The organism is Candidatus Binataceae bacterium (assembly GCA_035500095.1).
In the GTDB taxonomy this organism is placed as follows: domain Bacteria; phylum Desulfobacterota; class Binatia; order Binatales; family Binataceae; genus JAKAVN01.
On the sequence record DATJXN010000010.1, the window covers coordinates 1 to 55,334 of the forward strand.

Annotated in this window: 59 protein-coding genes; 17 read left to right on the plus strand and 42 right to left on the minus strand. The window is 65.4% G+C overall.

Features of this window, described 5'->3' with window-relative positions; translation table 11 throughout:
• The 3 genes from VMI09_01135 to VMI09_01145 form a co-directional block, all read right to left on the minus strand.
• Window positions 1–488, minus strand: a 488-nt coding sequence (locus VMI09_01135) for a hypothetical protein (protein HTQ23266.1), incomplete at its 3' end; no start/stop codon positions are given.
• 67 nt (window positions 489–555) lie between these two features.
• Window positions 556–894 (minus strand): P-II family nitrogen regulator, encoded by a 339-nt coding sequence (locus VMI09_01140; protein ID HTQ23267.1) that lies wholly within the window; start codon window positions 892–894, stop codon window positions 556–558.
• Window positions 895–1,180: 286 nt separating this feature from the next.
• Window positions 1,181–2,740: a SagB/ThcOx family dehydrogenase gene (locus tag VMI09_01145; protein ID HTQ23268.1), complete on the minus strand. Its 1,560-nt coding sequence runs from the start codon at window positions 2,738–2,740 to the stop codon at window positions 1,181–1,183.
• Between the two features lie 146 nt (window positions 2,741–2,886).
• On the opposite strand from VMI09_01145, the gene VMI09_01150 reads away from it, so the two are divergent.
• Window positions 2,887–3,810 (plus strand): cyclase family protein, encoded by a 924-nt coding sequence (locus VMI09_01150; protein ID HTQ23269.1) that lies wholly within the window; start codon window positions 2,887–2,889, stop codon window positions 3,808–3,810.
• A gap of 18 nt (window positions 3,811–3,828) precedes the next feature.
• On the plus strand, window positions 3,829–5,028 hold the full coding sequence (locus VMI09_01155) for an amidohydrolase family protein (protein ID HTQ23270.1): 1,200 nt from the start codon (window positions 3,829–3,831) through the stop codon (window positions 5,026–5,028).
• Window positions 5,029–5,050: 22 nt separating this feature from the next.
• Here the strand turns inward: VMI09_01155 and VMI09_01160 are convergent, their stop codons facing one another.
• The 7 genes from VMI09_01160 to VMI09_01190 all read right to left on the minus strand — a co-directional run bounded on the left by VMI09_01160 (window position 5,051) and on the right by VMI09_01190 (window position 9,357).
• Window positions 5,051–5,344: a hypothetical protein gene (locus tag VMI09_01160; protein HTQ23271.1), complete on the minus strand. Its 294-nt coding sequence runs from the start codon at window positions 5,342–5,344 to the stop codon at window positions 5,051–5,053.
• A gap of 3 nt (window positions 5,345–5,347) precedes the next feature.
• Window positions 5,348–6,463, minus strand: a complete 1,116-nt coding sequence (locus VMI09_01165; GenBank protein HTQ23272.1) for a hypothetical protein — start codon at window positions 6,461–6,463, stop codon at window positions 5,348–5,350.
• 55 nt (window positions 6,464–6,518) lie between these two features.
• Window positions 6,519–6,818, minus strand: coding sequence for a hypothetical protein (locus tag VMI09_01170; protein ID HTQ23273.1), 300 nt, complete (start codon window positions 6,816–6,818; stop codon window positions 6,519–6,521).
• A 17-nt stretch (window positions 6,819–6,835) separates the two neighbouring features.
• Window positions 6,836–7,741 (minus strand): transglutaminase domain-containing protein, encoded by a 906-nt coding sequence (locus VMI09_01175; protein ID HTQ23274.1) that lies wholly within the window; start codon window positions 7,739–7,741, stop codon window positions 6,836–6,838.
• A 41-nt stretch (window positions 7,742–7,782) separates the two neighbouring features.
• The gene (locus VMI09_01180; GenBank protein ID HTQ23275.1) at window positions 7,783–8,259 is read right to left on the minus strand and encodes an SRPBCC domain-containing protein; all 477 of its coding nucleotides are present in this window, start codon (window positions 8,257–8,259) and stop codon (window positions 7,783–7,785) included.
• Window positions 8,243–8,596: a metalloregulator ArsR/SmtB family transcription factor gene (locus VMI09_01185; protein ID HTQ23276.1), complete on the minus strand. Its 354-nt coding sequence runs from the start codon at window positions 8,594–8,596 to the stop codon at window positions 8,243–8,245. Before VMI09_01185 ends, VMI09_01180 begins: the two co-directional genes overlap by 17 nt.
• 308 nt (window positions 8,597–8,904) lie before the next feature.
• Complete coding sequence (locus VMI09_01190) at window positions 8,905–9,357, minus strand: response regulator (protein HTQ23277.1); 453 nt, start codon at window positions 9,355–9,357, stop codon at window positions 8,905–8,907.
• 442 nt (window positions 9,358–9,799) lie between these two features.
• Here VMI09_01190 and VMI09_01195 point away from each other — a divergent pair, with 442 nt between their 5' ends.
• The gene (locus VMI09_01195; GenBank protein HTQ23278.1) at window positions 9,800–11,596 is read left to right on the plus strand and encodes a chloride channel protein; all 1,797 of its coding nucleotides are present in this window, start codon (window positions 9,800–9,802) and stop codon (window positions 11,594–11,596) included.
• 147 nt (window positions 11,597–11,743) lie between these two features.
• On the opposite strand, the gene VMI09_01200 is transcribed toward VMI09_01195, so the two are convergent.
• Genes VMI09_01200 through VMI09_01215 form a run of 4 tightly spaced genes read right to left on the minus strand, consistent with a single transcriptional unit; the run spans window position 11,744 to window position 15,974 of the window.
• Complete coding sequence (locus VMI09_01200; GenBank protein ID HTQ23279.1) at window positions 11,744–12,520, minus strand: acetoacetate decarboxylase family protein; 777 nt, start codon at window positions 12,518–12,520, stop codon at window positions 11,744–11,746.
• Window positions 12,521–12,544: 24 nt separating this feature from the next.
• Window positions 12,545–13,585: an LLM class flavin-dependent oxidoreductase gene (locus VMI09_01205; GenBank protein HTQ23280.1), complete on the minus strand. Its 1,041-nt coding sequence runs from the start codon at window positions 13,583–13,585 to the stop codon at window positions 12,545–12,547.
• 18 nt (window positions 13,586–13,603) lie between these two features.
• Window positions 13,604–14,734: an acyl-CoA dehydrogenase family protein gene (locus VMI09_01210; protein ID HTQ23281.1), complete on the minus strand. Its 1,131-nt coding sequence runs from the start codon at window positions 14,732–14,734 to the stop codon at window positions 13,604–13,606.
• A gap of 49 nt (window positions 14,735–14,783) precedes the next feature.
• Window positions 14,784–15,974, minus strand: coding sequence for an acyl-CoA dehydrogenase family protein (locus tag VMI09_01215; protein ID HTQ23282.1), 1,191 nt, complete (start codon window positions 15,972–15,974; stop codon window positions 14,784–14,786).
• A 162-nt stretch (window positions 15,975–16,136) separates the two neighbouring features.
• On the opposite strand from VMI09_01215, the gene VMI09_01220 reads away from it, so the two are divergent.
• A complete protein-coding gene (locus VMI09_01220; protein ID HTQ23283.1) occupies window positions 16,137–16,772 on the plus strand; it encodes a hypothetical protein in 636 nt (211 codons plus the stop codon).
• A 91-nt stretch (window positions 16,773–16,863) separates the two neighbouring features.
• Here the strand turns inward: VMI09_01220 and VMI09_01225 are convergent, their stop codons facing one another.
• Both VMI09_01225 and VMI09_01230 read right to left on the minus strand, forming a co-directional pair.
• Entirely contained in the window at window positions 16,864–17,886 is a 1,023-nt protein-coding gene (locus VMI09_01225; GenBank protein HTQ23284.1) for an AAA family ATPase, read from the minus strand.
• Between the two features lie 152 nt (window positions 17,887–18,038).
• On the minus strand, window positions 18,039–19,163 hold the full coding sequence (locus VMI09_01230) for an LLM class flavin-dependent oxidoreductase (protein ID HTQ23285.1): 1,125 nt from the start codon (window positions 19,161–19,163) through the stop codon (window positions 18,039–18,041).
• A gap of 116 nt (window positions 19,164–19,279) precedes the next feature.
• On the opposite strand from VMI09_01230, the gene VMI09_01235 reads away from it, so the two are divergent.
• Both VMI09_01235 and VMI09_01240 read left to right on the plus strand, forming a co-directional pair.
• Window positions 19,280–19,822: an ureidoglycolate lyase gene (locus VMI09_01235; protein HTQ23286.1), complete on the plus strand. Its 543-nt coding sequence runs from the start codon at window positions 19,280–19,282 to the stop codon at window positions 19,820–19,822.
• Window positions 19,823–19,921: 99 nt separating this feature from the next.
• The gene (locus VMI09_01240) at window positions 19,922–21,040 is read left to right on the plus strand and encodes an amidohydrolase family protein (GenBank protein HTQ23287.1); all 1,119 of its coding nucleotides are present in this window, start codon (window positions 19,922–19,924) and stop codon (window positions 21,038–21,040) included.
• Window positions 21,041–21,055: 15 nt separating this feature from the next.
• On the opposite strand, the gene VMI09_01245 is transcribed toward VMI09_01240, so the two are convergent.
• Both VMI09_01245 and VMI09_01250 read right to left on the minus strand, forming a co-directional pair.
• Window positions 21,056–21,808 carry an SDR family oxidoreductase gene (locus VMI09_01245; protein HTQ23288.1) on the minus strand — a complete coding sequence of 251 codons (753 nt, stop codon included), beginning with the start codon at window positions 21,806–21,808 and terminating at the stop codon, window positions 21,056–21,058.
• A 33-nt stretch (window positions 21,809–21,841) separates the two neighbouring features.
• Complete coding sequence (locus VMI09_01250) at window positions 21,842–22,651, minus strand: amidohydrolase family protein (GenBank protein HTQ23289.1); 810 nt, start codon at window positions 22,649–22,651, stop codon at window positions 21,842–21,844.
• A 71-nt stretch (window positions 22,652–22,722) separates the two neighbouring features.
• On the opposite strand from VMI09_01250, the gene VMI09_01255 reads away from it, so the two are divergent.
• Window positions 22,723–22,923 (plus strand): hypothetical protein, encoded by a 201-nt coding sequence (locus tag VMI09_01255; GenBank protein HTQ23290.1) that lies wholly within the window; start codon window positions 22,723–22,725, stop codon window positions 22,921–22,923.
• Here VMI09_01255 and VMI09_01260 read toward each other — a convergent pair.
• The 3 genes from VMI09_01260 to VMI09_01270 all read right to left on the minus strand — a co-directional run bounded on the left by VMI09_01260 (window position 22,899) and on the right by VMI09_01270 (window position 24,601).
• Window positions 22,899–23,039 carry a hypothetical protein gene (locus tag VMI09_01260; protein HTQ23291.1) on the minus strand — a complete coding sequence of 47 codons (141 nt, stop codon included), beginning with the start codon at window positions 23,037–23,039 and terminating at the stop codon, window positions 22,899–22,901. The two genes, VMI09_01255 and VMI09_01260, sit on opposite strands and share 25 nt — an antisense overlap.
• Before the next feature lie 86 nt (window positions 23,040–23,125).
• Window positions 23,126–23,887 carry an SDR family oxidoreductase gene (locus tag VMI09_01265; protein HTQ23292.1) on the minus strand — a complete coding sequence of 254 codons (762 nt, stop codon included), beginning with the start codon at window positions 23,885–23,887 and terminating at the stop codon, window positions 23,126–23,128.
• A gap of 42 nt (window positions 23,888–23,929) precedes the next feature.
• Complete coding sequence (locus VMI09_01270; protein HTQ23293.1) at window positions 23,930–24,601, minus strand: EthD family reductase; 672 nt, start codon at window positions 24,599–24,601, stop codon at window positions 23,930–23,932.
• 72 nt (window positions 24,602–24,673) lie between these two features.
• Here VMI09_01270 and VMI09_01275 point away from each other — a divergent pair, with 72 nt between their 5' ends.
• A complete protein-coding gene (locus tag VMI09_01275; GenBank protein ID HTQ23294.1) occupies window positions 24,674–25,723 on the plus strand; it encodes a cobalamin-binding protein in 1,050 nt (349 codons plus the stop codon).
• An 8-nt stretch (window positions 25,724–25,731) separates the two neighbouring features.
• Here the strand turns inward: VMI09_01275 and VMI09_01280 are convergent, their stop codons facing one another.
• From VMI09_01280 to VMI09_01295, 4 genes are all read right to left on the minus strand, one after another.
• A complete protein-coding gene (locus VMI09_01280; GenBank protein HTQ23295.1) occupies window positions 25,732–26,643 on the minus strand; it encodes an NAD(P)H-binding protein in 912 nt (303 codons plus the stop codon).
• A gap of 101 nt (window positions 26,644–26,744) precedes the next feature.
• Window positions 26,745–27,758, minus strand: coding sequence for a metallophosphoesterase (locus VMI09_01285; protein ID HTQ23296.1), 1,014 nt, complete (start codon window positions 27,756–27,758; stop codon window positions 26,745–26,747).
• 13 nt (window positions 27,759–27,771) lie between these two features.
• Window positions 27,772–28,563: an HAD family hydrolase gene (locus VMI09_01290; protein HTQ23297.1), complete on the minus strand. Its 792-nt coding sequence runs from the start codon at window positions 28,561–28,563 to the stop codon at window positions 27,772–27,774.
• A gap of 18 nt (window positions 28,564–28,581) precedes the next feature.
• Entirely contained in the window at window positions 28,582–29,745 is a 1,164-nt protein-coding gene (locus tag VMI09_01295) for an epoxide hydrolase (protein HTQ23298.1), read from the minus strand.
• Window positions 29,746–29,926: 181 nt separating this feature from the next.
• Here VMI09_01295 and VMI09_01300 point away from each other — a divergent pair, with 181 nt between their 5' ends.
• On the plus strand, window positions 29,927–31,063 hold the full coding sequence (locus VMI09_01300) for a MaoC family dehydratase N-terminal domain-containing protein (GenBank protein HTQ23299.1): 1,137 nt from the start codon (window positions 29,927–29,929) through the stop codon (window positions 31,061–31,063).
• Between the two features lie 47 nt (window positions 31,064–31,110).
• On the opposite strand, the gene VMI09_01305 is transcribed toward VMI09_01300, so the two are convergent.
• From VMI09_01305 to VMI09_01320, 4 genes are read right to left on the minus strand one after another with little or no spacing between them, the layout of a single operon-like run.
• Window positions 31,111–31,413 (minus strand): hypothetical protein, encoded by a 303-nt coding sequence (locus tag VMI09_01305; protein ID HTQ23300.1) that lies wholly within the window; start codon window positions 31,411–31,413, stop codon window positions 31,111–31,113.
• A 4-nt stretch (window positions 31,414–31,417) separates the two neighbouring features.
• The gene (locus VMI09_01310; GenBank protein ID HTQ23301.1) at window positions 31,418–32,266 is read right to left on the minus strand and encodes a heme ABC transporter ATP-binding protein; all 849 of its coding nucleotides are present in this window, start codon (window positions 32,264–32,266) and stop codon (window positions 31,418–31,420) included.
• A 45-nt stretch (window positions 32,267–32,311) separates the two neighbouring features.
• A complete protein-coding gene (locus VMI09_01315) occupies window positions 32,312–33,412 on the minus strand; it encodes an iron ABC transporter permease (GenBank protein ID HTQ23302.1) in 1,101 nt (366 codons plus the stop codon).
• Window positions 33,409–34,323: an ABC transporter substrate-binding protein gene (locus tag VMI09_01320; GenBank protein HTQ23303.1), complete on the minus strand. Its 915-nt coding sequence runs from the start codon at window positions 34,321–34,323 to the stop codon at window positions 33,409–33,411. Before VMI09_01320 ends, VMI09_01315 begins: the two co-directional genes overlap by 4 nt.
• Before the next feature lie 154 nt (window positions 34,324–34,477).
• On the opposite strand from VMI09_01320, the gene VMI09_01325 reads away from it, so the two are divergent.
• From VMI09_01325 to VMI09_01335, 3 genes are all read left to right on the plus strand, one after another.
• Complete coding sequence (locus tag VMI09_01325) at window positions 34,478–36,304, plus strand: FAD-binding protein (GenBank protein ID HTQ23304.1); 1,827 nt, start codon at window positions 34,478–34,480, stop codon at window positions 36,302–36,304.
• 210 nt (window positions 36,305–36,514) lie between these two features.
• A complete protein-coding gene (locus VMI09_01330) occupies window positions 36,515–37,117 on the plus strand; it encodes a glycosyltransferase family 4 protein (GenBank protein HTQ23305.1) in 603 nt (200 codons plus the stop codon).
• A 51-nt stretch (window positions 37,118–37,168) separates the two neighbouring features.
• The gene (locus VMI09_01335) at window positions 37,169–37,666 is read left to right on the plus strand and encodes a hypothetical protein (GenBank protein HTQ23306.1); all 498 of its coding nucleotides are present in this window, start codon (window positions 37,169–37,171) and stop codon (window positions 37,664–37,666) included.
• Here the strand turns inward: VMI09_01335 and VMI09_01340 are convergent.
• Window positions 37,656–38,414, minus strand: coding sequence for a YkgJ family cysteine cluster protein (locus tag VMI09_01340; protein HTQ23307.1), 759 nt, complete (start codon window positions 38,412–38,414; stop codon window positions 37,656–37,658). The genes VMI09_01335 and VMI09_01340 overlap by 11 nt on opposite strands.
• A 142-nt stretch (window positions 38,415–38,556) precedes the next feature.
• Here VMI09_01340 and VMI09_01345 point away from each other — a divergent pair, with 142 nt between their 5' ends.
• Together VMI09_01345 and VMI09_01350 are read left to right on the plus strand one after the other, a co-directional pair.
• Window positions 38,557–39,741, plus strand: a complete 1,185-nt coding sequence (locus VMI09_01345; GenBank protein HTQ23308.1) for an acyl-CoA dehydrogenase family protein — start codon at window positions 38,557–38,559, stop codon at window positions 39,739–39,741.
• Window positions 39,742–39,909: 168 nt separating this feature from the next.
• The gene (locus VMI09_01350) at window positions 39,910–41,232 is read left to right on the plus strand and encodes an ammonium transporter (protein ID HTQ23309.1); all 1,323 of its coding nucleotides are present in this window, start codon (window positions 39,910–39,912) and stop codon (window positions 41,230–41,232) included.
• A gap of 201 nt (window positions 41,233–41,433) precedes the next feature.
• Here VMI09_01350 and VMI09_01355 read toward each other — a convergent pair whose 3' ends face one another.
• The 7 genes from VMI09_01355 to VMI09_01385 all read right to left on the minus strand — a co-directional run bounded on the left by VMI09_01355 (window position 41,434) and on the right by VMI09_01385 (window position 48,152).
• Window positions 41,434–41,700, minus strand: coding sequence for a hypothetical protein (locus VMI09_01355; protein ID HTQ23310.1), 267 nt, complete (start codon window positions 41,698–41,700; stop codon window positions 41,434–41,436).
• A gap of 133 nt (window positions 41,701–41,833) precedes the next feature.
• Window positions 41,834–42,472, minus strand: a complete 639-nt coding sequence (locus VMI09_01360) for an isochorismatase family cysteine hydrolase (GenBank protein HTQ23311.1) — start codon at window positions 42,470–42,472, stop codon at window positions 41,834–41,836.
• A gap of 135 nt (window positions 42,473–42,607) precedes the next feature.
• Window positions 42,608–43,711: a rod shape-determining protein RodA gene (gene rodA / locus VMI09_01365; GenBank protein HTQ23312.1), complete on the minus strand. Its 1,104-nt coding sequence runs from the start codon at window positions 43,709–43,711 to the stop codon at window positions 42,608–42,610.
• A gap of 11 nt (window positions 43,712–43,722) precedes the next feature.
• Complete coding sequence (gene mrdA, locus VMI09_01370; protein ID HTQ23313.1) at window positions 43,723–45,663, minus strand: penicillin-binding protein 2; 1,941 nt, start codon at window positions 45,661–45,663, stop codon at window positions 43,723–43,725.
• Window positions 45,664–45,665: 2 nt separating this feature from the next.
• Window positions 45,666–46,190, minus strand: a complete 525-nt coding sequence (gene mreD, locus VMI09_01375) for a rod shape-determining protein MreD (protein ID HTQ23314.1) — start codon at window positions 46,188–46,190, stop codon at window positions 45,666–45,668.
• A 12-nt stretch (window positions 46,191–46,202) separates the two neighbouring features.
• Window positions 46,203–47,054: a rod shape-determining protein MreC gene (mreC, locus tag VMI09_01380; GenBank protein ID HTQ23315.1), complete on the minus strand. Its 852-nt coding sequence runs from the start codon at window positions 47,052–47,054 to the stop codon at window positions 46,203–46,205.
• A gap of 63 nt (window positions 47,055–47,117) precedes the next feature.
• Window positions 47,118–48,152, minus strand: a complete 1,035-nt coding sequence (locus VMI09_01385) for a rod shape-determining protein (GenBank protein HTQ23316.1) — start codon at window positions 48,150–48,152, stop codon at window positions 47,118–47,120.
• A 210-nt stretch (window positions 48,153–48,362) separates the two neighbouring features.
• On the opposite strand from VMI09_01385, the gene VMI09_01390 reads away from it, so the two are divergent.
• The gene (locus tag VMI09_01390) at window positions 48,363–50,273 is read left to right on the plus strand and encodes a SurA N-terminal domain-containing protein (GenBank protein HTQ23317.1); all 1,911 of its coding nucleotides are present in this window, start codon (window positions 48,363–48,365) and stop codon (window positions 50,271–50,273) included.
• A gap of 84 nt (window positions 50,274–50,357) precedes the next feature.
• Window positions 50,358–51,185, plus strand: a complete 828-nt coding sequence (locus tag VMI09_01395; protein ID HTQ23318.1) for an alpha/beta fold hydrolase — start codon at window positions 50,358–50,360, stop codon at window positions 51,183–51,185.
• A gap of 31 nt (window positions 51,186–51,216) precedes the next feature.
• Here the strand turns inward: VMI09_01395 and VMI09_01400 are convergent, their stop codons facing one another.
• From VMI09_01400 to glgP, 4 genes are read right to left on the minus strand one after another with little or no spacing between them, the layout of a single operon-like run.
• The gene (locus VMI09_01400; GenBank protein HTQ23319.1) at window positions 51,217–51,960 is read right to left on the minus strand and encodes an NAD(P)-dependent oxidoreductase; all 744 of its coding nucleotides are present in this window, start codon (window positions 51,958–51,960) and stop codon (window positions 51,217–51,219) included.
• Between the two features lie 31 nt (window positions 51,961–51,991).
• The gene (locus VMI09_01405) at window positions 51,992–52,309 is read right to left on the minus strand and encodes a hypothetical protein (protein ID HTQ23320.1); all 318 of its coding nucleotides are present in this window, start codon (window positions 52,307–52,309) and stop codon (window positions 51,992–51,994) included.
• 40 nt (window positions 52,310–52,349) lie between these two features.
• Complete coding sequence (locus VMI09_01410; GenBank protein ID HTQ23321.1) at window positions 52,350–52,883, minus strand: hypothetical protein; 534 nt, start codon at window positions 52,881–52,883, stop codon at window positions 52,350–52,352.
• A complete protein-coding gene (glgP, locus tag VMI09_01415) occupies window positions 52,871–53,743 on the minus strand; it encodes an alpha-glucan family phosphorylase (GenBank protein HTQ23322.1) in 873 nt (290 codons plus the stop codon). The genes VMI09_01410 and glgP overlap by 13 nt, the downstream gene beginning before the upstream one ends.
• A 41-nt stretch (window positions 53,744–53,784) precedes the next feature.
• Here glgP and VMI09_01420 point away from each other — a divergent pair, with 41 nt between their 5' ends.
• On the plus strand, window positions 53,785–54,219 hold the full coding sequence (locus VMI09_01420) for a hypothetical protein (protein HTQ23323.1): 435 nt from the start codon (window positions 53,785–53,787) through the stop codon (window positions 54,217–54,219).
• Window positions 54,220–54,581: 362 nt separating this feature from the next.
• Here VMI09_01420 and VMI09_01425 read toward each other — a convergent pair whose 3' ends face one another.
• Window positions 54,582–54,926: a DUF3417 domain-containing protein gene (locus tag VMI09_01425; GenBank protein HTQ23324.1), complete on the minus strand. Its 345-nt coding sequence runs from the start codon at window positions 54,924–54,926 to the stop codon at window positions 54,582–54,584.
• Window positions 54,927–55,334 lie beyond the last annotated feature (408 nt).

Below are 55,334 nucleotides of genomic sequence, written 5' to 3' on the forward strand. Positions count from 1 at the left end.
AATCCGCAGACGTAGTAGGCGAGGAAGGCGAACACGTACGCCGCGAAGTTGAGCATCATCAGATGCCCGGCGTTCTTCTTGCGCACCAGTCCGCACGTGAGCAGCGCGAACCCGGCTTGCATGAAGAGAACCAGGTATCCGGTCAGCAGCGTCCACGAGAAGTTGACCGAGATTCTAAGGTGACCGACGTTGTCGGCAAGCTTCATGGCCAGCGGCTCCTTGGCAGCCTGGGCTGTAAAGTCGTCGAACGCCTTCTTGTTCTTGGCGTAGTCGGGTGCGCTTTTGTCGGTCGGCTCGGTCAGAATGAACGAATTTCCGCCCGCGTCGGACGTCGATGACTTGTCGCCGGTTGCGATTCCGGCGGGGTCGGGTTGCGGCTCGTCGGCGAGCGCGACCAGCATCGGCCCACACAGCCATTGCGCGAACAGGATCGCGAGGACTGCCTTGAGCAGCCACAGCTTCGGGCGCGTTATAGAAACGTTTGGCATCTTGGAATTCCCCTTCCTCATAAGATTGGCAGCGGCGGCTCTGCGCCGCGGATGATGAACGATCGATTCAGATCGCGCTCGGGCCTCGCTCTCCGGTCCGAATCCGCATGATCTCGTCGAGCGAGCTCACAAAAATTTTCCCGTCCCCGATTTTCCCCGTCCTGGCGGTCTCGGCGATCGCCTTGGCCACCGGCTCTACCAGGTCCTCGGCAACGACGATCGTGACGAGAATCTTCGGCAGAAAATCCACCGTGTACTCGGTCCCACGGTACATCTCCGTATGGCCCTTCTGGCGGCCGAACCCCTTGACCTCGGATACCGTGAGCCCGGTGATTCCGAGGGTCATGAGCCGCTCTTTCACTTCGTCGAGCTTAGACGGCCTAATTATCGCCTCAATTCGCTTCATTCGTCAGTCATCTCCTTGTTCGCGGAAAGCCCTTGTCAAAAGCACTTCGTGACTCGTCCCGGCCCCCGACCGAGGGAGTCGGGGCTTCGCGCAGAACTATGCATCTAGTCCGCGTGCACCTGTCCGCAAGAAAAGTGCCATGCAAAATGCAACTATGGTGCTATATAAAATTAGGACTTTTCGGTTAGATGCTTTCGCCATGATGCCCGCGAAACGGGCATCGGCTTAACGACTGAGCAGACGGGGCAGAAGAGACTTGCAGATCGAAATGCCGCCGGAGCGCGGGTCAGCTGTCGTCGCTCGACGACCGTGGCACGCCGACCGCGACGACTAGCAGCGGACTCTTGCCCGCGGCATGCGGCGCGAAGAACGCGGTGGTGTCGTCATCGTAGAAGGTCAAGCCTGTCGCGCCGCGGCCGAGCGTGTAAGCCGCGAGATAGACCTGTCCGCCATGCAGTCCGGCTTCCAGGTGAGCGTCGCGATAGGCCCGATTGCCGAGCGCGCCGAGCGCGCGCTCGAGATCGGCCATATAAACGATCAGCGCGGAGCAATCGGCGCCGAGCATCTGCTCGAGGCACAGGTAGCCGGCCTCGCGGCGAAAGCTGCCGGCCCTTAGCAATTCGAATTCGCCGCCTTGGCGATGGTAGTAGTACGTCCCGGATTCCATTCCTTCGACTGCGTTGACGATCAGATATGTATCGCTTAGCGGCGGGAAGTCGGCGGACGGATGGCGGCTCGAGACGACCAATATCGTGGCCAGTTCTTCGGCTGTTATCGGCCGCTCTGCGAAGGCTCGCGTCGATCCGCGTCTTAGAATCGTCTCGCCCAGGCTCATACCAGCGTCGGAGTCGAGAGTCTCGGGCTTCGCCTTGGTCGCCGCGGCCGATGGCGGAATCAAATCGATCTGTGCGCCAGCGACGGCAGCAACCTCGTCAGGTGTGAGCAGGCGGGACGCCTGATGCATCCGCACGAGGTCAGGGTAGCTTACCTCCTCGCGCGAGAGTTCGATCGTCTCGAGGACGAGCGGCTTCATCACCGGCTCCGCACCCGGCGCAGCCGTGCCGCCGCCGAGCGCGACGAGGCATAGCGCCGCTTCGCGCGCGCCGTCGATTCCGAGCAGCGCTTCGATCTCGGGGTCGGCAAAGGCGGTCACCAGGTCGGCGGAAATCCCCTCGGCCGACGCGGCGGCGAACAGATTGGCGAGTATCGTACCCGCATCCCAGAAGCAGTAGCGGTAGGCGCGCGCGCGATACTTCCACGCGCTGCGCCAGAAAATCGCGCTCAGCACGAGTACCGCGCGCGCCTGCAATAGCGAGGGACGTCCCGCCGCCGTGCGCGCAAGGAGTCCGCGCCAGTCCCCCCGGCGAAGCCCACGCAAGCGCAAATCGGCGGGCGAAAAATGATAGAGCCCCTGCTCGAGTTCGTCCGTCTCGGCCACGGCCGTATAGATCTCGATCGGATAGAGCGCCCCCGCCGACGGCGCCGCGCGAAAATGATAGTCCTGACCGCCGACCCGGACGCGCCGCGTGAGCCCGTTGGCGCAGAAGAGGATCCGCGTGAGCGCGTCTAATGTGAGCTCGCCGCCCTCACGGGAAAGTTCGCCGCCCTCGTGCGTACTGGCGTTCCGATCACCCCCCGCGCCGCCAGCGGCTATCGCGCCGAGCGCGGGAACGCGCGCGAGGCTTAGGTCGCGCGGCAGCGCGAGCCCGGAGACCTCGGGGTAGAGCTTGTATGGCAGCGGGCGATTGTCCCAATCCAGGTAATGCCCGCCGCTGCGCACGCTGGTGTACGAATGCTTGGTTGCCGCGTGATAGGTCCGCGCCGCTTCGATGTCGCGATTGCTCAATGTCCTCAGGCCCCCGCGCCGCCCGGGTCCGCGGCTCGCTTCGGAGCCTTCACCATACCATCTTGCCTGCGGAGCGGCTTGCGCCCGCTGGTCGGTATCGGCGGGCGCGTGCTATTGGCTAATCAGATCGATTCGGGGAGAGGCCGATGGGCGAGACCACACCCAGACTCAGTGCCGCCGAAGTGAAGGGCCTGTTCGAGAAGTTCAGCAACTGGGGCCGCTGGGGCAAAGATGACGAGCGCGGCGCGCTCAACTTCATCACAGCGCACAAACGCGCCGCCGCCGCACGCCTGGTGCAAAACGGCGAGATGGTCTCGATCGCGCTGCCGCTCTCGACCGCCTCCGGCCCCGACAATCCCACGCCGGTCACGCATCTGATGCTCCATTCGGGGACCGGTCATGCGGTTGCGCTCGACTATTTCGGAATGGCACCGCACGGGATGGCGTTTACCCATCTCGACGCGCTCTGCCATGTGTTCTGGGAGCGCAAGATGTACAACGGCTTCAGTTCGAGCGAGGTCGGACGGTGGGGAGCGCGCAAGTGCGGAATCGACGCCGCGCGCGAGGGCGTCGTGAGCCGCGGCGTGCTGCTCGATATCGCGCGGCTCAAGGGCGCCGAATGGATAGAGCCGGGCGAGCGCATCTTCCCCGAAGATCTCGACGCCGCCGAACGCGCGCATCGCGTGCGCGTCGAGGAGGGCGACGTGCTGCTCGTCCGGACGGGGCGGATGGCGCGGCAGAGAAAACTCGGTCCGTGGGACAGCCGCAGCGAGGGGATGGCGGGGCTCGATCCGAGTTGTCTGCCGTGGCTCCACGAACGGCGGATCGCGGTGCTCGGATGCGACGGCGTGAGCGACGCGCTCCCGACCGGCTACGGCAGCGAGCTGATTTTTCCGATTCACGTCGGGACCCTGGTCGCGATGGGCGTGCACCTGATCGACAACGCCGACCTCGAAGCGCTGGGCGCGGCCTGCGTCCGCCTTGAGCGCCACGAATTCATGTTCGCGATGCTGCCGCTCATCCTCGAGCGCGCGACGGCGTCGCCGGTGAATCCGGTGGCGGTCTTCTGACGCGACAAGGAGCAAACCATGCCTTCCGAAGCGATGGTAATCGACGCCGACGGTCACATTCTCGAACGGCCCGATCTGTGGGAGCGCTACCTCGAACCGCGGTATCGCGAACGCGCGATCCGGATCGTGACGGGGCAGGACGGCTACGAGTATCTCGATATCGACCGCAAGGTTTCGCGGCTCTGCCGCCGCGGCCAGCTTGCGACGCTGGGCGGGATGGGCAAAAAGGTGGCGGATGCGGCGCGGATGCGCGAGCGCGCGATGCGCGGCGAGCTGAGCCCCGAAGAGCTGCGCTACCAGATGCCCGGTCCGGGCGACACTTACATGGCCGGGGCGGCCTTCGGCACGATGGACATGAAAGAGCGGCTTGCGCTGCTCGATCGCGAAGGGATGGCCAAAGCGGTCCTCTATCCGACGCTCGGCCTGATGTGGGAGGCCGAGTGTTTCGACGCGGAAGTCGCCGGCGCCTACTGCCGCGCCTACAACCGGTGGATCGCGGAGTTCTGCCGCGATTCGGGCGGCCGCCTGGTCCCGATCGCGCACCTGTCGCTCGGCGATCCCGCGGGCGCCGCCGCCGAACTCGAGCGTGCGGTGAAGGACGGATGCAAGGGAGCATTCGTCGCGCCGTTCACGATCACCAAAGTCGCGCATGGCGACAAGGCGCACGACCGCGTGTTCGCAGCGGCGCAGGACCTCGACGTTCCGTTCGCGATCCATCCGACGTTCGAGCCGCTCGACTTGGGGGTACATCATCGCTTCGACAACTTCCGCTGGGCGGTCTGGTACTACGACCTGTTCGCAGGGCAGGGCGTCCAGCACGCGTTCGCGACCTTCTTCCAGTGCGGCACGTTCGATCGCTTTCCGGGCCTGCGCGTCGTGGTGCTGGAGTCGGGCGCCGGATGGATCGGCTATTTCCTCGACCGCGCCGACGCGATCTACGGCGGAACGCCCCTAGGCGGCACTGTGCGCCTCAAGGAAAAGCCCTCGCACTATTTCCGCGAGCGATGCTTCATCTCGGCCGATCCCGACGAACGCACGATCGCTGGGATGATGCGCCACGTGGGCGAAGACAAATTTTTCTGGGCCAGCGACTATCCGCATCCCGACCATCCCGGCAACTACCTCGAGGAGTTGCGCGGGATGGTCGCGCCGATGACCGAGGGCGGCCGGCGCGGGATTTTGGGCGAGAACGTCGCCCGCGCGTACAAGCTGATGTGACGCGCGCGGGCGCGCGGATTCCTCAACTGCGCGCGCCGCCGGACAGCGCCGGATGAATCCACATCTCGGAGTCCGCGCCGGCTTCGGCTTTGAGCCCGCCCATAAAGCGCGCGTTGTTGCCGTCGATAAAGATGTTCACGTGGCGACGAAGCTCCCCCTGTTCGTCGAGCACGCGGTCGCGGATGCCCGGATAGTCGCGCACCAGGGCTTCGATAGCTTCCCCTGCGGTTGTCCGCGCGCCGGTCGCCAGCGGCACTTCGATCACGTCCCGTCCGCCGGTCCATCGGCGGAGCGCCGAAGGAATATGCACGCGCATGGCCTAATGCACGACCGCCGTCTTGACGCACAAGACCGGGGGCAGAAATTCCGTGATCGCACGCCAGCTCTCGCCCTCGTCGTTCGATCCGTAAAGCTGTCCCCCGCGGGTGCCGAAATAGAGCCCGGCGGGGTCGAGCGCGTCGGCGGAGAACGCGTCGCGGAGCACGGTGAAAAATCCGTCGCGGTCGGGCAGGCCCTTGCCCAGCGGTTCCCACGACCCCCCCGCGTCACGCGAGCGCCACACGCGCGGGGCGCCGTCGCGCGGCACCCGGAACTCGTCCGAGGTCAGCGGAAAGGTGTAGATGGTCCCGCCGTGCCGCGGATGCGTCACCATCGGAAAGCCGAAATCCGACGGCAGGCCGTTTTCGATCGTTACCCACGAACGCGCCTCGTTGTCGGTGCGGTAGACGCCCGGATGGCTCTGCAGGTACATCCGTGAGGGATTTTCCCCATCGAACCGGATCTTATGCGGACAGAGCGTCGCGCCGGGAACGTCGGGATGGACCCTGAGGCCGTTGACGCAGGCGTTCCACGACTCGCCGCCGTCGTCGCTGCGATAGATGCCGCCCGAAGAGATCGCGGCGTACATGCGCCCGGGCTCGCACGGATGAACCAGGATCGAATGCAGGCAGAGTCCGCCGAAGCCGGGATTCCATTTCGGGCGGTCGGGATGCTTGAACAGCCCCTCATTCAGGCGAAAGTTCTCGCCGCGATCGTCGGAGCGAAACATCGCCGCGGGATCGACTCCGGCAAGCACCACGTCGGGCCCCAGCGGCGTCTCGGCCTCGAGCGCCCAGATCGCGCTGAGCGACTCGCCGCTGCCCTTGGGAAACTTGACGTTGCCCTCCGTCGGTTCGTTCCAGGTGGCGCCGAAGTCGTCCGACCAGCTGACCATCGCGCCCCAGTGGTTGCTCTTGTTGCCGACCACGATTCGCGGCGCACCCTTGCCGATGAAAGCCGCCGACCATACCGATTGTCCCGGGAAGTGCGGCCCGGACATTTTGAAATCGCCGCGCTTGCCGTCGCAGAGAAAAATGAAAGCGCCCTTGACCGTCCCGACCATCAGCATCAGATCGCCCGCTGCGGGCGAGAGGGTTTTCGCATGTGTCGTCGCCATAGTCACCTCCGAGGTTCCTGACTTTGTCGTTCGCCGCCGCCGCTCGAAACCCGCGCTAACGGCATATGCAAAGGCATTCGGCCATGCGATCGAGCCGCGCGTTCGAGAATTCCTGATTGGCCGTGTGCGCGAAGGATGAATAGCAAGGCGCCGCCGCCGAGCGCATCGACCCCGCCGCCGTGCCGTCGCGCGCCGAAATCTCCTCAATCGCCGCGCACGCCTCGCGTACCGCATCCGCCTCGCTCGCGGCCGCGCCGGCGCGATGCAAAGGCGGATCGACCAGCCGCCGGAACCACGTCCAGCGGTCCGTTCGCACCTCGAACCGCGTGCCCAGATGATCTCTGCGAAGGTCCATATTCAATCTCCGCCCGGTTACGACAAAACCTGCGGCGCGATCGCTTCGGGCGCCTGGCGGAGCGCGTTGAAGACCATCGCCGGCACCCGCAAACGATCGTCCTCGTAAACCTCGCGGATTTCCGTGAGCGCGCTGTCGCCGGCGAGCGTCGCCGCCGCCGCCGCCCGATCGAGCAGCGCGCTCTTCCCGCCGTCGAGCAGACCGTCATCGCCCATCGGCATCACGCCCCAGACGTCCCACGGCAGCATCTCCATCCCATTGAGCGCCGCGAGATCGCGCACCACGTTGCCGGCGATAAACCACGCTCCGCGAAGCCCGGGCACGAAGGAGAGACCGAAGCGCCCGGCCTCGGCGCGCCCGGTCCGGCACATCTGCCAAGCTTCGCCGGCGACGATGAAGCGGTCGCGCGGAACGTCGAGCGGATCGAAATCGACGGGCAGGATTTCCCGCTGTACCGCGTCGAGCTGCGCGTCAACCAGGATCCAGCGCGCCTTATCCGCGTTCCAGTACTCGCACACCCAATGGTCTTCGAACCTGCCGGGCGTGAAGTACGCGCCAAAGCCGCATCGCGCGCGCGCCGCAACGCCTTGTCGGCGAAGGATCGCGCAGAGCATCAGCGAAAAATGACGGCACACCGCGGCCATCCGATCGCCCGGCGCGCGCGCAACGGTCAGAGGGCGGCCGTCAAGCGCGCGAATCCGCGCGAGGATCTCCCCAATCGGCCGCAGGTGTGCATCATTGATGCGCTCTTCGGAGAGCGTCACGCCGTAGGCGAACGACGCCATGTCGCGATGGATCAGCAGACCGTGTACCAGTTCGCAGAGCGCCGCGATGCCGCGGGGGAAGGCGCCCGGCTCCGCCGCGCGCGTGTCGATCGCCGTCATCGCTCCGCATTGCCGATAGTATTCCTGCGGATTTTCCATGATGTTGCGCCCTCGACTCCAGCGTCGCTCCGATGACGAGGTCAGGCGGCCGCCGCCAGGAAGTTGGCGAGGCGCTCCATGCTGTCGGTCCAGCCTCCTCGGTGCGAGTCACGCGCGGTCACCGACTCGAAGACTGCCTGATGCAGCTTGAGCCTGGTCTTCGCGCCGTGCTCCGCGAGCGTCACCGTCAAGACCGTTTCCGGGCGCGTGGCGTTGCCGTCCGCATCCGTCCACACGAAGGTCGAAACCAGCCGCTCGGGCTCCACGATCTCGCGATAGACGCCCTTCAAAAAATGTTCGGTGCCCTGGGGCGAGCGCATGTGCAGGCGATACCCGCCGCCAACGCGGAAGTCATGACTGATCACCGTGTTGGTGAAGCCGTGAGGGCCGAACCAGCGGGCCATCCGCTCGGCCTCGGTCCAGGCTTTGAACACGAGAGGGCGCGGCGCGTCGAAGGTCCGTTCGATCACGAGCACGCGGTCTTCGGGCATGGCAGCGGTGCTACTTTGTGCGTCCATTTTTCGTCTTCTCCATGGTTTTTGCTTCGGTTTCCTTGAGTTCGCGCAAATAGTCGTCGAGCCGATCGAAGCTCTCCTCCCAGAAGCGCCGGTAGCGCTCGAGGAAGTCGGAGGCGTCCTTGAGCGGACCCGCCGCGAGCCGGCACGGCCGCCACTGCGCTTCGCGTCCGCGCGCGATGAGTCCCGCGCGTTCGAGGACCTTAAGATGCTTGGAGATGGCAGGAAGGCTCATCTCGAACGGCGCCGCGAGCTCGGTGACCGAGCGTTCGCCTGCGGCCAGCCGGGCTAGGATCGCGCGCCGGGTGGGGTCGGAGAGGGCGGCGAACGTGGCGCTCAATCGGTCGGTCGCAGTGGATTGCTGAACCATGCGGTTAAATAACCTAATGGTTAATTACAACCATCGCGCTCATGTGTCAAGCCCCTCAAGAAAAAGTTTGCGGAGATTGCCGCAAAACAGATCGCCGAATGCGCGCGACGCAACGCGCGCTTCATCCGGGTGAACCAGGCGCAAGGACTCGCCGAAAAACCCGGCGCTTCGATTTATTCAGGGTCGGCGGCCGCTGCGGCCGCGGATGCAAGAGCCTGAACGCGCGATCGATGGCGCTGCGGAAAAACGGGCGGCGAGAAAAATTCAGGAAGAGGAATTCAGGACGAGGCCGGCGCCGAGCCCGGCTTCGGAGGAATCACGCCGATACGCGCAAGCTCCTCCTTGAGGATCGCGCGCGAGAGCGGCTTGCACAGCACCGCTGAAGCGCCGAGTTCGTAGCTTTGCGCGATGTCGAGATCGTAGAGCGAGCTCGTGATCACGAACATCGGCACGTGCGAGCACGGATCGTGCGCGCGCGCCGCCGAGAGCACGGCGAACCCGCCATTGTCCGGCAGGCGCAGATCGACCAGCATCAGGTCGGGCCGATCAGTGTCGGTGAACTGCTGGATCAACTCGACGGCCTCGTCGGCGTTTTCAGCCACGATAACTTCGCTCGCGTCGCCCAGCACCTGGCGAATCACGGTCACCGCGATGAAGGAGTGTTCGGGATTATCCTCGACCAGGAAAACTCTGACGCCGAATTCCGGCGGTGATTGCTCGTTGGTGTCCATACAGCCTCGCACTCAGCACTATACATTAATCGCGGCGCAAGTAACGCGATGGGGCGCAATGCCCCGAAGAAACTCCGGGTCACGGGCCGCGTTGCGAGGGAAGGAATACAATTGCCATGCCAGCACTACGCAACTATTGTTAGTTGTTCGAGTAGCTCTACGCTCATTTTCACGCTTTCCTTTCGGTTTGTGGCAATGCGCCGTGCGAGGCGAAATCATTGATAAAGTTGACTGTTAGCTTCTTTTGGCAATCTATAACAAACAAGGATAGCCCGACGTTCCTGGCAAACGCGTCCGCGGACGCTTTGACGAAAAACTGCGAGCGAGGCGTTCGACGGTCATTATCGCAACGGTTGTTGCACATCGGCACAACTCTGGCCGATTCTGACAGCGCGCCGCGAGCCTGGTGCGGCGCGCGATAAGGGTGAGGAGGTTTTCCGGAGTGGGGCTTCTCGCGTCGCTTGGCAATTCGCGATGGTTCGACAGCGCGCTGGTGCGCAAATGTTCGGCGCTCGTCAGCGAGGACCTGTCAGCCACCTATTCGCGCGACATCCAGAAATGGCTGCTCGTCGCGCCATTGATCGGGCTGGCATCGGGCCTCGTGATCACCGGCATCGCGCTGCTGATCCTAAACGGCGTGTGGGCCGCGCTGCTCCCGTTCATGCTCGCGCATCACGGCGCGATCCTTCCGGTGACGCTCGCCGGCTTTCTGCTGACCGGCCTTATCATGCAGTTCCTGACCCGCGATCCGGATCGCCATTCCACCGAAGAGATCATTCAGTCGTACCACGAGCACCAGGGCGATATCGACATGCGCCCCTTTTGGTACAAGCTGCTCGCGGCGGTTGCCACGGTCGGATTCGGCGGCAGCGCGGCGCTGGAAGGACCGAGCATCTATGGGGGCGGTGCGATCGGCTCGTGGATGTGGACGCGGCTCAGGCGGCTCGGGATTGAGCTCGAGCCGCGCGACCGGCGGATCATGCTGATCAGCGGCGCGGCGGCCGGGATGGCGGCGGTGTTCCGCGCGCCGTTCACCGGGCTCATCTTCGCGCTCGAGATGCCGTACAAGGACGACCTCGCGCACGAGGCGCTCTTGCCCTCGCTCATCGCGTCGGTGGTTGCATACGCGGTGCTGGCGGCCGTGATGGGCACGGCGCCTTTGTTCGCATTTGGCGGCACCGCGCCGTTTTCCGATCGCGACCTGCTGTGGTCAGCGCTGCTCGGAGTGGTTTGCGGGTTCATCGCGATGAACTTCGCCAACGGCTTTCGCCGCACGCGCACCTTCTTCGTCAATCTACGCACTCCGCACACGGTCAAACTGCTGATCGGCGGCCTGCTTACGGGTATCTGCGGCCTGGTGTACGTAACGCTCTATCCCGGCAAGCTCATCCCGCTCGGCCCCAATTACGAGGCGGTCGGTATGATCCTCAACCAGCCGCGCGGCTCCGGCGAGCTGATCGCGTTTGCGCTCATGAAGCTCCTCGCGACGCTGTTTTCGCTCGGCTGCGGCGGGGTGAGCGCGATGTTCGTGCCGCTGTTTCTGGCGGGTGGCGCGCTCGGCAAGGCGTTCGCCCATCTGGTCGTCGGCTCGACCCGCGGCGATCTGTTCGCGGCGGTCGGGATGGCGTCGTTCATCGCGGCCGGTTACAAGACGCCGCTTGCGGCGGTGGTGTTCGTGACCGAGACCAGCGGGAGCCATTCCTACATCATACCCACGCTCGTCGCCGCCGCGATCGCCTACGCGGTTTCAGGCGAGGCGTCGGCTTCGGGCGATCAACGGCTGCATCAGGCCGCGCGTGTCAGCGAACTCGGAGAGATGAAGGTCGCGGACGTTATGCAGCGCAGGGTCGTTGGAGTACAGGCGTCGTCGACCTTGCGGGCGTTCGCGGAAAGCGTTGCGGGCCATCATCGCTACAGCGTTTTTCCGGTTTACGACGGCGCCCGCACCATCGGCACGATGCCGGTGTGGACCCTCGGCCGCGTACCGGCGGAGACCTGGGCGGAGACGCGAGTCGGCGACGTCGCCGACCGCGAGACCGTATGGCTCACCGCCGACACCGACCTCAACGAGGCGCTGCGGCTGCTCGCGCGCGAGAATGCGCCGCAGCTTCTGCTGGTGGGCGAGGATCCCGCTGCGCGCGACGGGGCGCTCTTGGGAATCGTCACCAAGACCGACATCCTGCGCGTGCTGGGCAACGGCGCAAACGGCGGCGCGGCGGAGGCCGGGCGCGCACGCTGAGCGTGCGCGCCCGGCCTCCGCCGCGGGCTTTGCCAGACCGCGCTGCCAGGCGTACCGCCGCAAGCGCGGCGGTCTGCATCGCTGGACGGGCCTGCTGCAGGGAGACTTGTCCGGCGCGCGTCGCTCCGATTCGCGCGCCAGGTTCGTCTATTCGATCGCCGTGTAGTCGTCGATATTCTGGAACGCGTACGGCATGAAGCGCGCCGCCTCTACCGTCGCAAGGCGCTGCGCCTTGGCGTGGATATCGCCCTCGAAGTAGGTCGCGCCGCGCAGTTCGACCACTTCGATTTCGCCGAGCGGATCGTGATGCGACGGCTTGAAGATCACTTTGCCGGCGCCGCGCCGATGCACCCGCACGTGCTGGGTGAAGTGTGCGTGGACGAGGATCGGATCGAACTCGAGCCCGTGGCCGTCGGCCGCGTGCATGAACTTGAAATGGAAGCGGTCGGCGTAGGTCGGCCCGTTGATCGGCACGTTTTCGCTAAGCCGCGCCTCGAGCGACATGTAGGTGATGCCGAAGCGCTCGACGCGCGCGCGCACGACGTCACCGTCGCTCTTGAGCTGCACGCGGGCCTGTTTCTTGGGCTCGCCGAAAAGCTCGCGTCCGAAAAGTATCGCGACGTCGGTCGACATCGGCATCGCGAGACAGAAGTCGGCTTCGACGTCCTTGTAACGGGCGCGCACGCAGAGCATCCCGCCGTCGAACGCGCCCACGCAGTTGGAGCGTCCGAGCGTGCCGATCCCGACCGTGACCAGCGGCTCGGCCGCGGGCTCGAGCGGCGGCGGCAGGACTTCGCGCACGATCTCGGGTCGGGTGAGATACTGCACGGCGAGCCATCGCGCGTCGGCGAAGATCGGCGCATGCAGCGTCGCCTCGATTTTCTTTATCTGTTCGGCATTCCTGGTCCAGCTCCTGGTCAACATTGCGCTTCCTCCCTGGACTTGCTTTCAACTGAAGTGCGGCATCACGCGCTCGGCGAACAGGCGCATCGCGTCGAGCAGATTGCGATGGCCGCTTAAGCCTCCGATCTCGAACCAGCACACCATCCGGGTGAATCCGAATTGCTCCTTGAGCGCGGCGATCCGATCGACGCAACGCTGCGGCTCGCCGAACACGCCCATCAGCGAATCCACGGTCTCGTACTTGATCGCGCGCATCCGCTCGACCACGCGCTCGAACTCGCCGGGCTGCGCGATGCTCTCGGGGCGGATGGTTTCCGTGATCGTATGAAAATAATTCTCGAGACTCGGCCCAATCGTTGCGCGTACCGCGGCCTGGTCTTTGCCGGTAAAAGTGATGAACATCGCGGCCAGCCAATCCTCGGGCAGCCGCTTGCCCGCGGCCTCGCGCGCGCCGTGATACACGGCGAGCCGTTCCGGCAGCACGTTGATCGGGTTCACCGGGCCGCCGGCGAAAATCGGATAGGCGTGGGCGCCTGCGAAGCTGAAAGTATCGCTACTGTTGGCGGCGAGGCGAAACGGCGGATATGGATGCTGGATCGGCTTGGGAATCACTTCGACGCCTTCGAATTCATAGAACTGCCCGCGAAAATCGAGCCGATCTTCGCTCCACGCGCGCCTGAGCAGCGTGAGCATCTCGTGGAAGCGCTCGCGGCTCGTCGCCATGTCGACGCCGTAGCCCTGATAGTTGTTGGGAAACGCACCTCGTCCGGCGCCGAAGTTGACCCTGCCACCGGAAAGCACGTCAAGCGTCGCGATCTCCTCAGCCAGGCGCACCGGATGATGAAGCGGAAGGAGGTTGACCGCGATTCCGAGGCGGAGCCGCGCCGTGCGCTCGGCGATGGCCGCGAGCTGGAGCAGCGGAGCGGGCATCAGCGAGAAGCGCGGCGTGAAATGGACCTCCGCAAGCCACAGCGTGTCGAAGCCGAGCCGGTCGGCTTCGACAGCTTCCTCGACCAGTTCGCGATAGCGCACGGAGGGATTTTGCGAGTCAGCGGCCGGCAACTGGTAGAAGAGGTCGAATTTCACGCGAAGGTACCCGAGGTTTCAGTAGCCACCCAGCGCGGCCACGCGTTCGCGATGGTAGACCGGCGAGCCGAGGAACGATTCGTTGAAGCGCGCGCGCTTGAACCACAGATGGATGTCGTGGTCCCAGGTGAAGCCGATCCCGCCGTGCATCAGGACCGCGCGGTCGGTGCCGCGGCTGTAGATCGAGCAGAGTTGCGCCTTGGCCATCGCGGCGGCGCGCGGCGCGTCCGCGACGCCGGCATCCTGGGCGTAGGCTGCGTACCACAGCAGCGCGCGCGCCGGCTCGAGCTCGGCGACGATCTCGGCCGCCGCGTGCTTGAGCGCCTGAAACGAGCCGATCGGCTTGCCGAACTGCTCGCGCACTTTCGAATAATCGACCGCCATCTCGAGCGCGCGATCCATCCCGCCGAGCGAGTCGGCGGCGATCGCGACCGCGCCGATATCGAGCAGGCGCGCATAGAGCGCCGCGCCGCCGCTCAATTCCGCGCTGGGCGCCACCCTGACCCCGTCCAGATCGAGCGCGCACACGCGCCGCGTCAGGTCCACGCCCTTGAGCATCCGGATTCTCACGCCGGGCGCGCCGGTCTCCACCACGAAGAGGCTCACGTCGGCGGCAGACTCTCCGGTACGCGCCGCAACGACTACGAAATCCGCGGCGTGTGCGTACGGGACGAACATCTTGCTCCCGTTGAGCACCCATCCATCAGATCTCGCGCCCTCGCGCCGCGCGCCGGTCGTCATCTCGGCCGGGTCGAGCGCGTCGTTGCGCTCGGTGATCGCGACCGTCCCGGTGGCCGCGCCGGCGGCGAGCGCGCCGAGCCATCGCTCCTTGACTTCATCCGAGCCGCCATGCGCGAGCGCGGATGCGGCGAGCGCGGAGGAAAACAGAAACGGACCGGGCATCGCGGCATAGCCGGTCTCGGTCAGCAGCATCGCCATGTCGAGTACGCCCAGGCCCGCGCCGCCGTAACGCTCGGGCACGACCAGCCCGTTCCATCCAAGCTTGGCGATCGCGGCGTAAAGCTCTCGTGCCGCGCCCGCCTCGTCGGCCATCGTCTTGCGCACGTATGCGGGCGAACATTCGTTGGTCAGAAATTCGCGGGCGCTCTCGCGCAACTGCCGCTGCTCGTCGCTGAGTCCAAAATCCATTTCCGAGGTTTCCGCTCCGAGGTTTCGGTCCCCGCGATCCGCGCGCGCGCTAGCGCGACTTGGGCATCTTGAGCCCGCGCTCGGCAATGATGTTCTTCTGGATGTGCGAGGTGCCGCCCCCGATCACCAGGCCGAGCGAGAACATCCATTCATAAGGCCAGTACGCGCGGTCCAGCGCCGCCTCTTCGCCGCGCGCGAGCATCGCGTAGTCGCCCATCGCTTCCATCGCGGCGGTCGCGATGTCGTGATTGAGCTCGGTACCGGCGAGCTTGTTGACCATCGCCTCGATTCCCGGATTGCGGCCGCGGACCTGGTCGGTCAACTGCCGCAGCATGTGATACTTCATCGCTTCGACACGGATCTCGAGATCGGCTAGGCGCTGGCGGAAGAGCGGGTCGGCGGTGAGCGGGCGGCCGTTGCGGTGGATCGAGCGGGCGAGCGCAATCAGCCGCGCCATCGATTGCTGGCTGGTGGTGGTCGCGCCGAGCATGTTGCGCTCGTGAAAGAGCGTCGCGTTGGCGACCAGCCATCCTTCGTTCAGCTTGCCGACCAGGTTTTCGCGCGGCACTCGCACGTTATCGAAGAAGACCTCGTTGAAACTGTGCGCGCCTGTCATCTGGATCAGCGGGCGCACGGTGATCCCGGGCGAGCGCATGTCGATAAGGATGTAGGAGATGCCGCGATGCTTGGGCGCGTCGGGATCGGTGCGCACCAGGCAGAACATCATGTCGGCATAGTGCGCGCCCGAGGTCCATACCTTCTGCCCGTTGACTACGAACTCGTCGCCTTTGATCTCGGCGTGCGTGCGCAGCGCGGCGAGGTCCGAACCCGAACCGGGCTCCGAGTAACCCTGGCACCAGATCTCATCGGCGGTGAGAATTTTGGGCAGGTAGCGCCGCTTCTGCTCGCCGCTGCCCCAACTGATCAGCGTCGGACCGATCATCGAGAGGCCCATCCCGCCGACGAGGCCCGGCGCGCGCGCTCGCACCATTTCCTCGTTGACGATCGATTGGCGCACGGGGTCGAGTTCCTGGCCGCCGTACTCTTTGGGCCACGCGAGCGCGACGTAACCCGCGTCGTAGAGGCGGCGCTGCCAGGCGCGCGCCTTTTCGATCGCCGACTTGTCGCGGGTTGCGTTGGGATCGGCCCCGCGAAGGCCGCTGAGCGGCACATTCTCTTCGAGCCATCGCCGAAGGGTCTGACGAAATTCCTCTTCCTGTGGCGTGAATTCGAGATCCATTGGCGGGTGAGCGAGCCTCCCGAGGTGCGCTCGTCCAAGCATAGTCAAAAGGGCTGAAAGGTTGAAAGCCGAAACCGCCGCGACATCACGCAATTGATGGTTCGTCGGGCCGTTGCTAAGTTGCGGGGAGGGAAGCGCCGCGCGTGGCGCAAAGATGCATCGATGACGCCCGAAGATCCCAAGGAAGAAGAACTCAGGAACGATTCGTCGGAGCGCAAGGACGACGCGCACGCTGCTGCCGGGGCGCAACCGGCGGCGGACACGGCGTCGCGAGCCGCCGCGTCCGCGGCTGATGCGGCAGCTGGCCCGGCTGGGGGCGGCGTGGCCGCGAAGCCGGCTGCGGCGGCAGGGGCGCCCGCCGCCGCCGTCAAAGTGGCGCCGGCGCCGCAGCCACCGCCTGCGCCGCCGCCCGCCAAGCCTCAGCCGGTTGACGAATTCGATCCGCTCGGATGGGACGTACCGCTCATCTGCAAGGACTGCGACAAGCCTTTCGCCGTGCCCTATCGCAACTTCCACGCCGGCGTGGTTTTCCATTGCCCTGCGTGCCAGGGCTCATGGGTTCCCAACACCACCATCGCCAAGGAGATGCGCAAGGTCTTCGACGGCTTTTGGGGGGAGCGCAAGCGCGCGCGCGAGGCCTTCGAGCGCGGCGAGCTTAGACTCGACCGCGAGGCGTTCGAGCGCCGGCAGGCGGACGAACTCAAGGCCTTCAAGGCGCGGCTGGAAGAACTCGCCAAGGAACTTAAACCCGCAGGCAAACTGGTGCGCCCCAAGGGTCTCGCCGCGATGTTCACCTAGGCGCGCGACGCTTTTTAGGACCCGTGCGCGCGCGGCTCGACGAAAGTCGGGTGCGGAAGGCCTGCTCGGCTGGCGTTGGTCGGTCTGACGCTTAGTTGGGCTGGGCGATTCTGCCGGGTTTCTGCAACGAATCGCCGCCGCCCGCTCGCGCCGGACCGTCCAGTGCTTCGTCGAAAGCGCGGATCTCGTGCGGATTGAGCGTGCGTGCGAGCGCCAGCATCCGGAGCGCGACGGCTTCGAGCGCGCGCCCGAGCCATCGGCGGAGCGGAGCGCCGCGGCGGCCGGGCACTTGCGCCCGCAGCGTCGAGAAGAGGCTGTCGTATTCGGTCACCGCCCCTTCGACCATCCGCGTATCGACCATCCTTGCGTCGCCGGAGTACGCGAGCAGCATCGCGTTGTGGCAGAGCACATTGATGCGCCGCGGAATTCCGCCGCTGTGGCGAACCAGGTGGCGCAGCGCCCCGCGCTTGAAAATTTTGTCGGCGGTGCCGTTGACCGCGCGCAGGCGCAGCTCGATATATTCGCGGCACTCGCCGCGTTGCAGGGGATTGAGCACGGTCTTGGCGCCGATCCGCTGCCCGAGCTGGCGCAGCGACGGATTGGTCAGCCGGCGCAGCAGTTCGGGTTGCCCGATGAAGACGAAATGCAGCTGCTTCTCACCGCTCCTGCCGCTGTTCGAGAAAAGCCGCAGCTGTTCCATCGTCTCGTCGCTGAGCCCTTGCGCCTCGTCGATTATCACGACCACGCGCTCGCCCGCTTCGAGCCCCAGGAGAAAATCGTTGACCGCTTCGAGGTCGGCGAGCTTGCCCGTGCTTTGGGTCTCGATTCCCAGCTGCTTCACGATGACCTTCAGCATCTCCTCGAAGGCCAGCTTGGGATTGCTGAGATAGGCGACACGCACGCGGTCGAACTGCCGGGCGAGGATCGCCAGCGCAAGCGTGGTCTTGCCCGTTCCGACCTCGCCGACCAGAACGGTAAAGCCGCTCGGCTCGTGGATCAGTCCCCATTCCAGGGCGGCGTAGGCTTCGCGATGCTCCCGGCTCATGTAGAGCTGGGCGGGCGATGAACTGAGCTGGAACGGAGGACCGGTGAGACCGAAATGGCTGTAGTACATGGCTTTTGCGCGCCCCCCGGCAGCGTATCAGCCTGCCGCCAATGATGTTAAAGCGGGTTTTTACTCATGTCTATACAGCTTGCAGCGTTTCCTGGAATTCAAGCGATTGAAAGCCCCACACGGAGTGAAAAACCCGCTGGCGTGAGGGGTTTTTACTCGACGCGCAGGCCGGCCTGGATGAGCAGCGGACGAAGCCGGTCGCGGTATTGCGCGAGGCCCTCGTCGTAATCGACCCAGCTGAGCGTAAGTCCGTCGAAACCGGCGCGCGCCATCGCGGCCATCCCATCCACCACCTGTTCCGGCGTGCCGACCAGCGGCATCGCCGAATAGCCGGCGATGAAGTTTTCGATCATTGCGCGGTACTGATCGCCGAGCGCGCTCTGCGAATTGGGAATCAGCGTCTCGATCAGGTTGTGCGCGGCCGCGAAGTCGCCCTTTTCCTTGACGTAGTAGTCGCGGTAGCGGCGTGCCTCGCGCTCGGTCTCGCGGCAGACTACGTAGCCCATCGTGAACACGCTGAGTTCGCGCGCATAGCGTTCGCGGGCGAGGCGCTTGATCTCGGCGCAGGTGGCGGCGAGCGTCGGCAGGTCGGGGCCCAGTGCGAAATTCAGGTCGGCGTGGCGCGCGGCGAACTCGCGGCCCGCCGGGCTGTTGCCCGCGCTCATGATCAGCGGCCACGGCCGCTGGACCGGCTTGGGTTCGGAGTAGGCGCCGGGCACGTTGAAAAAATTGCCCGCGAAATCGAAATCGTTCTCGGTCCAGAGACGCTTGAGCAGGGCGGTGAATTCGTCGGCGTACGTATAGCGCTGATCGTGCTCGCGCTGCGACACGCCGAACATCCGGATCTCGGGCTCGTTCCATCCCACGACGATGTTGAGCGCGAAGCGTCCGCCCGAGATGTGATCGATCGTCGCAATCTCTTTGGCTGCGCGCACCGGATGGATGGTCGGCACGTGCACGGTGGCGAAGATCCCGATGCGCTCGGTAGCCGCGGCCAGGCCCGCCGCCCAGGTCAGCGTTTCGAAGCTGCGATGGTTGAAATTGGTCGCGCCGCCGAACCCGCGCCATCGCGCGACCGGCACCAGCGCCTCGATTCCGGCGGCTTCGGCGGCGCGGGCGATCCGGACCGATTCCTCCCAATCAATCCTGAGCGTGCGGGGGGCGCTCGTCATCGCGCATCCGCTGCTCACGTTGAGCCCAAAGACTCCGAGCTTCAGGCGATTGGGACTCGCCGCGATCGGATTGGTTGCGCCCATTGGTTTCGACCTATGCGCCATGGCGGCGTTCGTTGTCAAACCAATTTGGAGTTGCTACACATCTGAATCGACACGCCGGCCGAACGATTTGCTTCCGATGCCGCGTCGGCAGACCGGCCGCGGAGGACGGAACCCCGATGGAAGAAACGATCAAGGTCAAGGTGGAGCCGATAACGGCCGAAGCGTTCCGGCCCTTCGGGCGGATGCTCGAAAACAAGGAGCCGGTGTTTCCGGAGGTTGACCCGGGCGAAGGGCGCGTCGCGATCGAACTGCTGACGCTCAAGCGGCCGGTGAACCCGCGGCGGCTCTCGCAGATGGCGGTGCATTTTTCGTACAACCAGACTTTCGTTCCGGTGCGCGGCTCGATGGCGTTGATCGTGGCGCCGGCGCCGCGCAATCGCGCCGAGGGGCACGCGCGTTTCGAGGTCGCGTACGACCGTCTCGCAGCCTTCATCATCGAGCCGGGGCAGGCGGCGTTCATCGACAAGGGCGTCTGGCACAACGTGGTCGCGCTTGGCGCAGAATGCCAGTTCGTCAACGTCACGCGCAAAAATCCCGGCGAAGGGACCACCGACCTCGAAAATGAAGTGGGCACCGGAAGGACGCCGGGCACGCGTCCGTATATAGAATTCCTCGACCTCAAAAAACGCGACCGCCGCGTGATTGAGCTGGAACTGTAGCGCCGTGCGGCGTCGGCAATAGTCAATCGCAATTTTCAATAGTCAATCATAAACCTCAATCCCGACTACCCGCCGAATACCCCGTATAAAAGATCGCCAATGAACACGCTCAAAGTGATCGACGCCGACGCGCACATGCTCGAACCGCCCGGGCTCTGGACCGAAGGGCTCAACCGGCGCTTTCGCGACCGCGCGCCGCGCATCGTCAAGGACCCCGGCGGGCGCAAGGGCTTGTTCTTCGTCTGCGAGCAGCTGCCGCCGCTGCGCGTATCGGGCGCGTTCGCCGCGGGCAAGACCTTCGACAAGAAGTTCCTCGAAGCCGGACTGGACAGCGCGCCGGCGGGCGGATGGGATCCGGCCGAGCGCCTGAAGGACATGGAACTCGACGGGGTGGAAGCGGCGGTGCTCTACACCACGATGGGCTTTGTCCTGTTCTGGATCGAGGACGCCGAGTTCCAGGAAGACTGCTTCCGCGTGTACAACGACTGGCTCGCGCAGTTCTGCAGCTACGCGCCGGAGAGGTTCGCGGGGCTTGCGATGATTTCGCTGTTCGACGTCGAGCGCGCGCGCCGCGAGCTCGAGCGCTGCGCCAGGATGGGGCTTAAGGGCGCGCTCATCTGGGCCGCGCCGCCCGAGGATCGCTCCTACACCGCCCGCGCCTACGATTCGTTCTGGGCCGCCGCGCAGGAGCTCAAGATGCCGCTCTCGCTGCATACGCTGACGGGCCGGACGAAGGCGGCGCAGCAGGACGAGTCGGATATCGGCGAGCTCTACGCGCGGATGGTGATTCGCACGCAGGAGGCGCAGCATTCGATCTGCTCGATGATCTTCGGCGGAGTGTTCGAGCGCTTTCCGGGATTGAAAATCGTCTCGGCGGAAAACGACATCGCGTGGGTGCCGCATCTGCTCGAGCGCGCCGACAAGTATTACCGCCGCTTCAAGCAGGGCTATGGCACGGCGCTGTCGCTCAAGCCGAGCGAGTATTTTCGCCGCCAGGTGTTCGCGACCTTCATCGACGATCCGCTGGGCCTCAAGATCTATAGCTACCTGGGCGCGGATAACTTCATGTGGTCGACCGACTATCCCCACCAGGCCGCGACCTGGCCGCATACGATGGAAGTGCTGGCGCGCGACTTCGCCGCGCTGCCCGAAGCCGACCGGCGGAAGATCGTGCGCGAGAACTGCGCGCGGGTCTATGGCTTCTCGCTACCCGGCTGAGCGCGTTCTGCGCGGCTAGAACGCGCTCCAGCCGCCGTCGATCGTCACCACGCTACCGGTCATGAAGCTCGCTTCGTCGCTGGCGAGGAAAATCGCGAGCGCGACGACCTCGTGCGGCAGACCGAAGCGCTTCATCATGTGGCGCTCCTCGATCGCCGCCCAGATCCCTTCGCGGTCGGGTAGATCCTTGATGAAGTTGCGGGGCATCGGCGTGTCGATCGCGCCCGGCGCGATCGCGTTGACCCGGATCCCGCGCGGGCTCAGGTCGAGCGCCATTCCCTTGGTCAGCATCGCGACCCCGCCCTTGGCCGCCGAATAGGCCGACATGTTCTGCATCGCGACCAGGCCGCCGACCGACGAGATATTGACGATCGAGGAGCCGGCGGGCATCGCCGGCACCGCTCGCTGGCTGAGGAAGTAGACCGATTTCAGATCGACGTCGTGCACCAGGTCCCATTCCGCGGGCGTGGTGTCGAGGAACGGCTTGCCCAGGATCACGCCGTGGTTGTTGTACAGCACGTCGATGCGCCCGCCGAATTTTTTCACCGCGCTGTCGACGATCGTGCGGATTCCGCCGGCGCTGGTGACGTCCGCCGCGACGTAGGTGATCGCGCCGGGCGCCAGCGCCTCGATTTCCTGCGCGGCGTCCGCGTTGAGGTCGCTGGCCAGTATGCGCGCGCCCTCCCGCGCGAACATCTTGCAGGCGACGCGTCCCTGTCCGCCCGCGGCGCCGGTGATGATCGTGTTCTTGCCTTTCAGCCGGTCCATTGTGCACTCCCTGCTTGACGTGATACGCACTTGCTACGCGGGACGGATCGGATAGAGCCTGAGCGCGTTGTCCCACATGATTTTGCGCTTGCTTTCGAGGGTCACTTCCGGAAGTTCCAGAAGTTCGTCGACGGCCGATTCGTAGCGCCGGCCCTCCGGATGCGCAAAATCCGTGGCCGTGACGATGTTGCCGTCGCCGATCATTTCGATCGTCTGCTTGATGAACGGATCGTCGGGATCGGCGGAGATGAAACACCGTCGGCGGAAGTAGTCGGCAGGACTCAGCTTGAGTCCGGGGATGCCGAGTCCGCGAAGCCCGCCCTGCACGCTCGCCGCCAGCCGGTCCATCCAGAACGGGACCCATCCGGCGCCCGATTCCAGGTGCACCACGCGGAGCCGCGGATGCCGCTCCAGCACGCCGCCCATGATCAGCGCGGTGCTGGCGAACATATTGCCGACCGTGAACGCGACCGTGACCTGCGCGGTCCGCAGCCCCGGCAAATAGTGATAGAGCATCTGGTCCGCGCCCACGCCTGCGCCCGTATGCACCGCGAGCGGCACGTCGAGGTCTTCGAGCGCGTTCCATAACGGTTCGTAAAAGCTGTCGTAGAGGCGATGCTTTCCGACCGGCACCGGATTGACGTGCACTGCCTTGAAGCCGAAATCCTTCACGCAGCGGCGCGCCTCGCGCGCCGCCTCCTCGGCGTCGCGGAGATCGACGGAGGCCGCGCCGAACACGCGCCCGCTCGTCTGCGTGCAGAAATCGCCGAGCCAGTTGTTGTAGGCGCGGCGAATCGCGGCCGCCGCGTCGGGCGCCAGCTCGGATGCCGCCGTGCTCAGCAGGCCGACCGTGGGATAGACGACCGTTCGGCTTCAAGAACGTGATCGAAACGCCCGACGGCGCGAAACAGGTGATGCCCTTCGGAAACGACCCGATGAGCGCCGAGGCGATCGAGCGCACCGGCGGCGCCGGTTTCGATCCGGGCGTGCGAGTCGCGCTGCTCGGCCATGACGAAGCGTACGCCGAGTTCGCGCGCGAGGATTTTCCGCCGCGCATGTATCCGCTGGCGATGGACCGCGCGGGCATCGACTACGCCAGCGGTTCGCCGGCGTAGTTCGCCCACGCCTCGGGAATCCACGAGTGGAATTTCGGCTCGAGGTATTTGTCGAACAGGTCGTTGGGTTCCACGACCTGTGCGTCGGCGTCGATGAAACGGTTGTCGTTGCGCATCAGTCATCCTCTGGCGCGCCGCGATCACCGTGCGGCGCGGCAATCCGCTGTTTTGCAGTCATCGCTGCTCAGTCATCGCCGTGCGATCATTGTGCGGTCATGGCGCCGTCAACCGGCAGCGACGCGCCGGTTACGAACGAGGCGTGATCCGACATCAGCCACACCACCGCCTCGCCAATTTCCTCGGGCTTGCCCATGCGCCGGATCGGCTCGACCGAGATCAGCCGGTCGCGCAGGCGCGGATGGCCGGTGACCATCTCGGCGACCATCGCGGTGTCGATCACGCCGGGGCAAACGGCGTTGACGCGGATGTCGTGACGCGCATACTCCAGCGCCGCCACCTTGGTCAGTCCGACCACGCCGTGCTTGGCGGCGGTGTAGGCCGGTTGCCCATGCGAGCCGACCAGTCCGGCGGCCGAAGCGGTATTGACGATCGCGCCGCGCGCGCCCTGCTTGAGCATCTGCAGAATTTCATACTTCATGCAGAGCCATACGCCTTTCAGATCGACCTCGATGATGCGGTCGAAGTTCTCTTCGGTGTCGTCGGCGGTGCGCAACGTCTTGCCGATGATGCCGGCGTTATTGTGCGCGCAGTCGAGGCGGCCGAAGAGCTTGACCGCGGCGGCGACCGTGGCTTCGACCTCGGCGGCGCGGGTCACGTCGCACTTGTGAAAGGCGGCTTCACCGCCGGCCTGCTTGATTGCCTTGGCGGTCTCCTCGCCGACGGCGACCGCATCAACCACCAGCACCTTTGCGCCTTCGCGCGCGGCGGCGAGCGCGGTGGCGCGGCCGATACCGTTTGCGGCGCCCGTTATCAATGCGACTTTGCCATACAGCAGTCCTGCCATCGTGAAATACCTCCGGAAAGTTCGGCTTGCGCGCGCGCCGCTTCAGCGCGACGCGATCTGGATGTGTTCGTTCGCCATAAAAAAGGTCATTTTCGGACCGTCGATGAACACGGCGCCGTCCGCCATCAGCTCTTTGCCGGCCGGCGACGCGAAAGCCTCGGCGAACGCCGCCGGGCTGTCGAACCATAGCTGCGCGACGCCGTCGAAGCGCGGCGTCCCGTAGAGATAGGCCTCGTCGATCAGATGCGACTGCACGTAGCGCCGCAGCCCCGGCAGCTTGAGCGCCATCGGCCCGTGCACCCCAAGCCAGTAATCGCGAAATTTCTCGACCGTCATCCCGGGCTTGATCACCAGCTGCCACACGCCCTTGACCAGGTTGCCGCCGGTTGGCCCGTCGAGCACGACGTGGTCGCGCGTCGCCATCCATTCGACGCGGGTCAGGTCGATGAAGTTGCGCTCGTCGGCGAGCGCGCCGTCGAGATATTCGGGGCTGCGCCGGAGCGTCGCCATCGCCTCGAGGCTGTCGATCAGCACCTCGGCCTCGCCGTCGTAGGGCGAGTTGGCGCCGAAGGCGGCGATGCGATGGCTCTGGACGTACCGATGGAGCTGCGGGATTTTGGCCGCAATCGGCCCGTGAGTCTCGCGCCAGTAGCGATGGAAATCCGCATCGCTCATCGAGGATTTGCGCGTGATGAAATAGTGTACGTGGAGCATTGTTCGGCCCTCCCGTTATGCCGCCGGCTCCTGTGCCGCCCGCGGCGCGACGCTCTTTTCGATTCCTGCCCGTTGTATAGCGCAGCACGCGCGGAATACGCCAATGGCGCGCGCGCCGCTCGCGCCGTGATGACAGCCGGCGCGGCGCGCAGTAATCTCGTGCTATCGCCGGAGCGCAAGGAGCATCGCGTGCATCGAATCGTAAGCCTTCTTCCGAGCGCGACCGAAATCGTCTGCGCGCTCGGCTTCGAATCGCAGTTGATCGGCCGCTCGCACGAATGCGACTTCCCGGCCGCCGTCGCCCGTCTGCCCGCGCTGACCGAGCCCAAGTTCAATCCCGACCGCCCGAGCAGCGAAATCGACCGTGAGGTGCGCCGTATCGTGGGCGAGGCGCTTTCGGTCTATCGCATCGACGCGCAAAAGCTGCGCGAGCTTGCGCCCGACGTCATCGTCACCCAGTCGCAGTGCGAGGTATGCGCGGTCAGCGAGCGCGACGTCGAGGATGCGGTCGGAAGCTGGCTCGGCGCGCGGCCGCAAATCGTGTCGCTCGCGCCGTATGGGCTCGCGGACATCTTCGCCGACGTCGAGCGCGTCGCCCGCGCGCTCGGCGAACCCGCGCGCGGCGGCGAGCTGGTGGGGCGGCTGATGGCGCGGATGGACGCGGTCGCGGCCCGCGCGCGGCGGGCCGCCGCTCGCCCGACGCTCGCGTGCATCGAATGGCTCGATCCGTTGATGGCGGCGGGCAACTGGATGCCGGAGATGGTCGCGATGGCGGGCGGCCATAACCTCTTCGGCAGCGCGGGCGAGCACTCGGGGCGGCTCGAATTCGACGCGCTGCGCGCAGCCGACCCCGACGTGGTGTTGATCGCGCCGTGCGGTTTCAACATGCGGCACACAGTGACCGAGCTGCCGGCGCTGGCGGCGCGTCCCGGATGGGCCTCGATGCGCGCGGTGCGCGAGGGGCGCGTCTTCGTCGCCGAGGGCAGCCAGTATTTCAATCGCCCCGGGCCGCGGATCGCCGAGTCGCTGGAAATTCTCGCCGAGATCCTCCATCCGGAGCTGTTTCAATTCGGCCACGAAGGCGCCGGCTGGTGTCGCGCGGAGGCCCCGGAAAGCGCGTAAGCGGGCGCTCAGGCTTTGGGTTTGAGATACGACATGCCGACGCGCGCGGGGGTCAGGCGGATTCCGAACTCGGCGATCAGCGGGCCATTGTCGCACCGGTTGTCGGCCACCAGGAAATCGACCGCGTCGCGCGAGAAGACCGGCCGCGGCAGCATCTCGCCCAGCATCCCGGCCATCCGCATCAGCGCCTCCGGCACGTGAACGACGGGCCGGCGATGGCCGGCAAGCTCCATCATCAGATCGATTAGCTGGTCGAAGTTCATCGGCTCGGGTCCGCCGATCGCAAACGTGGCGTTGCGCCCGCGTCCTGTTGCCGCCATCGCCACGCACGCGGCAAGGTCTTCGACCGCCACGGGCTGGACGATCTGCTTGCCGCTGCCGGGGATCGCGAAAATCGGCGCGTATTTGATCGCGCGCGCCAGCAGGTTGGTTACGCGGTCGTCCGCGCCGTAAACCAGCGAGGGGCGAAAGATCGTGTAGTCGAGGCCCGATTCGCGGATCGCGCGCTCGGCGCGTCCCTTGGCGCGAAAGCCCGGCTGGCGGCTCTGCTCATCGGCAGCGGCGCCGCTGATATAGATGACGCGCTCGGCGCCGGCCTTGCGCGCCGCCGCGAGCATCGCGAGAGTTCCGCCGTAGTCCACGCGCTCGAAGGTGAGCCCGCGGCGCGGATTTTCGATCGGATAGCCGTCGAACTGGGCCGCGTTGATCGCGACCTGCGCCCCGGCCATGGCCAGCTCCATCGAGGCGGCGTCGGTGACGTCGGCGCGGACGAACTCTGCGCCGGTCCCGGCAAGCCGGGCGCGCACGGCTTCGGGATTGCGCGTGAGCACGCGCACCCGCGCCGTGTCGCCTAGCCGCCGCACGATCCCGCGGCCGATGAAGCCCGAGCCGCCGGCGATCGCGACGGTAATGCGGTCCATTTCAGATTCCCGTGTGGTTTCGGATTCTCGCCTTGCCGATATTCGGTCGCGGATCCGCGGACCTGATGCGCGGGCCGGCGGGTCGGCGGAAACGGGCCGAGCTATGATGCCCGCCGGCGGCGGACGCGGGTGCGCCGGCGCCGCGGCCGCATCGGCGCGGCGGCCTCGGCGTCGTGTGCGCCGAAAGATGCATCAGAAGATGCGGCGCTCACGTCCAAGTCGCTGCTATTCGCCGGGTCGAGCGGCGTCAGGTGAAAGCGCGAGACTTCGGGCCGGCAATTGATCCGGATTCTCAGCCAGTACGTGCCGAGACCGCGATTGGTATAGATGTAGAAATCGCGGTAGCGATTCAGCCCCGAATAAAATTGCTTGCCAATCCGCAAGAGCTTGAGCGGCGAGCCGTAAAACGGCAGCCGCACCACGCCGCCATGCGTATGCCCCGAGAGCATCACTCCCGGCCTTAGATGGCGCACGTAGAGCGCGGTGTCCGGGTTGTGCGCGAGCAGCATCGTGCATTCTTCCGGGCGCACCCGCGCGAACGCGCGCGAGGGTTCGGCGCGCCGCGACCACAGGTCGTCGATTCCGACCACGACCAGCGGCTGGCCGCGGACGTGTAAGCGATGGCTTTCGTTGGCGAGCACGCGGACGCCGGCCTGCTCGAGCGCGCCGGTTATGCGCTCGACCGAGGACCAATGGTCGTGATTGCCCGCGACCGCGAAAGTGCCGAGCCGCGGCCTGAGCGCGCTCATGGCGTCGCGAAATCCCGTCAGATAGCGGCGCATCGTCTCCGGGCCGGTGAAGTAATCGCCGGTCAGGAAAATCAGGTCGGGGCGCTGCGCGTTGGCCGCTTCGACCGCCAGCACCAGGCGCTCGAGGTCTTCGTCGCGATCGACGTGCAGGTCGCTCAACTGGCAGGCGACGATCCCCTCCAGCGCGGCAGGCAGGCCGCGCACCGGGAGGCGGATGCGCGTGACATCTATCTCATCAAGCGTCCGGCGCCAGATACGGTGAAGCGGGCGGAGCGCGATGGATGGCTTGGAACGGCGCGCGCGCCGCGGCTGCTCTTTCGCAGTCTCGGCCCCCAGTACGTTCGCTGCAGAATCGGCCTTCGCCATCAGGGCACTCATATTAGAATATTTCGCGGAGAACGCGAACCTTCGTAATCACGGTAACGCGCTCGTCGTCGAGGTCGATTTCCTCGTGCTCCAGTTCCCAGGTGTGGGGATGGGGGATGAAGATGGCGCGCAGACCCGCGCGCAAGGCCGGGTTGATGTCCGAGCGGGGACTGTTGCCGATCATGAACGTGCGCGCGCGGTCGAGTCCGGCTGTCTCGACCAGCTGCCGGTACGCGGCTTCGTCCTTCTCCGGCGGCACTTCGACGTGGCTGAAATGGTGCCGCAGCCCCGAGCGCTCGAGCTTGCGCATCTGTTCGCGCGGGTGCCCCTTGGTGAAGAGGATCAGATGATGGCGCGCGGCGAGTTCGGCTAACGTCTGCGCGACGTCGGGCAGCAATGCGCATTCACGCGCAAGGAAATCCTCGGCGATACGCTCGACCGCCGCGACGACCGCGTCGCGCTCGCCCGGCGGCGCGACGTCCGCCGCGACCGTCCGCATCAGCACCACGAACGGCGCGCGCCCGTAGCCGTGGCTCTTGATAATTTCGAGTTCGCGCCGGCGAAGCGCTGCGCGCACCGCCGCCGTCTCGCCCGCACCCGCCGCAACCAGTTCGGCGACGAAGCGCGCCTCGGCCTCGAGGAAATGGATGTTGGAATCCCACAACGTGTCGTCGGCATCGAAGATGAGATGGAGCGGGCGGCCGTCGCCGAGCGGCTTTGGCCGGCGCTGCTGATCCGGATGCGGCGCCGCTTGCGCGGCGTCCTCTCGCGGACGATCCCGTGTTGGGGAGGGTGATTTGCTCAAGGCACGAAATGCGCGAGCCTAACGCAGCGGGCGGAAGAACGCGCGAATATCCTCGACCAGTTTAACCGGCTCCTCCATCGGGGCAAAGTGGCCGCCCGAGTCGAACACCGTCCAGCGCTTGAGATTGTAGTAACCCTCGGCCCAGCGCCGGGGCATCATGATGATCTCGTTGTGGAACACAGCGGCCGCGGTCGGCGCCTCGACCACCGGATGACGGTCATGCGCGGGGCGCCAGGGATTATGGATCGCCTCGTAGTAGTAGCGCGCGGAAGTCCCGTAGCTTTGCGTCGCCCAGTAGAGCGTCATCGTGGTGAGCAGTTCGTCGCGGGTGAAACGGCTCTCGACGTTGCCGCCGCAATCGCTCCACGCGCGGCGCTTGTCCAGCAGCCAGGAGCATAGGCCCGCCGGCGAATCGTTAAGCCCGAACGCGATCGTCTGCGGGCGCGTGAGTTGGATCGCTGAGTAGCCGCTGCCCTCGGAGAAGAACTTCATCGTGCGCTCGTGCCATCCTTCTTCACCCGGCCCGTAGAGCGAGGCGTCAGGCATCTTGCCGAGGAACGCACTCAGCGGCACCAGCAGATGGATATGCACGCCGTACAAAAGCTCCGCGTACTTGTGCCCGAGCTGCGCGGAGACGAGAGCGCCCCAATCGCCGCCCTGGGCGGCGAATTTTTTGTAGCCCAGCACGTCGCGCATCAGGGCGACCCACAAATCCGCCGTGCGCCAGTAGTTTATCCCGGTGGCCATAAGCGGCGTCGAAAATCCGTAACCGGGCAGCGACGGCACGATGACGTCAAACGCGTCGGCCGGGTCGCCGCCAAATGCGGCCGGGTCGGCGAGCGGACCGATAACCTTGTGAAAATCATAGAACGTCCACGGCCATCCGTGGCTCATGATAATCGGAATCGGATGCGGCCCTTTGCCGGGCTCGTGGACGAAGTGGATCGGGATGCCCTCGATGCGAGTCGTGTAGTGATGGAAGGAGTTGATCTGGCGCTCGGCGCGGCGCCAGTCGTAACCGTCGATCCAGTATTCGATGAGGCGCTTCAGATAGTCGCCGTTGGTGCCGTATTCCCATCCATCATTGGCGAAGTCGGCGGCGAAGCGCGTCCCCTTGAGCCGTTCCTTGAGATCGCGCAGGGTCTCGTCCGGAATCGCAACGGTAAACGGTTCTTTCGTCATGGCGTCGGCTCCTCGCTTGGTCACGCGAGGATGCTATCGCCGGGTGCGCGAGCGAGGCAATCGTAGGCGATGTTTGAGCAAGCGCACGAAGATCGGCCAATATGTCGAGACATCGGGAACGTCGAGCCAGGATGTCGAAACACGATCGATCGTACCGAGGGACAAGAGGAGCGACCCATTCATGGCGGAACCGCAGCAGCGCTTTTCATTGATCACCGACAAGAGCATCGCCGACCTGCGTAAATTGCTGGGCGTGCCGATCGAGGATTCGCTCGAGCCGTGGTGCTATGAGGCGACGCGCGACAATATCCGCCATTGGGCGCATGGCATCGGCGACGACAATCCGCTGTGGTGCGAGCCGCGATACGCGGCAAAGATGCAGACCACCGCCGCGGCGCCGCCGTCGTTTATTTTCGCGCTCAACCGCTCGTTCAGCGGATACGTGGGCGGATTGCCGGGCGTGCATGCCATGTTCGCCGGCATCGACGTGACGTGGCATCGGCCGCTGCTGCTTGGCGACCAGTTCACGACCAAGGCCTGGTTGAAGGACCTGGTCGAGCATCAGACGCGCTTCGCCGGCCGCGCCATTCAACAGATATATCGATGCGAATTTTACAATCAGCGCGACGAGATCGTCGCCGAGGGCGATAGCTGGTGCTTTCGCACCGAGCGCGACACCGCGCGCGAACGCGGCACCAAATACGAAGAGACCAAGCAGAAGCCGCCGGTCCACTATTCGCGGGAAGACCTGGCGAAGATTTTCGCCCTCTACGAAGCCGAGGAAATCCGCGGCACCAATTCGCGCTATATCGAAGACGTGAAGCCCGGCGACAGGCTGCAAACGATGGCCAAGGGACCGATGACCGTCACCGGGTTCATCGCGTTCGCGCAGGGATGGGGCGGGCTCTATATCCGCGCCAACAAGCTCGCATGGAAGCAACTGCAAAAGCATCCCGGCGTCGGTATCCCCAACAAGTTCGGCATCCCCGACGTGCCCGAGCGCGTGCACTGGGAGGATGACCTCGCGACGCTCGTCGGAACGCCGGCGGCGTACGATTACGGACCGGAGCGCTGCTCGTGGATGTCGCATCAGTTGACCAACTGGATGGGCGACGCGGGATTTTTGCGCCATCTGTCGGTCGAGATTCGCCGCCACAACCCGGTCGGCGACACGCTCTACATCAACGGCGAGGTGACGCGCGTCTTCAGCGAGGACGGCGCGCACTACGCCGAGGTCGCGCAGACCGCGACCAACCAGGACGGCGAACTGTCGGTGCGGGCGAAGGGCGTCGTGCGTCTGCCTTCGCGATCCAGGTAAGGGCGGCCCGCCGGCGCGCCCGGACGGCGCTATTCGGGCCGCGCGCGCTACTGCTTCATGCGCGGATCGTCGGCCGACACGCACATCGCGGCGCGCGAGCTTTCCCACAGTGCCCGGTCGCGTGCGCTGCTGCCGGGTCCAGCCTTGACTGCGTCGTCGAAGTCGTTGTGGCGCTGCGCTTCGCACTTTTCGCGCGTCGGGTAGGTGCCGAAGTTGGTCCACGCCGGCAGCGGCGCGTTGACGTAGGCGCGGGTCGAGAGCAGCTTGTGCTTCGAGTTGTAGTTTTCGTACATCGGCGGCGCGATCAGGCACCATCCCGCCAGAAGAATCGCTGCATGACAGGGTTTCATTTCTTCACCGCTTAAGCGGGCCGGCACCGGGCAATACGGCGAGCGCGCCGGTTTTCGGATTGCGTCCGACGTAAACTTCGGTTTCGTAAACCTCGCGCAGTTTCTCTTCGGTCAGGACCTCGTCCGGCGCGCCCCAGCCGATCGCGCGGCCGTTCTTGAGCAGCAGGACGCGATCGGCATAGAGCGCCGCCGCGTTCAGATCGTGCAGCGTCGCAACCACGGCGAGCCCGCGCTCGGCGCGCAATTCACCGAAGCGCCCGAAAATGTCGGCGACGTGGCGCAGGTCGAGATGGGCGGTGGGCTCGTCGAGGAGCGCCACGCGCGGCTCCTGCGCAAGCGCGCGCGCAAGGAATACCCGTTTGCGCTCGCCGCCCGAAAGCTCCTGGATCGGCCGTGTGGCGAGCGCGAGCAGATCGAAGTGCTCGAGCGCCTCGCGCGCGAGCATCAGGTCGCCGCGGTTTTCGAAATGAAACGATCCGAGATGCGGCGCGCGGCCCATCAACACTACTTCGAGCACGGTGAACGAGAAGGCGACCGAATTTTCCTGGCCGACGAAGGCGAGGCGGCGCGCGAGCGCCCGCCGTTCGAGAGAGGCCAGCGGCACGCCAAGCAACTCGACCGTCCCCTGCCACGGATCGAGCGAGCCGCAGAGCAATCGGAGCAGGGTGGACTTGCCCGCGCCGTTGGGGCCGACGATCGCCAGCATCTCGCCCGCCGCGACTTCCAAAGACACGCCGTGGAGCACGGCGCGCTCGCCGTACCCGCCGACCAGGTTGGAGGCGCGGAGCGCCGGCGCGGTGGCGCCGGCCGGGGCGTGCGGCGCGATCGAAGGCGAAGGCTGAACGTCGGTCATCTGATGCGATTCCTTGGCGCGATCCCTTGGGCGCGATCCTCGGGCTCAGAGCGCGAGCGGTCCGCGTCCCTCGCGGCGCAGCATATAGATGAAGAACGGACCGCCGCAGAGCGCGGTGATCGCGCCCACCGGCAACTCGCTCGGCGCGATCGCTACTCGCGCGACCAGGTCGGCAATCACCAGGAACGCCGCGCCGCCGAGGAACGACGCAGGCAGGAGCAAGCGATGGTCGGCGCCGAAGGCGAGGCGCAACATGTGCGGCACGATCAGGCCGACGAAGGAGATGATGCCGCTGACCGACACCGCCGCTGCGATCATCACCGAGGTCGCGATGAAGATCATCCGGCGCATCGGATCGACGTCCACGCCGAGCTGGCTCGCGGCCTCGTCGCCGAGGCTGAGCAGATTCAGGTCGCGCGCATGCGCCATCAGCACCGCGAATCCCGCGGCGCCCAGCAGGGCCACCATCGCGATCTCGCCGTAGGTCGGCGCCTCCAGGCTGCCCATCAGCCAGAAAACGATGTCGTGGACGTAGTAGTAATTGACCACGCTGTTGACCATCATGATGGCGGCGCCCCAGATCGAATTGAAGATCACCCCGACGAGCAGCAGCGTGAACGGCTCGAGCCGCCCGTCAACCACGGCCAGACGATAAACCACCGCGGTCGAGAGCAGCGCCGCGCCGAACGCGCAGAGCGGCACCGTCGTCACCGCGGCGGTGCGGCCGGCGACGAACACCAGCGCGACGATCGCGCCGAAGGCGCCGCCGCCCGAGATGCCGAGGATGCCGCCCTCGGCGAGCGGATTGCGCACCAGCGCCTGCAGCGCCGCGCCGACCGCGGCCAGCGCGGCACCGACCGCCGCGCCCATCAGGACGCGCGGCAGGCGCGCGCTGAAGAAGATCGCATGATCGGGGCTGCGCGGCTCGGAGAGAGCGCGCAGCAGGCTGATATGGACGGTGCCGAAGGCGGCCGCGACGACGGCGCTCAGCAGCACCAGGAGCGCAAGCGCGCCGAGCGTGAGCGTCATCCGGGCGCGCGTCAGATGCGCGGCGGAGAGATCTTCGATGGCGGCCGGCGCAAGCGCGGCGCCGCTGAAGCGCGCGGGCGCCGGGGGCGCGGAAATCCCCGCGGGTTCGTTCGTCATCGCGCAGCGCCCGGCGTGTCGGAGGGCGCGGCGAAAGCTTCCGGATGGATCCGCCGCGCCAGAATCTCCAGCGATTGCCACACGCGCGGCCCCGGCTGCAGCATCGGGTCCTGCGGATAGCCGTAAACGCGATGATCGCGGACGGCCGGCACGTTCGGATAGCGCGCCCAGAAGCCGGACGGCGTGCTCGCATCGCTCCCCATCGCGCCGTCCAGAATCACCTCGGGCCGGATCGCGATGATGTACTCGAGGCTGAGATGCGGCCAACCCTGGTCCGAGAGGTCGGCGAGATTGTCGCCGCCCGCAAGCTTCAGCAGACCGTCGAGAAAGGTGCCGCGTCCGACCGCGACGATCGGCTGATGCCCCACCAGCATTACGACCGTGCGCGGTTTGGTGTGCGCGATGCGCGCGCGGACGCTGTCAATATGGGCCTGGATCGTCGCAAGCAGGCGCGCAGCCTCCCGCTCGCGGCCGGTGCGCGCACCGATGAGGCTGATGCTCTGCTCGATGCCCCCCAGCGAGTTGTCGTCGATGGTGAGCGTCGGATAGCCCATCGTCTGGAGCGCGCGGACCTCGCGCTGGCTCGAGGTGAGTCCGGGTCCGATGATGAGGTCGGGGCGCAGCCCGACGATCGCCTCGACGTTGGGCGTGAGAAAGCTGCCGACCCGCGGCAGATGCGCCACCTCGGGCGGATAGTCGCAATACTGCGAGACGCCGACCACTTCGCCGCCGGCGCCGAGCGCGAAAAGCGTTTCGGTGACCGCGGGCGCGAGCGACACGATACGCCTGGGCGGCGAGGTGGCGGCGGCGGCGGAGCCGCCGATCGCAAATGCGGCAGCGATCGGCAGGGAAAGCGCAGCGCGGCGCATCCGGGCGATGCGCGCGGCGAGGGTTTCGCGAACGCAGGGCATCCTGCGAAATTACCCGATCCCGGGCGCCGCCGTAAGCCGTCTCGCCGCGGCCGGGACTGCCTTGCATCCGCGCGGCCGGCTCGGTTAGGCTCGACGCGCATCGCCATCCGGCCCCCGCTCGACCATCGCGACGTCTTAAGGAGTAGCCAGCGCCGTGCTCAGGATCGCCGTCTGTATCAAGCAGATTCCGTTAATCGAGGACGCCAACTTCGACCCGGTGACCAAGACCATCCGGCGCGACGGCGTCAACGTGATAAGCGCGTTCGATCTCCGCGCGATCGCGCTCGCGGCGGAATTCAAAGGCAGCCTAGGCGCTCACGCGACGGTCGTTACGATGGGGCCGCCGCAGGCGCGCGCGGCGCTGACCGACGCCCTGGCGATGGGGATGGATCGCGCGGTGCATCTCGAGGATCGTGCCTTCGCCGGATCCGATACGCTTGCCACCGCGCGCACGCTCGTGGCGTGGCTCAGGCGCGAGAACTTCGATCTGATCCTGCTCGGCAAATATTCGCTCGACGCCGAGACCGGACAGGTCGGTCCCGAAATTGCCGAGCTGCTCGGCGTCGCGCAGGTCACCGGTGTGCGCAAGGTCGAGATAAAGGACCGCGGCGTCCGGGCCGAGCGCGAGAGCGATGAAGGATACGACGAAGTCGAATGCGCACTGCCCGCCGTGCTGACCTGCGCCGAGCGCGTCGCGCAGCCGATCCGGGTAAGGGCCGAAGCCGCGGCCACGGCAAGCGCGCGGCCGATCGAGGTCGTCCGCGCAGCAGCGCTCGACTCCGATCTTGCGCAGTTCGGTGCGGGCGCATCGCCGACCTGGGTGCAGGAAGTGCGCGCGGTCGAGACCGGTCATCCGCAATGCCGCACGATCGACGCCGCCGATCCGGCGCGCGCGGCGCGCGAAGTTGTCGCGGCGCTGGCCGCGATGGGTGCGCTCAGGCGCGAGGACAGGATTCGCCGCCCGGTAAGCGCGGCGATCCGTAAACCGGCTCGCGGGCGCGACCTGTGGGTCGCCTGCGAAACCGATCTGGCGGGCGCGATCACGCGCGGCAGCCTGGAACTGCTCTCGCACGGCGATCAGCTGGCCGCGCGGCTGGGCGGCGCGCTGGTCGCCGTCGGGTTTTCGGCAACGATCGCGCGCCACGCGCAATTGCTGGCAAGCTTCGGCGCCGACCACGTCCTGACCCTCGACCATCCCGCGCTGGAGTCGTATGCGCCCGAGACCGCGGCCGAAGCGATGGCGCATCTGGTGCGCGAGCGGACGCCGTGGGGCTTGCTGCTCTGCGCGAGCGAGCGCGGCCGCGATTGGGGACCGCGGTTGGCGGCGCGTCTTGGCCTGGGCCTTACCGGCGATGCGATCGGAATCGAGCTTGACGGCGAAGAACGGATGGTCGCGCTGAAGCCGGCGTTCGGCGGCAACATAGTCGCGCCAATTTTGTCCAAAACGCTGCCGCAGATGGCTACGGTGCGGGCCGGCGTGCTTGAGCTTGCCGCCGCCGACAGCACCCGCGAAGCGGCGGTGGAGACATTGCGGCCCCGGATTTCGCCGGCGCTCAGCCGGACGATCGCGACGCACTCGCTGCTCGATAATTCGGTCGCGCCGCTCGATGGCGCTCACATCGTGGTCGGGGTCGGGATGGGCGTTGGCGGACCCGCCGGCGTCGCGGCGGCCAAGCACCTCGCGCGCCTCCTTGGTGCCGGGATGTGCGCCACGCGCCGCGTGACGGATCAGGGATGGATGCCGCGGCAGTTGCAGGTCGGGTTGACCGGCAAGGCGATCGATCCGCGCCTATACATTGCGCTGGGCGTGCGCGGCGCACCTAACCATACGGTCGGAATCAAGCGGGCCGAGGTCGTCGTCGCGGTCAATATCGATCCTGAGGCGCCAATTTTTGAGCACGCGACGTTTGCTCTGGTTGGCGATTTTTCGACGATCCTTGCTGCGCTTTGTGCTGAATTCGAAAACAAGTTTTCGCTTTGAACGCTTGGGCGGTGATCGCTTCCGCGCGTTCAGAGGTCAATTCAGTGCAATCGATCGAGGTTTGATCATCCGCTGTGTGAAAATTTGCTCAGAAAGCCTTTAGACTCGCGACATGGTGTTGTAATTAGCAGACTTGACCCTAGCATTGCAATTTCTTATATAAGGAGCAAGGTCTAAAACTGTTAAAGCTTTTTTGTAGCCCGCGGCTACGTGATCGGCGGCACGCTCTATCAGACCGAGGGCAGCCAATACGACCTCGAGGATCTGCGCCGCCTGGCCGCGAACCTCGGGCTTGAGGGCCGCGTCGGCTTCACCGGGTTTGTCGACGAGCCCGCGGCCGCGATGCGCGCTCTCGACGTCGTCGTCCACGCGAGCACGCAGCCCGAACCCTTCGGGCTGGTGATCGCGGAGGCGATGGCGTGCGGGCGGGCGGTGGTGGTGAGCGGCGGCGGCGGCGCTGCCGAGCTGGTAAGGCCGGGCGAGGACGCGCTGGTCCACGAGGCGGGGCGCGCGAGCGCGCTGGCCGAGCGGATCGGCGAACTCGCGCGCGACTCGGCGCTGGGCGCGCGCGCGGAGCAATCGGCGCGGCAGCGCTTCGCGCGCGCGGCTCGCGGATCAACTTCTGCCGATTTACCGCCAGCTCTCGGTCAAGGCCGCCCGGCGCGCGGGCAGCACCTGAGCGCTGGAATCGTTACTGCCGGCCTCGAGACGGTTGTGGCGACGTTCGTGCGGTTTAAGCGGAGAACTCCAAGCGGAGTTCGCGCCGTGCTTTGCGGGCCGGGCGCAAGACGCCTCGCGGAAAACTCCGATTAAAATCGCAGGCGTGGATCGCAAACTTGTGCGCAATTGGTTAGGGTCGCTCTGATGCGCCGCGACAAGCTTAATTGGCAGAGGTGTATCGCGCTGATCGCGGGGGTGATTCTAACCGGTTGCGCCGCGTCCAAGCCCCCGCCCGAGATTCCGGACATCCCGCTTGCCTCGTACACCGCTTTTGAATTGCCGCCGGTCGCGAACCAGAGCGGGCCGGCAGGCGCCGAAGCCGCGCAAGTCATCGGTGAGGGCGTGGCGGTCGAGCTCAGGAACCGCGGCTACAACGTCGTCGCGAGCGCGCCGGCCGAATCGGAGCCGCTGCTGATCAAGTGCGAACTGACGGGCTACCAGCCCGACACTTCTTCGGGCAACAACGGCACCACCGCGATTACGTTGAAGATCACCTTCATCGACATGAAGAACGGCCACGTGCGCGGCGAATTCGAGGACGCGCAGAACGTCCAGGGCGGCGGACTGCAGAGCGACCGCGATATCCTGCTCGGCTTCGCCAAGGGCGCGGGAATTCAGATCGACTCCAGAATCAAGGGTTAGCCGGCGGCCCCGCCGCTTCGCCGGGCCCGTAGCCGAGGCTCGTTGCAAGCATCACCGCCGCTGCCGCCGCCGTCGCCCCGTCGCGCTCGCGTGCCGATATTTCGCGGAGCGCCGCGACATGCGCGAGTGCGGTTTCTCCGGCGTCCGCACGGCCGCATCCAAGGCCGTCTGGATCGAACAGCGCGTCGATTAGCGGATTCGGATCGTAGTTGGTTTCCGCCAGCGCCTCGCGCGCGGCGCGTCGCCAAAACTCGCGCGGTTCGACGCATTCGAAATCGACGCTCGCGGCGACGCGCTGGCGGAGGGCCGCGACCATCGGATAATAGCGCGCCGCGGCGTCGAAGTAGGGCGCGGCCTCCTGAGCTTCGAGAAATTCCGCGACTGTTCCCGAGCGTCCGTATTCGCCAAGCGAACCGACGGCCGGTTCGAGCTTAACGAAGCGCTCGACATATCCCGCGCCGGCGGCGCCCGCCGAGCGCTCGAGGCCGAGCGGATAAAGGCGGCAGGCGAGCGGGCGTCCCGGATGGATCGCGCAGCCCGCCGCGCCCAGCGCGGCGCATCGGCCGTCGGAGAGAAAGCGCAGGAGCGAACCGCGGCGTATGGTGAAGCGCGCGACCGCCGTTCCCGTGCTCACCCCGGTGGCGCGAGCGATCCGGATTAGGTCGTAGGGCGAGAGCGTAATCACCTTATCGCGGCAGCAGCGGCCGCATCGGTTGCAGAGGTATGAGAATTTGCTTTCGCGCTCCATCCGGCAAGCTTTGTCCGGCGGGCGAGATCGATCAATCGCTCGATCGCCGGCCTTTCTCGCTCTCATCAGCGCCACTACCCCGCCAAACGCCGGTTCGCTAGCATCGCTCACGGCATCGAACTTCGACCGGGGTAACCGAGCGATGGATTTCAACTACACGCCCGAACAGGAAGCCTACCGGATGGAAGTGCGCGGATGGCTCGAGGCCAATCAGCCGCCGCCGCTTACGCCGGAGGAAAAAGAACGCGCCGACGAAAACTTTCTCTGGGAGCGCCTGAGGCTCTGGCACAGGAAGCTCTACGAAGGCGGATGGGCCGGGCTCACCTGGCCGAAGCAGTTCGGCGGACGCGGCGCGACCTTCGTCGAGCAGGTCATCTTCCAGCAGGAACTCGGACGGTTGAACCTGCCGATGGGATCCAACGTGCTCGGCGTGATCATGACCGGTCCCGCGCTGATGCAGTGGGGCACCGAGGAGCAGAAGCAGCGCTACCTGCAGAAGATCCTGAGCGCTGAGGAGATCTGGTGCGAGGGGATGTCGGAGCCTGCCGCCGGATCGGACCTGGCCGCGCTGCAGACCCGCGCCGTGCTCGAAGGCGACAGCTTCGTCGTCAACGGCCAGAAGGTCTGGACCACGCTCGCCCATCGCTCGCAGTTCTGCCAGCTCTTCGTGCGCACCGACCCCGACGTTCCCCGCCATAAGGGATTGAGCTGCCTGTTGGTGGATATGAAAAGCTCCGGCGTCACCGTGCGCCCGCTCAGACAGATAACCGGCGATTCCGAGTTCAACGAAATCTTTTTCGAGGATGTGCGCGTGCCCAAGCAGAACCTGCTCGGGCCGCTCAACCAGGGGTGGCAGGTGCTGGTCTCCACGCTGATGCACGAGCGATTCGGGATCGGCGAGACGATCGGCGGCACCGAGCAGACCCTCGCGCAAATGGTCGAGATCGCGCGCGGCGCGATCATCGATGGGCGCGCGGCGGCCGAGGACGATGAGATCCGCCAGCAGCTCGCGCAGTTCGCGATCGAAGTCGCGGCAAAAAAATACAACGGCCTGCGCGCGCTGACGCGCCGGCTGAAGGGTCAACTGCCCGGCCCGGAAAGCTCGATCGGCAAGCTGGTCTCGACCGAGCTGACGCAGCGGATGGTCAAGTTCTCGGGGCGGCTGCTCGGCGAGTTCGCGCTGCTCGAGCGCCGCTCGCCGTTTGCGCCTGACGGCGACTGGCTGCGGCGCATCCTTTACAGCGAGAGCATGACGATCGCGGGCGGGACCTCGGCGGTGCAGAAGAACATGATCGGCGAGCGTATCCTGCAGCTGCCCAAAGGCTGAGGCCCGCGTTCGCCGGCCCGCCGCAGACCTTTTTTGGGACCTGCGCTGCACTTGTCCCGTGCGCCAAGTTCTGTCACAAACTTCGCCAAACGGCCTTGCCTGGCGTGACGCAAAGCCGCCCGGGCATTTCATTTTGCGTTGACACGTTGTGTTCAAGGAGAGTCTGCGATGCTGCGCACAAGGCTGACTGCCTGCCTCGGAACCGTTGGGGCGCTCCTGCTGCTCGCCGTTTCGGCGCATGCGGACGACGCTGCGGCTACGATCAACAGCGGCGATACCAGTTGGCTGTTGACCTCGTCTGCGCTGGTGTTGCTGATGACGGCGCCCGGTCTCGCGCTGTTCTACGGCGGGATGGTGCGGCGCAAGAACGTGCTGGCGATCCTGATGCAGAGCTTCATCCTGGCCGCACTGGTTTCGATCCAGTGGGTCCTGTTCGGCTACAGCCTCGCGTTCTCGCCCGGCAACGCGCTGATCGGCGGTCTGCACTGGATCGGACTACGCGGGGTGAGCGCGACGCAGGCGTACCCCGCCTACGCCGCGACCGTTCCGCATCAGGCCTACATGATTTTCCAGTGCATGTTCGCCGTGATCACGCCGGCGCTGATCACGGGCGCCTTCGCCGAGCGCATCTCGTTCAAGGGCTTCCTGGTCTTCAGCCTGCTCTGGATGACCCTGATCTACGATCCGCTGGCGCACTGGGTATGGGGCGTTGACGGCTGGCTGCATCGCTTGGGTGCGCTGGATTTCGCGGGCGGCACGGTGGTGCACATTTCTTCGGGGACCTCCGCGCTCGCCGCCGCGCTGATCGTCGGGCAGCGGCGCGGCCTTTGGCGCGAGCCGATGCCGCCGCACAACCTGACCCTGACGCTGACCGGGGCCGGGCTGTTGTGGTTCGGATGGTTCGGCTTCAACGCCGGGAGCGCGCTTGCCGCCAACGGGCTTGCGACCTCGGCCTTCGTCGCGACCCATCTGGGGGCGGCCGCGGCGGCGCTCGGATGGGTCTTCGCGGAATGGATCATGCTCGGCAAGCCGACCACGCTCGGTGTTGCGAGCGGCGTGGTCGCCGGCCTGGTCGCGATCACTCCGGCCTCGGGGTATGTGGGACCGATCTCGGCGATAGTGATCGGCGCCGCGGCGGGGGTGCTGTGCTTTTTTGCAGTGCGGATGAAGCGGCGCTTCGGCTACGACGACGCGCTCGACGTCGTCGGCGTACACGCGGTGGGCGGCATCTGGGGCGCGCTGGCGACCGGTCTCTTCGCCAGCGTCGCGGTCAATGCGGCCGGCGCCGACGGTCTGTTCTTCGGCAACCCGGGCCAGTTGGTAATCCAGGCCGTCGCGGTCACGGCCAGCATCGCGTTCGCCTTCCTCGGCAGCCTGGTGCTGCTCGGATTGACCGATGCGCTGGTGGGATTGCGGGTGAGCGACGAGGCCGAACGGGTCGGGCTCGACCTCAGCGAGCACGAAGAGAATGCGTACGAACTGGGGGCGTAGGCGCTAGTGTGGTGTCCCGCAGATAACTTACCTATCCGGAAAAGCGTTAGGGTGTCATTCCGAGGGAGTCAGCGACCGAGGAATCCCGGATCTTTATTCGTTTTTCGTGGAAGCCGGGATTCCTCGCTGCGCTCGGAATGACGGCCTCGATATCTCTCGATATCTTGGGATGAAACGTATTTCACAGGACACCACACTAGACTAGCGCTGCATCGCCTGAAACAGCAGCGGCGCGGCCTCCGACATGATCTCGCCGAGGATCTCCGAGAGCGGCTTGGTCGGGACGGCGAGCTTGTCGGCGAGCGCTCGCATGATCCGCAGGTAATGTTCCTTGGTGCCGGCGCCGATCGAACCCAGCCGGTCGGTCTCCATAACCTCGACGAAGCGGCGATGGACCTCGTAGATTTCGCGATCGAGAGGGTCCGAAAACGGATTGGGCTGGTCGAATTTCCTGCCCTTGGAAGTCATCGTTGATACACCCGATTTGGATTGGACGCGCCGCGCGCGCCCGCGATCAAGTATATCAGCCCGATGCGCGGGCCGGCGAGACGGTCCTTGCCGTCACTTTTTGAAGGTCAGCTTGTGTACTCAAGATCGGCTCTCATCCGTCTGATTGCCGTTTGCGCCCCATCATGTCTTTGACCGACATCACATGTGCGGTTGATGCAGCGAGGATCACCAGGGTGGCGCGGTGCACGTCGGCCGCCGGCATCGTCCCAAATCCTCTGTCCGGGTAGTCAACGGTCGCGGTCGCGTCGGAAAGAAAGATCACGCGATAGTTGCGGAACATCGCGTCGCGGGCAGTCGCATGGCAGCAATTTTCGGTGGTTGTCCCCGAGATGATAACCGTATCGACGCCCCACTCGCGCAGGATGATCTCGAGGTCGGTGCCAAAAAACGCGCTATAGCGATGCTTCCTGATGACATGCTCGCCCGGGGCGGGAGCCAACTCGCGATAGATCTCCGCTCCGGGTGTGCCATCGACCAAGGCCGCACGCTTCGCGATCGGCGGATATATGTCATCGAAGAGTCCCATGTCGCATCCGTCATGGCGGTGCACATGAGCGGTGTAGATGACTCTGATTTTGGCGTCGCGGCAGATGGCGAGCGCTTCGGCAATCTTCGGCACCGCGGCCCGTGCCGCTGGCGTTTCCATCGCCGCGCCGGCCGCCACAAAGTCGGTTTGCATATCGACCACGATCATCGCGGTTTTTCTCGGCTCGATCGCGTCAATTCGCATTGCTCACCTCCGCGCGGAAAAGACCCTCAGTCTCGCTGCCCCATAACTATGTTCGTGGCGTTCGTCTTATCGGCATGTTCGAGGTGGGCCGGACGTCAAGGTCACATGCGGCGGGCGCGGGCCGGCCCGTTTCGGTCAGAACAGGTAGCGGCGGGTGTTGACGCTGATCATCACGCCCATCGCCGCCATCATCGCGATCAGCGACGAACCCCCGTAGCTCACCAGCGGCAGCGGGATTCCCACCACCGGCAGCACCCCGCTCGCCATCCCGACGTTGATCGCGACCTGCCAGAACACGATTGCGGTCAGACCCACGGCGAGCAGTTGTCCGAAACGGTCGCGGGCATGGCGCGCGATCCAGAGGCCGCGCGCGATAACTCCCACATACAGCGCCATCAGCACCATCGATCCAGCGAAGCCAAATTCTTCGGCGAAGACCGAAAAGATGAAATCGGTGGTTTGTTCGGGAAGGAAATTCAGCCGCGCCTGAGTGCCCTTGAGAAAGCCCTTGCCCCACGCGCCGCCGGCGCCGATCGCGATCTCGGACTGGATGATGTGGTAGCCCGCGCCGAGCGGATCGGACTGCGGGTTGAGGAAGCTCACAAGGCGCTGCTTCTGGTAGGGTTTGAGGAAGTGCCATCCCGCCGGCGCGGCCAGCGCAGCGGCGAGCGTCGCAACCAGCAGCACGCGTCCATTGAGGCCGCTGGTGAAGACCAGCGTCGCCGTCGCCATCATCAGAACGATCCCGGTGCCGAGGTCCGGCTGCTTGAGCACCAGGACCAACGGCACGCCCAGCAGCACCGCTGGGATGATCATCTGGCGAAAGCTCCATCCGCCGCGCGGAGGCTCTTCGCGCAGGTACCGAACCATTACCAGCACCAGCGCGATTTTGGCCAGTTCCGACGGCTCCAGCCTGAGCACGCCGAGGTTGAGCCATCGGCGCGAACCGCCGGTCACGTGCCCCGCCACCATCACCGCCGCCAGCAGCCCGACCGTAAGCGCGTAGAGCGGGTACGCGTAGGTCGCGAGCGCGCGGTAGTCGAAGAATGCCGCCGCCGCCATCAGCGCCGCGCCCACGCCGATCCAGACGAGCTGGCGCACGACGAGCGGATCGAGCGCGTGCTTGGTGCCGCCCCACGAGGCGCTAAGCACGCTCAGGAGGCCGACGCCGGCGAGCCCGAGCGTCATCAGGAACAGGGTCCAGTCGAAGTGGTAAACGAGCCGCCGATCGAGAGCCATCGCGGTTGCGCTCAGTCGCTCCGGTCGGCGACCGTGCCCTCGGGCGGGCTCTCGGGGTCGGAGCCGGGCGCCTCTTGCGGCGCCGCGGGTGGAGTCACGGCCGGTTTGCTGCCCGGCGGCGGATAGATCTCGAAGAACTTCTGCATGACGTCGTGTACGACCGGTGCCGCCGCACTGCCGCCGTGTCCGCCGTGCTCGATCACGGCGGCGACGACGATCTGCGGATGCTCCGCGGGCGCGTAGGCCACGAACCATGCGTGGTCACGGTATTTCAACGGCTCCTTGTCCTCTGGGATGCGCGCGTTGCCGGCCTCCTTCACGACCTGCGAGGTGCCGGTCTTGCCGCATACGGTGATGTTGTCGAGATGGGCCGCGTGCCCGGTGCCGCCCGCGCCGTTGACCACGTCGCACATTCCGCTACGCACGATTTCGAGGATGACGGGGTCGATCGGGATGCGGCGTTCGACGACGGGCGGGAAGTGCCTGACCACGGATCCGTCAAGCGCTTCCTCCGCTTTGACGAACTGCGGCTTGTAGCGGATGCCGCCGTTGGCAATCTCGGACACCACCATCGCCATCTGCAGCGGCGTAGCCGCGACGTAGCCCTGTCCGATCGCGACCGACAACGTCTCCGCCGGATACCATCGCTGATGGAACCGCTTCTCCTTCCAAAGCGACGAGGGCATCACGCCCGGCCGCTCGTTGTCGAGATCGATCCCGGTCCGTTCGCCCATCCCGAGCAGACGGGCCCAGCGGGCGAGGCGGTCGATGCCGAGATGGATGCCGACCTGGTAAAAGAAGACGTCGCAGGAGCTGACGATCGCGCGATGCACGGAGATCGTGCCATGTCCCTGTTTGCGCCAGCAATGGTATTCGCGATTGCCGTAGTACAGCCCGCCCGGGCAGAAGTAGCTGGTCTCGGGGGTGAGCGTCCGTTCTTCGAGCCCCGCGATCGAGTCGACCAGTTTGAAGGTCGAACCGGGCGGATAAGCCCCGGCGATCACCCGGTTGGTCAGGGGATGCGCGGGGTCGGTGGTCAGCCCGCGCCATCCAACGGCGTTGATCCCGTTGGCGAAGATGTTGGGGTCGAACGTCGGATGCGAAACCATCGCCAGGATGTAGCCCGTGTTGGGATCGATCGCGACCAGCGCGCCCGACCACGTGCCCATCGCCTTTTCGGCTGCCTGCTGAACGTCGAGGTCCAGGCTGAGCACGACGCTCTGGCCGGGAATCTCGGGAATTTCGCGCAGCAGCTTGAGCCGGCGGCCGACCGAATCGACCTCGATCTCCTGGCCTCCGGCCTGGCCGCGCAAATCGCTCTCGAACACGCGCTCCAGACCGAACTTCCCGATCTCGTCGCCCATACGATAGTTGTTCTCGCGACGCAGGTCGGCCTCAGCCACCTCGCCGACGTAGCCGAGCAGATGCGCCGCCAGTCCGCCGTAGATGTAGTGCCGCTCGGGCATCACCTCGAGGCTCACGCCCGGCAGCTGCAGCTGATGGGTCTCGAGCGAGACCACCTGTTGCCAGCCCAGATGCTCTTCGACCGTGACCGGATCGAACGGCGGGCGCCCGTCGTCTTCGGCCTGGCTGAGCTTGGCGGCAATATTGTCCTGGCCGAGCAGGTTCTCCAGCCTTGCGACCGTTTGCTTAACGTTGCGGACGTCCTCGGGCACCATCACCGCATCGAACGACGGTCTGGTGTCGACGAGCGGGCGATGATGAACGTCGAAGACCAGGCCGCGCAGCGCCGGTTGGCGATGGATGCGGATGCGGTTGCGGTCGGCGAGTTCGACAAATTCCTTGTGCCGGATGATTTGGAGGTAATAGAGGCGGACCGTTACCACGGCCAGAACGAGAGCGATGAAAGCGGAGAGGATCGCGAGGCGCGGCTCGATACGCGGGATCGCGCGCGACTGCTTGCTGCTGTTGTAATAACGCCAGCGCGCCACCGTCAGGCTCCTCGCCCAATCCAGCCGCCGCGCGCGCGGCGTTCCTGGCTGAGCCCCAGCATCCGCCTGAGGCCCGCGGTTAATCCAAACACGGGCGGCGCGCACACCGCGGTCACCGTCGCCTGTAAGAGCGCCGCCGGCACCAGGGTTGCGAGCTGGTCAGGAGCGCGGAACTGCGTGCCGATAAGAAAGCCGCCGAGGTTCTGGATCAACACCGCGACGAAAGCCAGCACGGCGCCGGCCTCCGCGCCGGTCGCGGAGCTATGCACGCCGACTTCATATGCGATCAGGTAAATCAGCGTCATCGCAAAGGTGTTGACGCCGAGCTGCGAGCCCGAAAAGGCGTCCATCGCGTAACCCATCGCAAAGGCTATTATAGGCGCAAGCGCGCGGCGATGCCGCAAGCCCAGATCGACCGCCAGCACCAGCACGAGGTCGGGCACCAGCGCGCTCAGCGGCAGCCAGCGCGAAGCCGTGGTCTGAACCGCCAGCGCAAGCAGGGTTAAAACGGCGAACAGCGCGGCCAAACGCACGACCTCTCAGCTCTTCGGCCCCGCCGGCGGCGGCTGGGGCATTCGCTGGGTTATCACCAGCACCTGCTCGAGACGGCGAAAATCAGCCGCCGGCGCGATATTGACCGTCAGGAACAATCCCGGCCCTTCGCGAACCACCGAGGTCACCTCGCCCACCAGCAGCCCGCGCGGGAAAATCCCGTCCAGGCCCGAGGTAACGATTGTATCCCCACTCTTCACGTCCTCCGAACGGTCCACATATTTCATCACCAGCCCGTCGTCGACCACGCCGGCCACGATGCCGCGCACGCGCGAGCGCTGGTCGAACGCGTCGAGCGCCGAGTTGTGATCGTTGATTAACAGCACGCGCGACGAACTCGGACCAACCGCGATAAGCTTGCCGACCACGCCCTCGGTCGAAAGCACGGCCATCCCGGCTTCGAAGCCCTGACCGGCGCCGCCTGCCAGCACCAGCGTGCGCGCGAGACCTGAAGCGTCGCCGCCAATAACGTTGGCCGCCGCCGAGTTGAGCGCGAGGGCCTGCTTGAGCTCGAGCATGTCGCTCAGATGGAGATTCTCGGCCTCGAGCTCGGCCAGCCGGGCGCGCTGGGTTTCCTCGCGGGCAAGCTCGGCGCGCAGCCGCGCGTTCTCGCGCTGCACGCCGACCAGGTCGAAGTAGTCATGGAAGATGCTGGCACCGCCGTCGGCCAAGCGCGCGGCGGCGACTTGCAGCGGAGCCAAGGCCTCCATCACCAGGCCGCGCGGTCTGGCCGCCCGCTGGTCGGGAAGAACTCCACTCCACAGGAAATGGGCGGAAATGAGCAGCAGAACCGCACCCGTGATCGGAACGCGGTTACGCCACAGAAAATAGTTTTTCACCGCTATGTGTTTCGGCGATGCCCCTTGGCGTCATCGGCAGGCCGTTTCGGGCGATGACGCTCGCTAGTCGACGGTCACGTCGCGCAGGAGCGATATTTCGTCCAACGCTTTGCCCGCGCCCATCACCACCGCGGTCAGCGGGTCGTCAGCGAGCGTCACCGGCAGCCCCGTTTCTTCGCGCAGCAGGACGTCGAGATTGCGCAGCAGCGCGCCGCCGCCCGCCAGCACGATTCCCTTGTCCACGATGTCCGAGGCCAGCTCCGGCGGCGTGCGCTCGAGCGCGATACGGACCGATTCGACCACCTGATGGACCGGCTCCATCAGCGCCTCGCGAATCTCCTCGTCGGTAATCTCGATGATCTTGGGCACGCCGGCCACCAGGTCGCGGCCCTTGATTTCCATGGTCTGGATTTCGTTTCCGGGGTAGGCGGAACCGATAGTTATTTTGATCAGCTCGGCGGTGCGCTCGCCAATGAGCAGGTTGTACTTGCGCTTGATGTGCTGGATGATCGCCTCGTCCATCTTGTCGCCGGCCACCCGCACCGAGCGCGAAAAGACGACGCCCGCCAGCGAGATCACCGCGACCTCCGTGGTGCCGCCGCCGATATCGACGATCATGTTGCCCGAAGGTTCGGTGATCGGCAGCCCCGCGCCGATCGCCGCCGCCATCGGCTCTTCGATAAGGTAGACCTCGTGAGCGCCGGCCGCTTCGGCCGACTCGCGCACCGCGCGCTTCTCGACCGCAGTGATCCCGAACGGCACGCAGATGACGATCCGCGGACGCGCGAGGAAGCGGCGATTGTGGGTTTTCTGGATAAAATGGCGCAGCATGCTCTCGGTGATTTCGAAGTCGGCGATCACGCCGTCTTTCAGCGGCCGGATAGCCACGATCGAGCCCGGCGTGCGCCCCAGCATCTTCTTGGCTTCGGCGCCGATCGCGAGCACTCGCCGCGCCCCGCGCGAGTCCTTCTGCACCGCAACCACTGACGGCTCATTGCACACGATCCCTTCGCCCTTGACATAAATCAGGGTATTCGCCGTGCCGAGGTCGACAGCGAGATCGCTAGAGAACCAACCGAGTATGGAATTAAGTACCACCGGATCGCCCCCCTGCGGTCCGAGTCTTGTTCTCGAACCTCCGCATCGCCTCCAAGAAGACAGGCTACACAAGGCCCGGGGTTTCGCGCGGTTCCAGGATTTTTCGGATCTGCCCGAGACCCACGACGAAGCTAACAGACGCGTGTCATACGAAGCAAGGCACAAGGGTGATTTGCGCGATCAAAAGCCGCAAAATATGATGAGTGCATAATGCTCGACCTGATGCGCAAGCATGCGTACTCGTGGCTGACCCGCGCGGTCGTTATCGTGCTGATCGGCGTCTTCGCGTTTTGGGGTGTCAGCACCGGCATGTTCACCCGGTTAAAGCCGGTCGCGACCGTGAACGGCCATCAGATCCTGACCAAAGAGGTCGATCAGCAAGCGGAACAGCTGCGCCGGCGGCTGGAACAGCTCTACGGACCCGAGGCGGCCGCGGCGTTGGCCCGCTTCAACGTCCGCGAGCAGGCACTCGAGCAGCTTGTCGATCAGCAACTGGTGCTCGATGAAGCCAATCGTTTGGGGCTGAAGATAAGCGATGCCGCCCTGGAGCGAATGGTCGAGTCACAGGCCGCCTTCCAGGTCGACGGCCGCTTCGATTTCGCCATGTATCAGACGGCGCTGCGCAGCCAGAATATGCGGCCGGCCGACTTCGAGTCCGAAGTCCGGCTCGACATGCTGCAGCAACTTATGGAGCGGATGGTTACGCAGACGGTCGAGATCAGCGACAGCGAGCTGCGCCAGATCTACGACCAGATGAATCTGAGACTCGCGATGTCTTACGTCGAATTGCCCTACAAAGACTTCGAATCGTCTATCGCCCCCACTGACAAGCAGATCGCCGAGTTCTTCGAGGCTCATCGCGAACAGTTTCGCGAGCCCGAGCGCATCTCGTTCGACTTCATCCGTTACGATCCCGACAAGCTCGCGGCCAAGGTTAATCCCACGGACAGGGAAATCCAGAACTATTACAACCGCGAGCGCGACACCTCATTGACCCATCCCGAACAGGTCCGCGCGCGGCATATTCTGATCGCGGTTGCGCCCGACGCCACGCCCGCGCAAAAGGCCGCCGCCAAGGCCAAGGCCGACGACCTGCTCAAGCAGATCAAGGGTGGGGCCGACTTCGCCAAGCTGGCCAAGCAGTTCTCCGACGACCCTGGGACCAGAAATGGCGGAGGCGAACTGGGTTATTTCGGGCAGAGCGAGATGGTGAAGCCGTTTGCCGACGCCGCCTTCACGATGAAGCCGGGCGAGCTGATCGTGGTCCAGACCCAGTTCGGTTACCACGTCATCCAGGTCGAAGAGCACAAGCTCGCGCGCGTCGAGACGCTGGAGGAGGCGCGCCCGAAGATCATCGATGCGCTGCGCCATCGCGCAGGCACCGAGCTGGCCCATCAGGCGATCGACCAGGATCTGAGCGATGCGCTCAACGGCAAAGACCTTCAGACGCTTGCGGACAAACGCGGCCTCGACTTCGTGAAGACGCCGATGCTGGCCGTCAATGAGGCTACTGCAGAAACCACCGATCCGACGCTGGTGCGCGAGGCGTTCAAGCTCAATCCCAATGACATTCGCGTAGTCAACGGCCACGACGCGCAGTACATCGTGAAATTCGTCGATCGCAAGCCGAGCTATGTGCCGAAGCTGGCGGATGTACAAGCCAAGGTTCGCGCCGCGCTGGTGCGTCAGATGGCGGAATTCAAGGCGCGCGATGAGGCCGCCGCCTTCTTCAAACAGGTAAAAAACCCTGCTGGATTCGCCGCGGCGGCTGCGGCCGCCAAGCTAACCCCGCATACGACGGGTGATTTTTCGCGCGCCGACGGCACAATTCCCGGCATCGGCGAATTCCATGAGGCGGTGCAGGAAGCGTCGCAGCTTCCCGCCACCCCCGGGATCATCAGCCGCCCGCTCGCTCGCGACGGCAACGCCTACGTATTCGAGGTCTTAAGCCGCACGCCGCCGACGGACGCTCAATGGAAGGCGGCGAAGGCCTCGTTCAAGGACCAGGTCATCAGGCAGCGGCAGGCGCAGGCGTGGGAGAGCTTTATTCAGGACCTGCGTGCGCGCGCGCAAATCTTCGTGCGTCCCGATCTGGTCGGCGAGCGAACCTCCACGAGCTAGCTTTCGCAGCCAGGCGGCGCTCCACATGGGGACTATCAAGGGCGACAAGCTTCAAGCGCAACGAGATCGAATCCGGAGCAGTGAATGACCTCGTCAGACGACGACCCCCATCCAGTCAATCCAGCGGCAGACACGAGCGAGTTTTTCCTTCCCGGCGCCGGGGTGAGCGCGCTGCTCATTCACGGGCTCAGCGGGACGCCGTTCGAGATGCGCTATCTCGGCGAGCGATTAGCGGCCGCGGGCGTCCGCGTATGCGGCGTGCGCCTGGCCGGTCACGGCGGCACTGCCGAGGAGCTTGGCGCAGCCACGCGCGCGCAATGGTATGAAAGCGCGGTCGAGGGCTTCGAGCGGCTCCATCGATTCGGCGATCCGGTCGCGGTGGTCGGGTTGTCGATGGGCGCGCTGCTGGCGGCGCGGCTCGCCGCCGATCAAGGTGAGGCGGTTGCCGGGGTGGCGAAACTCTCGCCGGCGTTCTTTTTGCCGCTGTGGGTGCGCGGCCCGCTCAAGGCGCTCACCGCGCTCGGTCCGCTCGCCGACCGCATCTATCTGCGCGGCAAAGGTTCGGACATCTACGATTCCGCCGCGCGCAGCGTGCATCCGTCGGCCCGCCTGATGCCGCTAAGCGCGGTGCTCGAGCTGTTGAAGCTGTCGGCGGAGGTGCGCCCGCGGCTTGGTCGCGTTGCCCAGCCCGCGCTGGTCATCCACGGGCGGCGCGACCATACCTGTCCGATGCGCCGTAACGTGGATTTCGTGATGAGCCGTCTCGGCAGCAAGCAAAAGCGCGCCGTGATCCTTGAAGAGAGCTTTCACGTGATTACGGTGGACAGCGAGAAAGATCGCGTCGCTTCCGAAGTGATCAATTTCGTGGATGCGCTGCGCGCCGGGGCCGAGCGCGCAAGCGCGATGGGCTGAGCTTTTTTTCGACGGCTGCGCTTGCGGAGTCTCAGCGCAACCCGGCGCTCGCCAGCCGGAAATCGGGATTCCAGCCAAACTCGCGGCGCGCCTTGACTATCGACACCGTGCCGTCGTCCTCGGCGATGTTGTAGATTCCCGGCTTGCCGCGCTCGATCGCGAGGACCGCGGCCTGCGCCGCAGCGTCCACGTGCACCGCCGGCTTGCCGGGCGCAGTCTCGAAACCGCTTCCCGGGCCATAGAACATCCCGTAGCGCAGCACGATACCGTCGAACCCGGGGGTTGAGACCGCGAGCCGCTCAAGGGTCGTGACGCCTTCCATCGTGGTGCGCCACGGCTCTTCGGTCGGGGACATCAGCGGCGCGCCCTCTTCATATGGCTTGGGCCCCTCGGCGTAAACGAAGGCGATACTCTGCGCGATGAAACGGCGCGCGCCCGCGCCGAGCGCGGCGCCGACGAGGTTGCGCGTGCCATCGATACGCAGGCGCGCGTTGCGGATTAATCCCTCGGCCATCAACTCCGCCTTGAGCCCGGGCGGCAGGTCGGTGAGTTGATGGACCACGACGTCGGGCCGCGCCGCCGCGACGGCGGCCGTAAGCGCGGATGGATCAAACGCGTCGACCACGACGGGCGTGACGCCGGCGGCGCGCAGTTCCTCGGCCTTGGACGCGGCGCGCGTGGTGCCTGTCACTTCATAGCCGGCCGCGCGCAGGAGCGGCAGCATTCGGCGTCCGACCGCGCCTGTCGCACCCGCAAGAAAGATTTTTTTCGCCATCGGACATTGCCGCCTTTTCCGCCGCCGCGCGTCAGCCGGCCGGGTAATGCTCTTCGAGCATGTATTTGACGTCGGGGCGATGGAGTGCCTCGATGAAGCAGATCTCGCCGGCGGCGTTGAGGTCAATGATCAGGAAGCCCTCCGTCGCCGGCAACTGGACCGTGCTCGCGACTTTGACCTCGGCCGCGGTCGCGAAGCTCGCGCAATTATCGTCGCCGCAGTCGCAGATCGATTCGATCTGGAGCAGACGCAGCTGATTGCACAGCGGCTCCGCGCCGCACTCGCGCAACAGGTGCGCCATTTCCTCGACCAGGTCGGGTAAAACTTCGCTGAGCAGCGGTCCGGGCATCGCGCCTAGAGCCTAGCGGCAAGCCGCGCGCCAATCAAATTTAGTTCAATCCGCACGATGCGGCCGCTAGGCCGCGCTTCGCGCGCATGCACGTCGCTGGATCAGCGCTGCCACTTGATCGCCGGGCATTCGAGCGGAACCGCCAGTTCGGGATGGTGCGCATGGGCTCGCGGCGTGAAATGCTCCGCGGGACGCGCCGACACGACGTCGGCGGCGAACATCCAGCCTTGGCGCCAACCAGGCGCTCGCCACGCGTCATCGGATAGCGTTCCGCGGGTAGCCCGTCGGCTTCGTCAGCGAACATTTCGATTTTGACGGCGTCGCTCGCCAGATCGTCCAGGTAAACCTGTAGTCGAAAATGGTGGACGCTGTCGGAGTTCTTGCACTCGAGCTTACCGAAATAAATTCCCTGCCAGTGGTCGTCGATTCGGTGTTGCACCTCGACCAGCTCGATCGCGAGCGCTGCGCGATTTTCGGTGCGATGGCGATATCGACGTGCGGCGGGCAGGTAATATTTCTCCGTGTACTCGCGAATCGCGCGATTTGCCGAAAAGCACGGAGTCAGACGAGCCATGCTCTAACGCATCTTCCCAACCCACCTCTGTGGGATACCGGTGTCGTCGCGATCATAAAAGCTCGGCACGATTTGCTCTTCCAGCAGGAGTAAAGTTGCTCAGCCTCGGCCGCATCCCAGCCGGCGTCGTTATCTTCGTGCTCCTGACCGTCGCCGATCGCCCATCCGACCTCCGGCGAATAGGCTTCCGCCCACCAGCCGTCCAATTCAGAGAGGTTTAACCCGCCATTGACGAGCACTTTCATGCCGCTCGTGCCGCACGCCTCCCACGGCCGTCGCGGCGTGTTAATCCAGAGATCGACTCCGCGAACCAGGTACTCGGCGAGCAACATATCGTAGTCGCTCAGGAAGACCACCCGATTGCGTAATACGGGCTGGGCGACGAATTGAATCCATGCCTTGACCAATGCCTTGCCGGGCTCGTCCGCAGGATGGGCCTTGCCCGCGACCACCAGCTGCACCGGGCGCTGCGGATCGGAAAGAATCCGCCTTAGGCGGTCGGGATCGCGCAACAAGAGGTTGGGCCGCTTGTAGGTGGCAAAGCGCCGCGCGAAACCAATCGTGAGAATGTTCGGATCGAAGACGTTCCTGGCCACCGTGGTCGATAGTTCATCGTCGGCTTCGCGCGCCAGACGCTCACGAATGCAGGCAACCAATTCCTCGCGGTTCTTCGCGCGCATCGCCCACAGGGGGGCCGCCGGCAATGCGAGCAGGCGCTCGCCAACGCCTTCCATCGTGTCCCGCCAGCGTTCGACGCCACAGGCCTCCGTCCATAGCTGGTCCGCCGCCACCGAGTCCCATGTGTCGGCGTGTGCACGCCGTTCGTCACGGAACCGACCGGGACCTCGGAAAGCGGCCAACCATCGAAGAGCGACGAGAAAGTGCGCCGGCTGACTTTACCGTGGAGCTCGCTTACCGCATTGACCGCGCCGCTTCCGCGGATCGCAAGATAGGCCATGTTGAACGGCTCACTAGCGTCCTCGGGATTGTTGCGGCCCAGCGCCAGAAGGTTCCTGAAATCGATTCTGAGCACGTCATTGGCATAGCGTCTCAGGTAGCGCTCGACCATTGCCGGATCGACGCTGTCGAACCCGGCCGGAACCGGAGTATGGGTTGTAAAGAGATTGCCGGCGCCCGTAGCGGTCAGCGCAACCTCGAACGACTGTCCGTGCTCGACCATGAATTCACTTGCGCGTTCGAGTACGGCAAAAGCCGCGTGGCCTTCGTTCAGATGGCAGACTTCCGGTTTGAGACCGATGGCGCGGAGCAGTCGCCAGCCGCCGATGCCGAGCACCAACTCCTGCTCCAGGCGCAATTCTTTCCCGCCGCCATATAGCTCGCTCGTCACGCCGCGTAGGACCGGAGCATTCACCGGGTCGTTGCTATCCAACAAATAAAGCCTTACTCGCCCGACGCTGGCCTGCCAGCTGCGCAGCCACAGAGTGGGTCCTGCAACCCGCACCTTGACCCGAATCCATTCGCCCTCGCCATCGCGTACGGGTGTAATCGGCAGTTGCCCGGGCTCGTTGTAAGGGAACAGCGCCGTCTGATTGCCTTCGGAATCGATAAATTGGCGGAAGTAGCCCTGCTGATAGAGCAGGCCGACGCCCACGACCGGGACTCCAAGGTCGTGAGCGGCCTTGAGCTGATCTCCGGCAACGTTGCCGAGACCACCCGAGTAAATCGGCAACGCCTCGCTCAAGCCGAATTCCATGCTGAAGTAGGCCCACAAGTGAGCGGCGCCTGCGGATACGTTCGCTGAAACCACGTTGAGGCCTGGGTCGCCCGCCGCCGCTTAAGGACTACCCCGGTCAGCCCTTCCAGGAATTCGGGGTCCGCAAGGGCGCTCCGCAAGCGCGTCCGCGCGACGGTTTGGAGCACGACCTGCGGATTATGAGTGGCCGTCCAAAGCTCGGCGTCCAGCTGGCGCCAGATCTCGTCGGCGCCGTGATCCCAACTGTTGCGCAGATCGAAAGCCAACTCCTCGAGATAAGCCATCCCTTCGGGAGCGTATGCTGAAGAACCATATCCGGACTCGGCCATACATAACTCCCACCGATAACCGATTGCTCTCGATTTCCTGCGTCTGTCGTTTACGTCAGGTTCAAAGCGTTGACCCGACCCGGCGGCGGGCACAAATCAGGCCGTGATCTACGTTAATTCTTCCGCGGTACGGACGGGCGCGGCAAGCCGGAAGCGATGGATGAATGAGGCGCAAACGCTTTCGTTGAGCCCCGAAATTTTCACCGGTGTGCGAGTTGGCGCGCGCCAGCGCCGAAACTGAACAATCGCAAGGCGCCAGATCACCTCGCCGCGCGTTGGCGCATCTGTCAGCTCTGCGCGGCCAAAGTACGGGGTCTATTAGATAGCATTGCAGAATCTGGCAGACTCAGCGGGTGCTAATCATATTCCCGCGTATGAAGGGAAATGATGATTACTCATATGACCCGG

Excerpts from the sequence above, each read along its gene's own strand:
- VMI09_01175 (HTQ23274.1), bottom strand. The coding sequence starts at position 7,741 with ATGGAAAATCCGCAGGAATACTATCGGCAATGCGGAGCGATGACGGCG.
- VMI09_01280 (HTQ23295.1), bottom strand. The coding sequence starts at position 26,643 with ATGGACCGCATTACCGTCGCGATCGCCGGCGGCTCGGGCTTCATCGGC.
- VMI09_01310 (HTQ23301.1), bottom strand. The coding sequence starts at position 32,266 with ATGACCGACGTTCAGCCTTCGCCTTCGATCGCGCCGCACGCCCCGGCC.
- VMI09_01305 (HTQ23300.1), bottom strand. The coding sequence starts at position 31,413 with ATGAAACCCTGTCATGCAGCGATTCTTCTGGCGGGATGGTGCCTGATC.
- VMI09_01190 (HTQ23277.1), bottom strand. The coding sequence starts at position 9,357 with ATGGACACCAACGAGCAATCACCGCCGGAATTCGGCGTCAGAGTTTTC.
- VMI09_01165 (HTQ23272.1), bottom strand. The coding sequence starts at position 6,463 with ATGGCGACGACACATGCGAAAACCCTCTCGCCCGCAGCGGGCGATCTG.
- VMI09_01255 (HTQ23290.1), top strand. The coding sequence starts at position 22,723 with ATGCCCTTCGGAAACGACCCGATGAGCGCCGAGGCGATCGAGCGCACC.
- VMI09_01180 (HTQ23275.1), bottom strand. The coding sequence starts at position 8,259 with ATGGACGCACAAAGTAGCACCGCTGCCATGCCCGAAGACCGCGTGCTC.
- VMI09_01400 (HTQ23319.1), bottom strand. The coding sequence starts at position 51,960 with ATGGCGAAAAAAATCTTTCTTGCGGGTGCGACAGGCGCGGTCGGACGC.
- VMI09_01350 (HTQ23309.1), top strand. The coding sequence starts at position 39,910 with ATGCTGCGCACAAGGCTGACTGCCTGCCTCGGAACCGTTGGGGCGCTC.
- VMI09_01285 (HTQ23296.1), bottom strand. The coding sequence starts at position 27,758 with ATGGCGAAGGCCGATTCTGCAGCGAACGTACTGGGGGCCGAGACTGCG.
- VMI09_01260 (HTQ23291.1), bottom strand. The coding sequence starts at position 23,039 with ATGCGCAACGACAACCGTTTCATCGACGCCGACGCACAGGTCGTGGAA.
- VMI09_01425 (HTQ23324.1), bottom strand. The coding sequence starts at position 54,926 with ATGGCCGAGTCCGGATATGGTTCTTCAGCATACGCTCCCGAAGGGATG.
- VMI09_01360 (HTQ23311.1), bottom strand. The coding sequence starts at position 42,472 with ATGCGAATTGACGCGATCGAGCCGAGAAAAACCGCGATGATCGTGGTC.
- VMI09_01390 (HTQ23317.1), top strand. The coding sequence starts at position 48,363 with ATGCTCGACCTGATGCGCAAGCATGCGTACTCGTGGCTGACCCGCGCG.
- VMI09_01235 (HTQ23286.1), top strand. The coding sequence starts at position 19,280 with ATGGAAGAAACGATCAAGGTCAAGGTGGAGCCGATAACGGCCGAAGCG.
- VMI09_01200 (HTQ23279.1), bottom strand. The coding sequence starts at position 12,520 with ATGTTGACCAGGAGCTGGACCAGGAATGCCGAACAGATAAAGAAAATC.
- VMI09_01410 (HTQ23321.1), bottom strand. The coding sequence starts at position 52,883 with ATGGCTCGTCTGACTCCGTGCTTTTCGGCAAATCGCGCGATTCGCGAG.
- VMI09_01240 (HTQ23287.1), top strand. The coding sequence starts at position 19,922 with ATGAACACGCTCAAAGTGATCGACGCCGACGCGCACATGCTCGAACCG.
- VMI09_01155 (HTQ23270.1), top strand. The coding sequence starts at position 3,829 with ATGCCTTCCGAAGCGATGGTAATCGACGCCGACGGTCACATTCTCGAA.
- VMI09_01215 (HTQ23282.1), bottom strand. The coding sequence starts at position 15,974 with ATGGATCTCGAATTCACGCCACAGGAAGAGGAATTTCGTCAGACCCTT.
- VMI09_01140 (HTQ23267.1), bottom strand. The coding sequence starts at position 894 with ATGAAGCGAATTGAGGCGATAATTAGGCCGTCTAAGCTCGACGAAGTG.
- VMI09_01245 (HTQ23288.1), bottom strand. The coding sequence starts at position 21,808 with ATGGACCGGCTGAAAGGCAAGAACACGATCATCACCGGCGCCGCGGGC.
- VMI09_01405 (HTQ23320.1), bottom strand. The coding sequence starts at position 52,309 with ATGCCCGGACCGCTGCTCAGCGAAGTTTTACCCGACCTGGTCGAGGAA.
- VMI09_01230 (HTQ23285.1), bottom strand. The coding sequence starts at position 19,163 with ATGGCGCATAGGTCGAAACCAATGGGCGCAACCAATCCGATCGCGGCG.
- VMI09_01340 (HTQ23307.1), bottom strand. The coding sequence starts at position 38,414 with ATGGAGCGCGAAAGCAAATTCTCATACCTCTGCAACCGATGCGGCCGC.
- VMI09_01315 (HTQ23302.1), bottom strand. The coding sequence starts at position 33,412 with ATGACGAACGAACCCGCGGGGATTTCCGCGCCCCCGGCGCCCGCGCGC.
- VMI09_01320 (HTQ23303.1), bottom strand. The coding sequence starts at position 34,323 with ATGCCCTGCGTTCGCGAAACCCTCGCCGCGCGCATCGCCCGGATGCGC.
- VMI09_01220 (HTQ23283.1), top strand. The coding sequence starts at position 16,137 with ATGACGCCCGAAGATCCCAAGGAAGAAGAACTCAGGAACGATTCGTCG.
- VMI09_01210 (HTQ23281.1), bottom strand. The coding sequence starts at position 14,734 with ATGGATTTTGGACTCAGCGACGAGCAGCGGCAGTTGCGCGAGAGCGCC.
- VMI09_01160 (HTQ23271.1), bottom strand. The coding sequence starts at position 5,344 with ATGCGCGTGCATATTCCTTCGGCGCTCCGCCGATGGACCGGCGGACGG.
- VMI09_01295 (HTQ23298.1), bottom strand. The coding sequence starts at position 29,745 with ATGACGAAAGAACCGTTTACCGTTGCGATTCCGGACGAGACCCTGCGC.
- VMI09_01270 (HTQ23293.1), bottom strand. The coding sequence starts at position 24,601 with ATGCTCCACGTACACTATTTCATCACGCGCAAATCCTCGATGAGCGAT.
- rodA (HTQ23312.1), bottom strand. The coding sequence starts at position 43,711 with ATGGCTCTCGATCGGCGGCTCGTTTACCACTTCGACTGGACCCTGTTC.
- VMI09_01265 (HTQ23292.1), bottom strand. The coding sequence starts at position 23,887 with ATGGCAGGACTGCTGTATGGCAAAGTCGCATTGATAACGGGCGCCGCA.
- VMI09_01300 (HTQ23299.1), top strand. The coding sequence starts at position 29,927 with ATGGCGGAACCGCAGCAGCGCTTTTCATTGATCACCGACAAGAGCATC.
- VMI09_01335 (HTQ23306.1), top strand. The coding sequence starts at position 37,169 with ATGCGCCGCGACAAGCTTAATTGGCAGAGGTGTATCGCGCTGATCGCG.
- VMI09_01170 (HTQ23273.1), bottom strand. The coding sequence starts at position 6,818 with ATGGACCTTCGCAGAGATCATCTGGGCACGCGGTTCGAGGTGCGAACG.
- VMI09_01395 (HTQ23318.1), top strand. The coding sequence starts at position 50,358 with ATGACCTCGTCAGACGACGACCCCCATCCAGTCAATCCAGCGGCAGAC.
- VMI09_01345 (HTQ23308.1), top strand. The coding sequence starts at position 38,557 with ATGGATTTCAACTACACGCCCGAACAGGAAGCCTACCGGATGGAAGTG.
- VMI09_01355 (HTQ23310.1), bottom strand. The coding sequence starts at position 41,700 with ATGACTTCCAAGGGCAGGAAATTCGACCAGCCCAATCCGTTTTCGGAC.
- VMI09_01150 (HTQ23269.1), top strand. The coding sequence starts at position 2,887 with ATGGGCGAGACCACACCCAGACTCAGTGCCGCCGAAGTGAAGGGCCTG.
- VMI09_01225 (HTQ23284.1), bottom strand. The coding sequence starts at position 17,886 with ATGTACTACAGCCATTTCGGTCTCACCGGTCCTCCGTTCCAGCTCAGT.